General features: G+C 66.5%; 55 protein-coding genes and 1 tRNA gene (2 of these 56 only partly in view). 30 read left to right on the top strand and 26 right to left on the bottom strand.

The window, feature by feature from the left end; genetic code table 11:
* Together ACPEES_RS09345 and hemN are read right to left on the bottom strand one after the other, a co-directional pair.
* On the bottom strand, positions 1–1708 hold the 5' portion of the coding sequence (locus ACPEES_RS09345; protein WP_435103199.1) for a PhoX family protein. It extends 323 nt beyond the left edge of the window; only the first 1708 of its 2031 coding nucleotides appear in the window; it begins with the start codon at positions 1706–1708; the stop codon falls past the left edge of the window.
* A gap of 136 nt (positions 1709–1844) precedes the next feature.
* The gene (gene hemN / locus ACPEES_RS09350) at positions 1845–3233 is read right to left on the bottom strand and encodes an oxygen-independent coproporphyrinogen III oxidase (protein ID WP_435103200.1); all 1389 of its coding nucleotides are present in this window, start codon (positions 3231–3233) and stop codon (positions 1845–1847) included.
* Between the two features lie 240 nt (positions 3234–3473).
* Between hemN and ccoN the strand changes: the two genes are divergently transcribed.
* The 12 genes from ccoN to ACPEES_RS09410 all read left to right on the top strand — a co-directional run bounded on the left by ccoN (position 3474) and on the right by ACPEES_RS09410 (position 15032).
* Positions 3474–4901 carry a cytochrome-c oxidase, cbb3-type subunit I gene (ccoN, locus tag ACPEES_RS09355; RefSeq protein ID WP_435103201.1) on the top strand — a complete coding sequence of 476 codons (1428 nt, stop codon included), beginning with the start codon at positions 3474–3476 and terminating at the stop codon, positions 4899–4901.
* A gap of 15 nt (positions 4902–4916) precedes the next feature.
* Positions 4917–5519, top strand: coding sequence for a cytochrome-c oxidase, cbb3-type subunit II (ccoO, locus tag ACPEES_RS09360; RefSeq protein ID WP_435103202.1), 603 nt, complete (start codon positions 4917–4919; stop codon positions 5517–5519).
* Between the two features lie 5 nt (positions 5520–5524).
* Positions 5525–5701, top strand: coding sequence for a cbb3-type cytochrome oxidase subunit 3 (locus ACPEES_RS09365; RefSeq protein ID WP_435103203.1), 177 nt, complete (start codon positions 5525–5527; stop codon positions 5699–5701).
* On the top strand, positions 5694–6605 hold the full coding sequence (gene ccoP, locus ACPEES_RS09370; protein WP_435103204.1) for a cytochrome-c oxidase, cbb3-type subunit III: 912 nt from the start codon (positions 5694–5696) through the stop codon (positions 6603–6605). The genes ACPEES_RS09365 and ccoP overlap by 8 nt, the downstream gene beginning before the upstream one ends.
* Positions 6598–6867, top strand: coding sequence for a hypothetical protein (locus ACPEES_RS09375; RefSeq protein ID WP_435103205.1), 270 nt, complete (start codon positions 6598–6600; stop codon positions 6865–6867). The genes ccoP and ACPEES_RS09375 overlap by 8 nt, the downstream gene beginning before the upstream one ends.
* The gene (gene ccoG / locus ACPEES_RS09380) at positions 6857–8308 is read left to right on the top strand and encodes a cytochrome c oxidase accessory protein CcoG (RefSeq protein ID WP_435103206.1); all 1452 of its coding nucleotides are present in this window, start codon (positions 6857–6859) and stop codon (positions 8306–8308) included. The genes ACPEES_RS09375 and ccoG overlap by 11 nt, the downstream gene beginning before the upstream one ends.
* 3 nt (positions 8309–8311) lie before the next feature.
* Complete coding sequence (locus ACPEES_RS09385) at positions 8312–8821, top strand: FixH family protein (RefSeq protein ID WP_435103207.1); 510 nt, start codon at positions 8312–8314, stop codon at positions 8819–8821.
* The gene (locus ACPEES_RS09390) at positions 8818–11268 is read left to right on the top strand and encodes a heavy metal translocating P-type ATPase (RefSeq protein ID WP_435103208.1); all 2451 of its coding nucleotides are present in this window, start codon (positions 8818–8820) and stop codon (positions 11266–11268) included. Before ACPEES_RS09385 ends, ACPEES_RS09390 begins: the two co-directional genes overlap by 4 nt.
* Positions 11265–11456, top strand: coding sequence for a cbb3-type cytochrome oxidase assembly protein CcoS (ccoS, locus tag ACPEES_RS09395; protein WP_435103209.1), 192 nt, complete (start codon positions 11265–11267; stop codon positions 11454–11456). The genes ACPEES_RS09390 and ccoS overlap by 4 nt, the downstream gene beginning before the upstream one ends.
* A complete protein-coding gene (locus tag ACPEES_RS09400; protein WP_435103210.1) occupies positions 11457–12176 on the top strand; it encodes a sulfite exporter TauE/SafE family protein in 720 nt (239 codons plus the stop codon).
* Between the two features lie 403 nt (positions 12177–12579).
* Entirely contained in the window at positions 12580–12921 is a 342-nt protein-coding gene (locus tag ACPEES_RS09405; protein WP_435103211.1) for a hypothetical protein, read from the top strand.
* A gap of 134 nt (positions 12922–13055) precedes the next feature.
* Positions 13056–15032 (top strand): MBL fold metallo-hydrolase, encoded by a 1977-nt coding sequence (locus ACPEES_RS09410; RefSeq protein WP_435103212.1) that lies wholly within the window; start codon positions 13056–13058, stop codon positions 15030–15032.
* A 7-nt stretch (positions 15033–15039) separates the two neighbouring features.
* Here ACPEES_RS09410 and ACPEES_RS09415 read toward each other — a convergent pair whose 3' ends face one another.
* Positions 15040–15501, bottom strand: coding sequence for a hypothetical protein (locus tag ACPEES_RS09415; protein ID WP_435103213.1), 462 nt, complete (start codon positions 15499–15501; stop codon positions 15040–15042).
* Positions 15498–15959 (bottom strand): MarR family winged helix-turn-helix transcriptional regulator, encoded by a 462-nt coding sequence (locus ACPEES_RS09420; protein ID WP_435103214.1) that lies wholly within the window; start codon positions 15957–15959, stop codon positions 15498–15500. Before ACPEES_RS09420 ends, ACPEES_RS09415 begins: the two co-directional genes overlap by 4 nt.
* A 17-nt stretch (positions 15960–15976) precedes the next feature.
* On the opposite strand from ACPEES_RS09420, the gene ACPEES_RS09425 reads away from it, so the two are divergent.
* Positions 15977–16288, top strand: a complete 312-nt coding sequence (locus ACPEES_RS09425; RefSeq protein WP_435103215.1) for a methyl-accepting chemotaxis protein — start codon at positions 15977–15979, stop codon at positions 16286–16288.
* An 80-nt stretch (positions 16289–16368) separates the two neighbouring features.
* Here the strand turns inward: ACPEES_RS09425 and ACPEES_RS09430 are convergent, their stop codons facing one another.
* On the bottom strand, positions 16369–16980 hold the full coding sequence (locus tag ACPEES_RS09430; RefSeq protein WP_435103216.1) for a TetR/AcrR family transcriptional regulator: 612 nt from the start codon (positions 16978–16980) through the stop codon (positions 16369–16371).
* Between the two features lie 303 nt (positions 16981–17283).
* On the opposite strand from ACPEES_RS09430, the gene ACPEES_RS09435 reads away from it, so the two are divergent.
* The 3 genes from ACPEES_RS09435 to ACPEES_RS09445 all read left to right on the top strand — a co-directional run bounded on the left by ACPEES_RS09435 (position 17284) and on the right by ACPEES_RS09445 (position 19429).
* Complete coding sequence (locus ACPEES_RS09435) at positions 17284–17907, top strand: isochorismatase family cysteine hydrolase (RefSeq protein WP_435103217.1); 624 nt, start codon at positions 17284–17286, stop codon at positions 17905–17907.
* Positions 17908–17961: 54 nt separating this feature from the next.
* On the top strand, positions 17962–18624 hold the full coding sequence (locus tag ACPEES_RS09440) for a hypothetical protein (protein WP_435103218.1): 663 nt from the start codon (positions 17962–17964) through the stop codon (positions 18622–18624).
* A 277-nt stretch (positions 18625–18901) separates the two neighbouring features.
* Positions 18902–19429, top strand: a complete 528-nt coding sequence (locus ACPEES_RS09445) for a DUF2845 domain-containing protein (protein WP_435103219.1) — start codon at positions 18902–18904, stop codon at positions 19427–19429.
* Between the two features lie 19 nt (positions 19430–19448).
* Here the strand turns inward: ACPEES_RS09445 and ACPEES_RS09450 are convergent, their stop codons facing one another.
* The 3 genes from ACPEES_RS09450 to ACPEES_RS09460 form a co-directional block, all read right to left on the bottom strand.
* Entirely contained in the window at positions 19449–20057 is a 609-nt protein-coding gene (locus ACPEES_RS09450; protein ID WP_435103220.1) for a hypothetical protein, read from the bottom strand.
* Between the two features lie 236 nt (positions 20058–20293).
* A complete protein-coding gene (locus tag ACPEES_RS09455; protein WP_435103221.1) occupies positions 20294–20632 on the bottom strand; it encodes a tRNA-binding protein in 339 nt (112 codons plus the stop codon).
* A gap of 383 nt (positions 20633–21015) precedes the next feature.
* Positions 21016–21105 (bottom strand) — tRNA-Ser (locus tag ACPEES_RS09460).
* 84 nt (positions 21106–21189) lie between these two features.
* Between ACPEES_RS09460 and mltF the strand changes: the two genes are divergently transcribed.
* Positions 21190–22650 (top strand): membrane-bound lytic murein transglycosylase MltF, encoded by a 1461-nt coding sequence (gene mltF / locus ACPEES_RS09465; RefSeq protein WP_435103222.1) that lies wholly within the window; start codon positions 21190–21192, stop codon positions 22648–22650.
* Here the strand turns inward: mltF and ACPEES_RS09470 are convergent.
* Positions 22647–23951 (bottom strand): O-acetylhomoserine aminocarboxypropyltransferase/cysteine synthase family protein, encoded by a 1305-nt coding sequence (locus tag ACPEES_RS09470; RefSeq protein WP_435103223.1) that lies wholly within the window; start codon positions 23949–23951, stop codon positions 22647–22649. The two genes, mltF and ACPEES_RS09470, sit on opposite strands and share 4 nt — an antisense overlap.
* Positions 23952–24040: 89 nt before the next feature.
* Positions 24041–24511 (bottom strand): CoA-binding protein, encoded by a 471-nt coding sequence (locus ACPEES_RS09475; RefSeq protein WP_435103224.1) that lies wholly within the window; start codon positions 24509–24511, stop codon positions 24041–24043.
* 139 nt (positions 24512–24650) lie between these two features.
* Here ACPEES_RS09475 and recQ point away from each other — a divergent pair, with 139 nt between their 5' ends.
* Positions 24651–26483, top strand: coding sequence for a DNA helicase RecQ (gene recQ / locus ACPEES_RS09480; RefSeq protein ID WP_435103259.1), 1833 nt, complete (start codon positions 24651–24653; stop codon positions 26481–26483).
* Positions 26484–26498: 15 nt separating this feature from the next.
* On the opposite strand, the gene ACPEES_RS09485 is transcribed toward recQ, so the two are convergent.
* Positions 26499–26804, bottom strand: coding sequence for a hypothetical protein (locus ACPEES_RS09485; RefSeq protein WP_435103225.1), 306 nt, complete (start codon positions 26802–26804; stop codon positions 26499–26501).
* Between the two features lie 117 nt (positions 26805–26921).
* On the opposite strand from ACPEES_RS09485, the gene ACPEES_RS09490 reads away from it, so the two are divergent.
* Positions 26922–28139 carry an EAL and HDOD domain-containing protein gene (locus ACPEES_RS09490; RefSeq protein ID WP_435103226.1) on the top strand — a complete coding sequence of 406 codons (1218 nt, stop codon included), beginning with the start codon at positions 26922–26924 and terminating at the stop codon, positions 28137–28139.
* Here the strand turns inward: ACPEES_RS09490 and ACPEES_RS09495 are convergent.
* Positions 28134–29771, bottom strand: a complete 1638-nt coding sequence (locus ACPEES_RS09495) for a fatty acid--CoA ligase (RefSeq protein WP_435103227.1) — start codon at positions 29769–29771, stop codon at positions 28134–28136. The two genes, ACPEES_RS09490 and ACPEES_RS09495, sit on opposite strands and share 6 nt — an antisense overlap.
* A gap of 388 nt (positions 29772–30159) precedes the next feature.
* Here ACPEES_RS09495 and ACPEES_RS09500 point away from each other — a divergent pair, with 388 nt between their 5' ends.
* Positions 30160–30606, top strand: a complete 447-nt coding sequence (locus ACPEES_RS09500) for a MarR family winged helix-turn-helix transcriptional regulator (protein ID WP_435103228.1) — start codon at positions 30160–30162, stop codon at positions 30604–30606.
* A gap of 6 nt (positions 30607–30612) precedes the next feature.
* Here the strand turns inward: ACPEES_RS09500 and ACPEES_RS09505 are convergent, their stop codons facing one another.
* Entirely contained in the window at positions 30613–31383 is a 771-nt protein-coding gene (locus ACPEES_RS09505; protein ID WP_435103229.1) for an enoyl-CoA hydratase, read from the bottom strand.
* Between the two features lie 377 nt (positions 31384–31760).
* Here ACPEES_RS09505 and ACPEES_RS09510 point away from each other — a divergent pair, with 377 nt between their 5' ends.
* Complete coding sequence (locus ACPEES_RS09510) at positions 31761–33101, top strand: chloride channel protein (RefSeq protein ID WP_435103230.1); 1341 nt, start codon at positions 31761–31763, stop codon at positions 33099–33101.
* Positions 33102–33115: 14 nt separating this feature from the next.
* Here ACPEES_RS09510 and ACPEES_RS09515 read toward each other — a convergent pair whose 3' ends face one another.
* The 8 genes from ACPEES_RS09515 to ACPEES_RS09550 form a co-directional block, all read right to left on the bottom strand.
* Complete coding sequence (locus tag ACPEES_RS09515) at positions 33116–34897, bottom strand: acyl-CoA dehydrogenase (protein WP_435103231.1); 1782 nt, start codon at positions 34895–34897, stop codon at positions 33116–33118.
* 22 nt (positions 34898–34919) lie between these two features.
* The gene (locus ACPEES_RS09520) at positions 34920–35783 is read right to left on the bottom strand and encodes a M23 family metallopeptidase (protein ID WP_435103232.1); all 864 of its coding nucleotides are present in this window, start codon (positions 35781–35783) and stop codon (positions 34920–34922) included.
* Positions 35784–35819: 36 nt separating this feature from the next.
* Positions 35820–36662: a metal ABC transporter permease gene (locus tag ACPEES_RS09525; RefSeq protein WP_435103233.1), complete on the bottom strand. Its 843-nt coding sequence runs from the start codon at positions 36660–36662 to the stop codon at positions 35820–35822.
* Positions 36649–37410, bottom strand: coding sequence for a metal ABC transporter ATP-binding protein (locus tag ACPEES_RS09530; RefSeq protein ID WP_435103234.1), 762 nt, complete (start codon positions 37408–37410; stop codon positions 36649–36651). The genes ACPEES_RS09525 and ACPEES_RS09530 overlap by 14 nt, the downstream gene beginning before the upstream one ends.
* Complete coding sequence (locus tag ACPEES_RS09535) at positions 37407–38345, bottom strand: metal ABC transporter solute-binding protein, Zn/Mn family (RefSeq protein WP_435103235.1); 939 nt, start codon at positions 38343–38345, stop codon at positions 37407–37409. Before ACPEES_RS09535 ends, ACPEES_RS09530 begins: the two co-directional genes overlap by 4 nt.
* A gap of 92 nt (positions 38346–38437) precedes the next feature.
* A complete protein-coding gene (locus ACPEES_RS09540; RefSeq protein ID WP_435103236.1) occupies positions 38438–38929 on the bottom strand; it encodes a Fur family transcriptional regulator in 492 nt (163 codons plus the stop codon).
* 121 nt (positions 38930–39050) lie between these two features.
* A complete protein-coding gene (locus ACPEES_RS09545; RefSeq protein WP_435103237.1) occupies positions 39051–40898 on the bottom strand; it encodes a M4 family metallopeptidase in 1848 nt (615 codons plus the stop codon).
* Between the two features lie 491 nt (positions 40899–41389).
* Complete coding sequence (locus tag ACPEES_RS09550; RefSeq protein WP_435103238.1) at positions 41390–41695, bottom strand: MTH1187 family thiamine-binding protein; 306 nt, start codon at positions 41693–41695, stop codon at positions 41390–41392.
* 98 nt (positions 41696–41793) lie between these two features.
* On the opposite strand from ACPEES_RS09550, the gene ACPEES_RS09555 reads away from it, so the two are divergent.
* The 8 genes from ACPEES_RS09555 (at position 41794) to ACPEES_RS09590 (ending at position 49654) form a co-directional block, all read left to right on the top strand.
* On the top strand, positions 41794–42318 hold the full coding sequence (locus ACPEES_RS09555) for a glycine zipper 2TM domain-containing protein (protein ID WP_435103239.1): 525 nt from the start codon (positions 41794–41796) through the stop codon (positions 42316–42318).
* Positions 42319–42384: 66 nt separating this feature from the next.
* Positions 42385–42645, top strand: coding sequence for a PepSY domain-containing protein (locus ACPEES_RS09560; RefSeq protein WP_435103240.1), 261 nt, complete (start codon positions 42385–42387; stop codon positions 42643–42645).
* Between the two features lie 149 nt (positions 42646–42794).
* Positions 42795–43478, top strand: a complete 684-nt coding sequence (locus ACPEES_RS09565; RefSeq protein ID WP_435103241.1) for a response regulator transcription factor — start codon at positions 42795–42797, stop codon at positions 43476–43478.
* Positions 43475–44818, top strand: coding sequence for an ATP-binding protein (locus ACPEES_RS09570; RefSeq protein WP_435103242.1), 1344 nt, complete (start codon positions 43475–43477; stop codon positions 44816–44818). Before ACPEES_RS09565 ends, ACPEES_RS09570 begins: the two co-directional genes overlap by 4 nt.
* 39 nt (positions 44819–44857) lie before the next feature.
* A complete protein-coding gene (locus ACPEES_RS09575) occupies positions 44858–45430 on the top strand; it encodes a phosphatase domain-containing putative toxin (RefSeq protein WP_435103243.1) in 573 nt (190 codons plus the stop codon).
* Positions 45431–45921: 491 nt separating this feature from the next.
* Positions 45922–47337 (top strand): M20 family metallopeptidase, encoded by a 1416-nt coding sequence (locus ACPEES_RS09580; protein WP_435103244.1) that lies wholly within the window; start codon positions 45922–45924, stop codon positions 47335–47337.
* Between the two features lie 260 nt (positions 47338–47597).
* Positions 47598–48869, top strand: coding sequence for a tRNA uracil 4-sulfurtransferase ThiI (gene thiI, locus ACPEES_RS09585; protein ID WP_435103245.1), 1272 nt, complete (start codon positions 47598–47600; stop codon positions 48867–48869).
* Between the two features lie 59 nt (positions 48870–48928).
* Positions 48929–49654, top strand: coding sequence for a DUF502 domain-containing protein (locus ACPEES_RS09590; RefSeq protein WP_435103246.1), 726 nt, complete (start codon positions 48929–48931; stop codon positions 49652–49654).
* A 27-nt stretch (positions 49655–49681) separates the two neighbouring features.
* Here ACPEES_RS09590 and cydB read toward each other — a convergent pair whose 3' ends face one another.
* From cydB to ACPEES_RS09605, 3 genes are all read right to left on the bottom strand, one after another.
* A complete protein-coding gene (cydB, locus tag ACPEES_RS09595) occupies positions 49682–50686 on the bottom strand; it encodes a cytochrome d ubiquinol oxidase subunit II (protein WP_435103247.1) in 1005 nt (334 codons plus the stop codon).
* Positions 50687–50689: 3 nt separating this feature from the next.
* Positions 50690–52102, bottom strand: a complete 1413-nt coding sequence (locus ACPEES_RS09600) for a cytochrome ubiquinol oxidase subunit I (RefSeq protein WP_435103248.1) — start codon at positions 52100–52102, stop codon at positions 50690–50692.
* A gap of 329 nt (positions 52103–52431) precedes the next feature.
* Entirely contained in the window at positions 52432–52806 is a 375-nt protein-coding gene (locus tag ACPEES_RS09605) for a DUF423 domain-containing protein (RefSeq protein WP_435103249.1), read from the bottom strand.
* Between the two features lie 92 nt (positions 52807–52898).
* Here ACPEES_RS09605 and ACPEES_RS09610 point away from each other — a divergent pair, with 92 nt between their 5' ends.
* Positions 52899–54239, top strand: a complete 1341-nt coding sequence (locus ACPEES_RS09610) for a pyridoxal phosphate-dependent aminotransferase (RefSeq protein ID WP_435103250.1) — start codon at positions 52899–52901, stop codon at positions 54237–54239.
* Between the two features lie 62 nt (positions 54240–54301).
* On the opposite strand, the gene ACPEES_RS09615 is transcribed toward ACPEES_RS09610, so the two are convergent.
* Together ACPEES_RS09615 and ACPEES_RS09620 are read right to left on the bottom strand one after the other, a co-directional pair.
* Positions 54302–56263, bottom strand: coding sequence for a methyl-accepting chemotaxis protein (locus ACPEES_RS09615; RefSeq protein ID WP_435103251.1), 1962 nt, complete (start codon positions 56261–56263; stop codon positions 54302–54304).
* 152 nt (positions 56264–56415) lie between these two features.
* Positions 56416–57022: the 3' portion of a chemotaxis protein gene (locus ACPEES_RS09620; RefSeq protein WP_435103252.1), read on the bottom strand. 308 nt of this gene lie beyond the right edge of the window; only the last 607 of its 915 coding nucleotides appear in the window; its start codon lies beyond the right edge, outside the window; its stop codon occupies positions 56416–56418.

The raw sequence follows: 57022 nt of genomic DNA on the forward strand, positions 1-57022 counted from the left end.
TCCACATGCCGTCCGGGCCACCGAACTCGTTCTTCTCGGTCAGGCCGGAGAGATTGAACGTGGCATCCGCCGACGCGTTGGAGCCGAACACGAAGATGTCCCAGGCAAACGTGGTGGCGGCGGGATCGTCGCCGTCCTCGCTGATGCGGATGACGTGGCCGTGGGTGTTCGGTCCGCGCGGGTTCGCCGCCGAGGTCTGATCCGCTTCGCGGTCGGTGTTGTTGGTGAGGGTGAAGTAGACCTCACCGGTGTTGGGGTCGACAGTGGCCCATTCCGGACGGTCCATCGGCGTCGCCTTGACCACGTCGGCGGCCAGCCGCGTGTAGACCAGTACCTCGGCCTGACTCTTGAAGGCACGGTTGCCCAGTTCCGGCACGTTCGCAGCCTGTAGCGTCGGGTTGTTGACCAGGTCCAGAGCGCGCCACTCGCCGGTGCCGTCGGCATTGAACACCGCCACGTAGAGCGTGCCGTTGTCGAGCATGTCCGGATTCGGCGAGTCCGGGTTCCAGTCTTCGGCGGTGACGAACTTGTAGATGTACTCGAACCGGGAATCATCGCCCATGTAGAACGCGAGCGGCTTGCCTGGCGTGGCGTTGCTCGCGGCGGCGCCCTCGTGGCGGAACCGGCCCATGGCCGTACGCTTCTTGGGCGTCGAGCTCGGGTCCATGGGGTCGATCTCGACGATCCAGCCGAAGCAGTTCGCCTCGTTGCGATAGTCCTCGTTGGGACTCGCCCCGGTGGGTGCAGTGTCGAAGCGGGCGAACTCGCCGTTGACCTCGCTGGCATCGCCTGCCACCGCGGCCCAGAGATAGCCGAAGCCGCTCTCGCTGATGCCGTAGCGCTGCTTCACCGCCGAGATATCACCCGACGTATCATAGACGTAGCCCTGGATGTTCTCCTCGCAAGTGATGTAGGTGTTCCAGGGCGTATAGCCGTTACCGCAATTGTTGACGGTGCCGCGGGTGGTCATGCCCGAGTTGTCATAGGCGGTGACGAGGAATTCCGTTCCAGCCACCGGGCCGGAGAACTGCATGGGCGTGGCCGCAGTGATACGCCGGTTCTTGCCGGAATTCGCTACCTGCCAGGCGCCGTCGCCACCCTTGCGCAGCTCCACGATGGAGACGCCGTGGGCATTGATGTCCTTGCGGACCTCGTCGGCCACGGTGGGAGCACCGCTGTCGTCCTCGGTACGCCCGGCATTGCCGTAGAGGGTACCGCCGTTGGTGTACTCGTGATTGACGCAGAGGATGCCGCGCTCGGAATTGCCTTCCCCCAGCGGGAAGAAGTGCATGCCGTCGTGGTTGCTGCCTGTCTGCTGCGCCTGCTCCGCCGCCGAGTTCGTGGTGGCGCCGGTGGGATCGAACGCGGGGAAACCATCGGTGATCCCGGTTCCCCAGGGAATGACCACCTGATACTCGTAGCCGTCGGGGACGGTGATGGCGTTGTCGGAATTCAGCGCCACCGGGTCGAAGGTGAGCCGGGAGGTCGCTGTGCCGTCGCCGGAGGAGTCGTCGTCATCATCGCCGCCGCAGGCGGTGAGCCCGGTGCCGGCGAAGAAAGTCACCGCCGCGAGTCCGAGGCTGCCCTTGAGGGCATCCCGACGGCTCAGACGCGCCTCGAGGACTTCACCGAAGGGAACCCCCTTGGCGGTTCGCTCCTCGATCGATCTTTCGGTTGCCAGGGTGCGGAGTAGGTCCAGCCGTTTCATCGTTACGCGTTCCTTGTTGTCAGCGTGGCTTTGCGCCGCGCTATGACTACAGGAACGCTATGACGCGAGCGTAAACGCCATGTTACACAAATGCGACATCCGAATGGCTTCGCCGCCGCATGCGGCCTTTCGCACCCTAAATACTGCGTGAGTAGCGCACGACTTCCGCCGCCTGCGCGAGATAACGATCGAACGTCGCCGCTATGTTGCGTCGCAGCAGGCGTCCGGCAGGCAGAATGCAAAGGCCCTCGCCGGTCGGCTCGACGAGCTCGTCAGCGGTGAGCGGCTCCAGGCATGCCAGCTCCGGTGCAAAGTAACGCCGGAAGTCAATGCCGAAGGCCCGTTCTATGGGGGAATACGGCACCCACTCACGACACATGATTTGCTCGATCACCTGTCGGCGCAGGCGATCGTCATCGCTTAGCGTATAGCCCCGGGCAACCGGGAGCTGGCCACGGTTGAGCGCAGCGTAGTATTCCTTGAGTCCGCGCTCGTTCTGGGCATAGGAGTCGCCGACCTTGCCGATGGCGCTTACCCCGAGACCGATGAGATCGCAGTCGGCATGGGTCGAGTAGCCCTGGAAATTGCGCTGCAACGTGCCCTCGTCGAGCGCCCGGGAGAGCTCACTGTCCGGCAGTGCGAAGTGATCCATACCGATGTAGCGGTAACCGCCCGCGGTCAGCCGCTCGATGGTCATCTCGAGAATGCTGAGCTTTTCGGCCGGCGTCGGAAGATCCTCTTCACGAATGAGCCGCTGTGCCTTCACGCGCCCGGGTAGATGTGCGTAGCTGTAGATCGACAGACGGTCAGGGCGAAGATCGAGCACCTCGTCAAGGGTGGCCGAGAAGCTCTCGCGGCTCTGGAATGGCAGACCGTAGATGAGATCCAGGCTCACCGAGCGGAAACCGCTCGCCCGTGACTGCTCTATGACGGCGCGCACCTGGGCGGCACTCTGAACACGGTTGACGGCCTCCTGCACCTGGGTGTCGAAATCCTGCACGCCGATGCTCAGGCGGTCGAAACCAAGCTCGGCCAGCACGGGAATGGTTCGCTCGCCGACGGCACGCGGATCCACCTCGACGGAAAACTCGCGCTCGCGCCAGGGCGCGAGGTGGAAGCGTTCGCCGATGGCATCGATGAGCCACCTCAGCTGGTCGTCATATAGATAGGTCGGCGTTCCGCCACCGAGGTGAAGCTGGCGTACCGGGCGATCGTCGTCGAACAGTGCCGCTTGCAGCGTCAGCTCACGCTCCAGGTAGTTGAGGTATATCTCCGCCTTTTCGGTCCTGCGTGTAATGATCTTGTTGCAGGCGCAGTAGTAGCAAAGGCTCTGGCAGAAAGGCACGTGCACGTACAGTGACAGCGCCCGCGGCAGCGGATCCTCGTTGGTCTCGCCCGCCGCCTGTGCATAGGCCTCGGGGCCGAATCCCGGATGAAAGTGCGGCGCGGTCGGATACGAGGTATAGCGCGGTAGCGCCGCGTCATACTTCTCGTGCAACCGCCTGCTGAATGCCACGTCCGTCATGCATCGCCTCCCGCACGGTGATCGTTTCTCGGCCTCGAATGTGCTTTCGTGCAGTAGCGACGATACGCGCCACGGCCCGTATGCCCTTGATTGAGGTCAAGACAAGGGTGGGCCGCGGGTGACCGACTCGTCAGGCACACCGGCGTGAATTGATCCAGGTCAAGATCGCCATCCCCCCTACACACCGACAATGCGTTCGTGCTTTTGCACCCATCGACCGTCACCACCTCGGATAGGCATATGGAAACGACGCCTCAATACAACGATACCGTCGTCCGACAGTTCGCGATCGCCACTGTCGTATGGGGGATCGTCGGCATGGCGGTTGGCGTTCTCATCGCCGCCCAACTGCTGTTCCCGGCGCTGAACTTCGACGTCCCGTGGCTCTCATTCGGGCGTCTGCGCCCGCTTCACACCAACGCGGTGATTTTCGCGTTCGGTGGCTGCGCGCTTATCGGGACGAGTCTGCACGTGGTACAGCGCACCTGCGGCGCGTCGCTGTTCGGCGGCAGACGCCTCGCCGGTTTCGTCTTCTGGGGCTGGCAGCTGGCGATCGTGGCGGTGGCCATCACGTTGCCGCTCGGCATCACCCAGAGCAAGGAGTACGCCGAGGCGGAGTGGCCCATCGACTTGCTCATCACGGCCGTGTGGGTCGCCTACGCGGTGGTGTTCTTCGGCACCATCGCCATGCGCCGGGTCAAGCACATCTACGTGGCAAACTGGTTCTACGGCGCCTTCATCGTCGCCGTGGCGCTGCTGCACATCGTCAACAACATCGTCATCCCCACCTCGCTGTGGAAGTCCTACCCCGTCTACGCCGGTGCCGTGGATGCCATGGTGCAGTGGTGGTACGGCCACAATGCCGTCGGTTTCTTCCTCACCGCCGGCTTCCTGGGGATGATGTACTACTACGTACCCAAGCAGGCGGAGCGCCCGATCTATTCCTACCGTCTGTCGGTGGTGCACTTCTGGGCGCTGATCTCCATCTACATGTGGGCAGGCCCCCATCACCTGCACTGGACAGCGTTGCCGGAGTGGGCACAGTCCATCGGCATGGTGTTCTCGCTGATCCTGCTGGCGCCGTCGTGGGGCGGCATGATCAACGGCATCATGACGCTCTCGGGTGCCTGGGATAAGCTGCGCGACGACCCCATCATCCGCTTCCTCATCGTCAGCCTCTCGTTCTACGGCATGTCCACCTTCGAGGGTCCGATGATGTCGGTGAAGACGGTCAACGCACTGTCCCACTACACCGACTGGACCATCGGCCACGTGCATGCCGGCGCCCTGGGCTGGGTGGCATTCATCACCGTGGGCTCGCTGTATGCGCTCATCCCCAAGCTCTGGGGTCGCGAGCAGATGTACAGCGTCAAGGCCATCAGCGCCCACTTCTGGGTCGCCACCATCGGCGTGGTGCTCTACATCGCCTCCATGTGGATCGCCGGGGTGATGCAGGGCCTGATGTGGCGCGCCACCAATGCCGACGGAACGCTCACCTACAGCTTCGTGCAGTCGCTCGAAGCCACCTATCCGTACTACGCGGTGCGGCTGACCGGCGGCGTGCTGTTCCTGGTGGGCATGCTGATCATGGCCTGGAACGTGTACATGACCATTCGCCCCGCCGAGCGCGCCGTCGCTGTCGAGCGCCCGCAGACTGCCCAGGGCTGAGGAGATACGGAATCCATGTCCCATGAAGTCGTAGAGAAGAATGTCGGCCTGATGGCCGTGCTGATCGCGGTGGTGATCGCGGTGGGCGGAATCGTGGAGATAGTCCCTCTGCTGTTCGCCACTCAGACCACCGAGCCGTTGGAGGGGGTCGAACCCTACCCGGCTCTGGCGTTCGCCGGGCGCGATATCTACGTGCGCGAAGGTTGCTACAACTGCCACTCACAGATGATCCGTCCCTTCCGCGCGGAGACCGAGCGCTACGGGCATTACTCGCTGGCCGGGGAATTCGTCTACGACCGCCCGTTCCAGTGGGGCTCCAAGCGCACGGGCCCGGATCTTGCCCGGGTGGGCGGGCGTTACACGGACGAGTGGCACTACGCGCACCTGATGAACCCCAGGGATGTGGTGCCGGAGTCGAACATGCCCGCCTTCCCCTGGCTGGCCGACAACGAGCTGGATCCTAACGCCATCGTCTCGCGCATGCGCGCGCAGAAAAACCTGCTCGGCGTGCCCTACAGCGAGGCACAGCTTGGCGAGGCCCACGGCAAGCTCGAAGGCAAGACCGAGATGGATGCGGTGATCGCCTATCTCCAGGGCCTCGGCACGGCGGTGAGGTAAGCGCCATGAGCTTCGGCACCCTGAGCGGTTTGATTTCACTGACGCTGTTGCTCGCGTTCATCGGCATCTGCCTGTGGGCGTACAGCGGCAAGCGACGCAACGATTTCGACGAGGCCGCGCGGCTGCCCCTGCAGGAGGACGCAGCACACAGCGGAGAGCGGAAGGAACAGGGCAATGAGTAGCTTCTGGAGCTGGTTCATCATCATCGTGACCGTGGCCAACATCCTGGCCTGCCTGTGGCTGATCCGCTGGACCGCGAAGCCACGGCCCGGCGAGGCATCGGCCAACGAGACCACCGGCCACGTCTGGGACGGCAACCTCACGGAATGGAACAAGCCCATGCCGCGGTGGTGGCTGAATCTCTTCTACATCACCATCGTCTTTTCGCTGATTTACCTGGTGCTCTATCCGGGGCTCGGCAACTTCGACGGGCTACTGGGCTGGAGCCAGTACAAGGCCTACGAAGAAGAGGTGGAGGCCGTACGTGAGCAGGTTGCGCCACTCTACGACCGGTACGCGGAAGTGCCGATCCCCCAGCTCGCGAACAACGACGAGGCCATGGCCACCGGTGGGCGCATCTTCGCCAATAACTGCGCCGTCTGCCACGGCGCCGATGGCCGCGGCGCGCCCGGCTTCCCCAGTCTCGCCGACGGCGCGTGGATTCACGGCGGCGACCCCGAGACCATCGTGAAGACGATCACCAGCGGGCGTCAGGGGCAGATGCCGTCGTTCGAGGCAGCATTGGGCGTGCGGGGTGTCGAGGAGGTGGCGGCCTACGTCTATTCCCTCAATGGACGCGAGATCGCACCGGCGGCGGAGCTCGAGGCCGGCAAGAAGCGCTTCCAGCAGGTGTGTGCGGGCTGCCACGGGGCAGACGGCACCGGCAACCAGCAGATCGGTGCGCCCAACCTCACCGACGATAGCTGGCTCTATAGCGGTTCCCTCGCGGCGATCAAGAAGACCATCGTCGATGGCCGCAAAGGGCGCATGCCGGCATTCGAGGAAAGCCTCGGCCCGGATCGCGTACACGTCGTCGCGGCTTACGTGTACGGCCTCTCCAACGAGGGAGCCAGCAGCGATGAGTGAGCCGCTGCGCATTCGCGGGTGGCGGCTCGTCGCCGCCTGCGTGCTCTGGCCGTCCTTTCTGGTGGCAGCGGCGGCCAGCGTGGTGTTCTTCGCGAACATCGATCCGGCGACCCTGGAAAGCCAGACGCTACCGGGCTGGGACCTGGACCGGCGCACGGGCTACGCCCTGGGCTTCTTCATGTTCTGGGCAGTCTGCGCCGCCTCCAGTTATCTGACTGTGTTCCTCTTCCGCCCGGGAGACCGCAAGGGTCATGACAACTAGATCGTCACACTCCCAGTCCGAGCAACGCCCCCGGCGCCGCCGCAATACCGAGACGGAAAATGCCGGCGATGCCGCCGTGAGCATGTACCAGTCCCGCGAGAAGATATATCCGCGGGAGATCAGCGGCCGTTTCCAGTCGCTGCGCAAGTTCGCCGTATTCGCCCTGCTCGGCCTGTACTACCTGCTTCCCTGGGTGCAGTGGAACGGCCGGCAGGCGGTCCTGTTCGATCTCCACGCGCGGCAGTTTCACCTATTCGGTATCACGCTCTGGCCCCAGGATTTCTTCTACCTGGCGCTGCTGCTGATCATCTGCGCACTGGGGCTGTTCTTCGTCACCGCGATCGCCGGCCGGGTGTGGTGTGGCTACGCCTGCCCCCAGACGGTGTGGACCGAGGTGTTCCTGTGGATGGAGCGCTGGTGCGAGGGCGACCGGCCCAAACGCATGAAGCTCGACCGTGGCCCGTGGACCGGCGAAAAAATCGCCCGCAAGGGCAGCAAGCACGTGCTGTGGGTCGTGTTCGCGCTGTGGACGGGATTCACCTTCGTCGCATTCTTCACCCCGGCACGGGAGCTCGCCGCGCGCACGGTGACGCTCGACCTCGGCGGTTGGGAAACCTTCTGGATGCTCTTCTATGGCTTCGCCACCTGGGGCAACGCCGGGTTCCTGCGTGAGCAGGTCTGCCTGTACATGTGCCCGTACGCGCGCTTTCAGAGCGCGATGTTCGACCGGGACACGATGATCATCTCCTATGACGACAGCCGCGGCGAGCCGCGTGGCCCTCGCTCGCGCAGCGTCGACCCGCGCGCCAAGGGGCTCGGCGACTGCATCGACTGCACTCTGTGCGTGCAGGTCTGCCCCACCGGCATCGACATCCGCAAAGGGTTGCAGTACGAATGCATCGCCTGTGGCGCCTGCGTGGATGCCTGCGACCATGTCATGGATCGCATGGAATACCCGCGCGGGCTGATCCGCTACACCACCGAGAACGCCATGGAGGAGCGCGCGACCCGGGTGCTGCGTCCCCGTACGATCATTTACGGCGCGCTGCTCACCGCCCTCGCGGTAGCGCTGGTAAGCGGCCTGCTGCTGCGTACGCCGCTACGGCTCGATATCATCCCCGACCGTAACGCCCTGTACCGGATGACCGACACCGGGGCCATCGAGAACGTCTACCGTCTCTCAGTGATGAACATGGATCAGGCCAAGCACACGTATCGCTTCGAGACGAGTGGCCTGCCGGGGCTGACCATCGACGCCAACGCCGGCGAGAAGGTGACCCTCGAGCCCGGGGAAACCCGTAACGTCCCCGTACGCATCCGCACCTCGCCCGAGTCCGTGCGTCCCGGCGGCAACGACATTCAGGTCACGGTACGCAGCACCGGTGATCCGGACCTCGTCGTAACCGAGCCGACGCGCTTCCACGCCCCCATAGGGAGGTGAGCCATGCAACCCACCGCGACCGCCGAGCGCCCCTGGTACCGCCACCCATGGCCGTGGTTGCTGGCCATACCGCCGGTCTCGGCGATCATCTTCTGGGCGGTGATCATCACCACGATGGCCGGCCCGCCCTCACTGGTAATCGATGATTACGCCAAGGTGGGCCTCGTCTATGAGCAGAATCGAACCCGTGACAGCGCGGCCGCGCGCCTGGACGTGGCGGCGCGGCTGCAGTGGCAGCGGGCGAACGGCGAGATCCGCGTCGCGATCACGCGTGGCGACGTGCAACCGACTGCCCTGACGCTGCGACTGAGCCATCCCACCGACGCGGCACGCGATCACACCGTCACCCTCACGCGCGACGCCGCCGGGCTCTACACGGGGCGTGTTCCCGTGGTCATCGACGGCCGCCGCCATGTGCAGATCACGCCGCCGGATAGTCAGTGGCGGCTCTCCGGATCCCTGGATGCCCAACGCGAGGCGCTGACACTGGCCGCGTCCGGAGACCGCTCGTGAACGAAACCGTGTGCTTTCACTGCGGCGACCCGATGCCCCGCGGTGAGCGACGCACGGTGGAGATCGACGGCGTCGCCCGACCGGTGTGCTGTCCGGGCTGCGAGGCGGTGGCCTCGCTCATCGCCGGTCAGGGGCTCTCGGACTTCTACCGTTTCCGCAACGGCGCCTCGGCACGTCCGGAGACCGATCGCGACGATCAATGGCAGGCCTGGGACCGCGCCGAGCTCCAGGCAAGCCACGTCACCGAGCACGACGACGGTACCTGCGGCGTGACGCTCATGGCCGAGGGCATCACCTGCAGCGCCTGCACCTGGCTGATCGAACACGCTCTTGCGAACGTCCCCGGTGTGGTGGACATTCAGGCCAACCCGGCGACCGCGCGGGTGATGCTTCGCTGGCAACCGTCGCGCATTCCGCTCTCGCGTCTGCTACGCCGCATCGCCGGGCTCGGCTACCGGCCGCATCCGGTGGGCAGCGACAGTGCCCTGTCCGTGCCGGTGCGTGAGCGCCGTGCCGCGCTCAAGCGCCTCGCCGTGGCCGGGCTCGGCATGATGCAGGTGATGATGTACGCGGTCGCCCTCTACGCGGGGGCGATCCACGACGACATGGACCCGGTGTTCGTGCACTTTCTCCGCACGGTGAGCCTGCTCGTGGCCACACCGGTCGTCTTCTACGCCGGCGCCCCGTTCTTCCGGGGGGCCTGGCGTGATATCCGCGCGCGTCGGCCCGGGATGGACGTCCCAGTCGCCCTGGCCATCGGTGCGGCCTACGCCGCCAGCCTTTGGCACACCTTCTTCGGCGGCGGCGAGGTCTACTTCGATTCGGTGACCATGTTCATCTTCTTCCTCACCGTCGCACGGTTTCTGGAAATGACCGCGCGCCACCGTGCCAACCGCGGACTCGAAACCCTCGCCGGGTTGCTGCCGTCGACCGCCGTGCGGGTAGTCGACGGCGTTAGTGAGCGCGTCGCGGCAAGCGAGCTGCGCGCGGGTGATCGCGTGCGCGTGGCCGCCGGTGAGGCAGTGCCCGCCGACGGCCGCATTCTCGAAGGACACACTCACCTCGACGAATCCATGCTCACCGGTGAGTATCGCGCGCGCAGCCGCGCTCCGGGCGACGCAATCTCCGCGGGTACGGTCAACGCTGGTAACGCCGTCGAGATGCGCATCGAACGCCTCGCCGACGACACCCTGCTCGCCAGCATCGTGCGCCTGCTGGAGCAGGCCCAATCACGCCGGCCGGCGATCACCCAGCTCGCCGACCGCATCGCCCGCCATTTCGTCACCGCCGTGCTCATCGCGGCGGCGGCCACCGGTGTGGTCTGGTGGCACCTGGAACCCTCGCGTGCCTTCGAGATCGTGCTCGCCGTCCTCGTCATCTCCTGCCCCTGCGCCCTGTCATTGGCCACCCCCGCCGCGCTCGTCTCCGCCACCGGGCGGCTCGCACGGCAGGGCGTGCTGGTAGCGCACCCGGGCGCGCTGGAGACACTCGCCCGCGCGGACCGGGTCGTGCTCGACAAAACGGGCACTCTCACCCGGGGGCGCATCACGATCCAGCGCATCGATGATCGGCAGGGCCTCGGTGAGGCACAATGCGCCAGGCTCGCCGCCGCCCTGGAAGCGCACTCCGCACACCCGCTCGCGGCGGCGTTCCGCGCCTGGCACGACGGCCTGGAGGCGAACGCCGTCGTCGAGCATCGCGGTGACGGCGTGGAAGGCATGATCGCCGGCCAACGCCTGCGGCTCGGCCGACCCGCCTGGGTCGCGGCACTGTCCCGTACCGAGGCGCCGAGCCAAAGCGAGGCCCACACCCTCGTCGCGCTCGGCGACGAGACGGGCATCATCGCGTCGTTCGCTCTTGCCGATGAGCTGCGTCAAGGCGCCGCCGAGGCCGTCGCCGGCCTGGCCAGCGAAGGGCTGCACGTCGAAATCGCCAGCGGCGATGCCGAATCCGCGGTAGCAACCGTCGCCAATGCGGCCGGCGTCGACGACTGGTACTCGAGCATGCGCCCCGCGGACAAGCTAACCCACATCGACGCCCTGCAGGCCAGAGACCATCGCGTGGTCATGGTGGGCGACGGCGTCAATGATGCGCCGGTGCTCGCCGGTGCCGACGTGGCCGTGGCCATCGGCGCCGGCAGCGCGCTGGCCCGGGCCAACGCCGACCTCATCCTGCTCAGCGAGGATCTGGCCACGCTGGGCGAGGCCCGTCGCGTGGCACGGCGCAGCGTCGCTACGATTCGACAGAATCTGGCCTGGGCGGCATGCTACAACGTCGCTGCGCTTCCCCTGGCCGCGAGCGGCGTGCTCGCCCCCTGGCTCGCGGCCATCGGGATGTCACTCAGCTCGTTGGTGGTGGTCGGCAACGCACTGCGCCTCGCCCGCGACGCCCGGACGAAGACGCCCCACGTTGCGCATCCGGCCACCACCCGGGAGGCAGCCGCATGAGTATTCTCTTCGTGCTGATACCCTTGGCGCTGGTTCTGCTCGCCGGCGCGATCTGGGCCTTCTTCTGGGCGGTGAGCAGCGGCCAGTTCGACGACCTGGACACCCCCGCGTGGCGCATCCTGACGGACACGGACGCCCCATCCCGGCCACGCACGGATGACGCCGAGCACCCGGAAGAGAAAGGCTAGATGTCGCTCGAACTCGTTACGGCCGCCTTTCTCTCCGGCCTGTTCGGCAGCGCGCATTGCGTCGGCATGTGCGGCGGTATCAGCGCCGCCCTCGGCATGGGCGCGGGCGGCAACGCCTCGGCGATGCGCCTAGCCGGCTACGCTTCCTTGTACAACCTGGGCAGGATCGGGAGCTATATCGGCGCGGGCGCTGTGGCGGGCGCTGTTGGCACCTGGCTCGGCATAGGTTTCGACGTCGCGGACTGGGCGACGGCGCTTCGCATGGTCGCCGGGGCGGTAATCATCGCCATCGGCCTGCAGCTCGGCTTCGGCTGGCGCCTGCTGGCCCCCGTCGAACGCGCAGGATTTCGCGTATGGCGCCATCTGGCGCCGCTGGCGCGCTCGCTCATGACCGCTCGCAATCCGGCCCGTGCACTGGCGCTGGGCGCCCTCTGGGGCTGGCTGCCCTGCGGCCTGGTCTACGGCATGCTGCTCATGGCGAGCGTCTCCGGCGGCGCGCCTGGCGGCATGGTGGTGATGGCGGCCTTCGGGGCCGGCACATTGCCCGCGATGATCGCCACCGGTGCCGTCGGCGGTCACCTACGGCGTCTCACCGCACGCCCGGGTTTGCGCCGGGCGGCCGGCGGCATGATGGTGGCGCTTGGCGTATGGACGGTGGCGCTGCCCTCCCTGCTGATCCGCCTGGATCTTCAGGGCCTAGCCGCCCTTTGTCTGCCTTAGCGATCGCCGCGCGTTGACCCGCCGATGATCGAAAACGGCGACGTTGACTGCGCGCCGGGAACGCGGAAAACGCCACGCCCAGTCCGCAGGCGGAGTTGTTGTCTCCCTGACGACCCGGCTGGTCACTCTCGTACTTGGCTGGCTGGTGGGTCATTTCTGACCGACTAGCTGCCGGAGAACGACTCCACCAACCCAGCCCCGCGAACCGTCTCGCCAGCCGCGTGGGCGGCAGCACCGGATTTGCGTAGGTAACGGGGGACAACCCAGCACACGAACAATGGCTGCCCCGTAGACAGGCTCCCGAGTGTCCGCAACGACGCCGTGTTGGCGTGTCCCGGCGCACCACGCTGGCATCGCTCTTGCTGCTTCCCCTGCAGGCAACGACGCCGAATCGGGGGACACAATGATCGAGCTCGACCGCCGGATGATCGAAACCGCCCTGAAAATGCGCCGGCGCCTGCGGGGCCACGGTCGCGAGGCGCCGCCCCTGAGCGATCCCGGACTCGTCCCGTGGCTCCTGGAGCAGACGGACGCGGTGGCCGACGGCGAGCTCCACCGCCTCGCCGAGACGCTGCGCGCCCGCCTGCCGAGCACCGACTCGGCCGAACCGCCCGCTCCGACGACACTGCGCCGTTACCGCGGCGCCGCGCTTCCGCAGCGCACGGGGTCCACCGAAGGCGCCGCGAGTGACCGCTACAAGCGGACGACTTCGCGTCGTGTCTACCGGGGTCGGCCGTTGCCGTAACGCGCAATCCTGGTGCGATAACGCTCCGGGATTGAGCATGACGCGCCGCCCCGAACGCTTTGCGATTCGGCATCGGCGCCGGACGCGACCTGCCCGCATCGATTCACCGCGGCATTACACGCTACATTGGGGGAATGGCGAGTCACGAACAGCGCCTTCTCCCCGGCACCCCGCCCGCCGCCCTGGCCGACACGCTTTTCGCCGTGCACCGGCGCATATTGCTCTTCGGCAGTCCGGGCACGGGCAAGAGCACGATGGCAGCAGCCATCGCTCGTGCCCTCACCGCCGGCAACCGCACGCCGGCCTGCCTCAACGCGGACCCGGGAGAACCGAGCTTCGGCGTCCCGGGGACCATTGGCCTCGGGCTCTGGGAGGCGGATGGCTGGCGCCTCGAGACGATGATCCCCTTGTGCACGCTGGATGCGGCGCGCTTTCGCCTGCCCCTGGTAACTGCCGTGGCACGTCTCGCCACTCGGGTACCAAGGCACTGCCCCGTGATCGTGGACTATCCCGGTGTGACCCGGGGCGCCGCGGGGGCGGAACTGCTTCTCTCGCTGGTGGAGACCGTCGGCGTGGAGGTGGTGGTGGCACTCGTCCGCGACGACGACTCAATGCCGCTCGCCGACGAGCTCCGCGACGTCCCGGCCACCGTCTATCGCGTCGCCGCCCATGCGGACGCCCGGCGCCCGCCACCACTCGCCCGCCGTCGCCATCGCACCGCACTCTGGGATGCCTACCTGAGAGATGCCGCAACGCGCGACATGAACATCGCCGACTGCCGCCTGCTGGGGACGCCCCCGCCGCGGACGGCCCACGACGCCTGGACCGGTCGCCAGGTGGCTCTCTACCACGAGGGTGCGCTCCAGGGCATGGGCGAGGTGGATACACTGGATGCCGGCGTCCTGCGCATCAAGACGGCGGCGGAGATCGGCGGCTGGGTCGACGCGCTCGTCGTTCGCGACGCCCAGCGGGGCGACAACGGCCTTTTGGAGACCGCCGCACGGCGCGCCCCCCGGCCGGGACTACGCCAGCAACCGGCCGACGTGTTGCCCAGCCCGCTCGAGGCCCTGCCCGTGGGCCCGAGGCCGGTGGTGCGCACGGGTCCCGTAGTCGCCTCGCTGGTCAACGGGGTGCTGGGCGATCCGCTGCTGCACATCCGCCTTCGCCGCCAGCGTCGCAGCCTGTTCATCGACCTGGGCGACCCCGGCCACCTCCCCGCGAAGACGGCGCACCAGGTCACCGACGTCTTCGTAACCCATGCCCACTTCGACCACATCGGCGGCTTTCCCTGGCTGCTTCGGTCCCGCATCGGCGACTTCCCCGAGCTGCGTCTGTATGGGCCGCCCGGGCTCGCCGAGCACATCGAAGGCTTCGTCCGTGGCATTCTCTGGGACCGGGTGGGCGAGCGCGCCCCCCGCATGCGGGTAACCGAGTTCGACGGCGAGACCGTGCGCCGGTTCCGCGTGGTCGCCGGCCGCGCCGGTCCGGTGGCGTTGGACGAAATGCCTGCCCGGGCCGGGGTGCTGCTGGACGAGGCGGAGTTCCGGGTGCGCGCCCGCGTGCTCGACCACGGAACCCCCGTGCTCGCTTATGCGTTCGAGCCCAGCGCGCAGGTCAACGTCCGCAAGGAACGCCTCGCCGCGCGGGGTCTGGAGCCGGGCCCCTGGCTCGGCGAGCTCAAGCAGCGGCTACTCGCCGGCGAGTCGGAGCACATCGTCACGCTGCCCGACGGCACCGCCGAGCCAGCGCGCCGGCTCGCCGAAGCATTGACCATCACCACCCCAGGCAAGCGCATCGCCTACGCCACGGACTTCGCCGAAACCGCGGAGAACTTTCTCCGGCTCGGTGAGCTTGCCGCGGGCGCCCACGTGCTCTTCTGCGAGGCGTCCTTCCGGCGGGTCGACGCCGCCCAGGCCCGCCGCACCGGCCACCTCACCACCGACGGCTGCGCGACCGCCGCTCGCGCCGCCGATCCCGCCACGCTGGTGCCCTTCCATTTCTCGCGCCGCTACGAGGGCGGTCTGGAGCCGGTCTACACGGAGATCGCGGCGGGTTTCCCACGCATGGCATTTCCGACGACGCCGGGGGAAGCCCCGCGCACGGGGCCCTGACCGGCACTCACGCCGCCCCGGAGGCCGGCGCCCTGACACTGCGCCGCCCGCTGAGTCGTAAACCGTCCCGCAGGTTGAGGCCCAGGAGCGTGATATTCACGCCGCCGGCGAGAAGCTCGACGGCCTGCACGGCGTAGAAGACCGAATCGAGCTCACCGGTCACCGCCTTGTGGTGCAGGAACACGGCGGCCGGCACCAGCACGAGCAGGCCGTTGCCGGCAACGACCGGCATGCGCCGCTGCTTGCGCCGCACGAGCCCACCGCCACGACCTTTTGCCAGGGCGAATCCACTCGCTCCGGTCACCATCAGCGCCGGAATGAGTACCGCCATGCCGAGCAGGATGCCGTACTTCACGGCAACGACCGCGGTCTGCCCGAGAAACAGCTCGGTGACGACCGTGGCACTCCAGAACGTGACGACCGTCGCCAGAGCGAGCGTCCCCGCCGCCGCGTGGGCAATGACTTTCATGAGGTCTCTCCTTCGGGTGTGGACACGTGTTCGCGGTGCAAGCGACGCAGTACGCGCAGTGCCGCTTCCAGATCAGCCGGGTCCAGATCCTGCGCCAACGCATCGGCGTGGGCGTTCCAACGCGCCTCCACCTGCACATAGAGCGCCTGCCCCGCCGGGGTGAGCGCATACAGCGGCGAGCGCTGGTGATGCGGGTTGGTTCGCTCCTCCACCAGGCCGTCGCTTATCAGCCGGCTCAACTGCTTGCGCGCACCCTGGCGGGTTACGCCCATCGCTTCGGCGATGCGGGGTGTGGTCAGCGGGGTATCGGCAAGCGCGAGCGCGCCGAGCATCTGCCAACGGCTGCTGGTCAGACCGAACGGTGCGACGAAGCTGTCCCCCCACTCGATGAGGCGGCCGTGCACCTGAAAGACGGTAAGCACGGTATCGGTGACGAGCGATCTGCCCGAGCGTGACATGACATATCCTCCGACAAGTGTGTAAACCAGTTTACATCTTGGTAACTGGTTGTCAATTATTCGGAGCGATTGCCGCTGACGAAGTGCGCACGCTGGCCCAGCGGACCCAGGCGTCCACCGAGAAGATCCGTCAGAGTATCGAGAAACGCCAGAATGCGGCTTCGGCGGCGACACGGCTCAGCGATGAGGGACGCAGCCGTGCCGGGGATACGCTGGAGCAAACGGAGGCGACCGGATCGGCCATCCGCAACGTGGAATCCGCGGCCGGGGAACTCGACGAGCTCTCCCAGAGCTTGGACGAAATGCTCCGGCACTTCCGGATCGCATAGCCGCGGTGTCATGCCGGGCCAGCCGCGGCACCGCGGGCGACGCGTCGACGTGCCGGAACGCTACCAGCCCATGGCGGCCGTCACTGCGGTGACGCCTGATTGCGCGCGTAACGCGCCAGAAAGGTGTGCACCGCCTCTTCGATCACTTGCTCCCGTGACGTGTCGAGCGGTGCTCGAACCCCTAACAGGCGCGGCCAGACCAACGCCTCCTTGAACATGCCGAGGAACTGGAACGCCGCCAGTTCCGGATCGGGCACGCGAAGCCGCCCTGCCCCGTCGAGTCGGGCCAGGTACACGGAGAGGCTGCGAAACACGGGGCCCTTGCCCTGGCGAAAGAACATTTCCGCAAGCTCGGGGTAGCGCGGCGATTCCGCGATCACCAGTCGCAGCAATCCCAGGACCCGGGGCTCGGTCAGCGTGGTGAACGTGTATCGCGCCACCTCGCAGAGCACTTCGTCGACGGGTCGATCCACCTGCGATAGGCCGTCCGTCTCGAACCGAAGGCTTCCCCAAAGGCGATCGACGACCGCGGCGAACAGCGCATCCTTGCTCTCGAAGTTGTTGTAAACGGTGCGCTTGGAAACCCCGCCGCGCCGTGCGATCTCATCCACGCTCGCGTTCTCGAACCCGGCGTCGAGAAACACCGCCGTGGCCGCCTCGATGACCTCGTCGCGTTTTCGTGGTCGCGGCATCCCCTCGCCCTCTCCGTTCACTGCCCCCGACTGCAGCGGCATGCGACGCACGGTCCGGCACCCACCGGACCGCCGCCTTTGCCGTCATCTTACCGTCGCCCCCGCCGTATTGACACCAAACGGTTTACTTTTATACTGCACTCAACAGTGCATTTACGTGATTGACTGGTGCCCGGCGCTGCTCTGAAGCTACCTCCATACAGCTTAATGATTAGACGTGGAGCGAACGACGGGTGACGACAATTCGCCAGGATACGCGCCCTCTATTAACACACCACTAGGTTTACTAACGGAGAATCAATCGTGCGAAGCGCTGTACTGTTCATCGAGATGCAGAACGAATGGCTCGCGGCGAATGGCCGCATCCGAGCGCTGATGACCGACGTCGCGCAGTTCCGGGATGCCGCGGCCGCGGCGCAACGTCTACTCGACGGCGCCCGAGCCGTCGATGCCCGGATCGTGCATGCCGGTCTGCGGTTCAGTGCGGGCTACCCGGAGCTCGGCGATGCCCGGCAGGGCCTGCGGGCGGCGATTCCGCAGGCCGGCACCTTCCCGGAACAGGGCGACGGCAGCCGGTTCGCCGACGGCTTCGAGCCACATGACGGGGAATTCGTGGTGCGCGGACGGGTCGGAGCGAGCGCGTTCTCCGGTTCCAACCTCGATGCCTACCTCCGCAACAACCGTATCGAGCGCCTGTACCTGGCCGGATTCGCGCTCCACGTCTGCGTCCTGGCGACTGCCTGGCAGGCTCATGATCTGGGCTACGACGTCAACGTGGTCGCCGAGGCCTGCGCCGCATTCACCCGGCAGCAGAAGCAGGTCGTCGTCGAGGAAATCGTGCCCCACCTGGGAGGCATCGCAACGGTGGACGAAACGCTGGATCAGTTACGCCCGGAAACCGTCGCCGCTGCCGCCACATCAGCATGAGGACATACCCGCTCGCCTTGATGGCAGCGGGTTTACAACGGGGGAGATGTCGGTATGAACGCGCCCGCATCGATGAAGCTACACGATGGCAGCAATGCATCCGCCATCGTGCCCGGTATCGTCTGCGTCACGCTCGCGGCCATGATGTACGCCGCGCTGGGTTGGCCGATTATCGTGCTCGTCGTGCCGATGCTGGCCGCCTATCCGTTCTATCTGCTCACCTTTCATCGTCACCTGCCGTCCCCAAGCGCAATTCTGCCGCTCTATCTCCTCGCGATCGCATGGCAGTTCATTCACATGGCCGAGGAGTTCGCCACGGATTTCCAGTATTACTTCCCGTTGGTCAACGGCGGTGCCCACAGCTCGCTCGCCCCGGGGACCGGCTGGGGCGATTCGCTATTCATCACCTTCAACATGATCGCCAACGCGGGGTTCGTGATCGGAGCACTGGGAATCGTGCTGCAGCACCGCCCCCCCACGTTCCTGATCTGCTTCTTCACCTTCGGAATGCTCTGGAACGGCTTCGGTCACCCCGCTCTCGCCTATCTCTACCATGACGTCTATGGCAGCAGCTGGTACTTCCCGGGCCTGCTGACGAGCCCCGGGCATCTGCTGCTGTCCCTGGCGCTGGTGGCACGAATCTGGCGAAGCACCCGGGCTCATGCGGCCGCCCACCGGAATACGTCCCGGGGAAGGCTGCAGGGGGCACAACCGTGATGCCGCACCCGGGGTCACACCGCCCCGGTATCGGGAGAGCCCTGGGCAGCCGGGACGGCACACCGGCCCGGCTGCCTGTGAGCCCCGCTGACCCCGGCATTTCTGCCGGTGTCCTAATCGGTCGACGCGCACAGGGCTGCCCCCGGCAACCTCCGGCGCTCGTTGCTGTCCTATTACAGGAGGGGCGGCGCCGCCGACACCTGTCACGGATCGCACAATAAGGCAGAGGAGCGCCAGCGACCTCGACTGCAACCGCTGCGTCCGGAGCGCTCGCGCCATGAGACACGCGCTCGCGTTTATCGTCTTGGCATTACTTGTCACGCCGGCCGCCGAAGCGTGGCGCTGCGGCACGGATCTGGTGTTGCGCGGCGACAAGCCCTATCAGGTGCTCAGAACCTGTGGCGAGCCCGACTACATCGAGTATCACCCGGAAGTCTTTCTGCGTGGTTTCGGCTTCGTCGGCGAGATCGAGAAGTGGTACTACAACCGCGGCCCGCGCCGCTTGGTACGAATCCTGCGCTTTCGCAACGGCGAGCTGACCCGCATCGAAACCGGCGGCTATGGCTTCTCCGAATCCACCGTGGGTGACTGCTCGCCACGGGAGATAAAGCGCGGGATGAGCAAGTTCGAGCTGCTGTATCGCTGCGGCGAGCCGGACTACGAGAGCACCCGATGGGAGCTCCTGCACCCGGGCGTACCGGGCCTGGTGGACGATTGGGTCTACGACTTCGGTCCGGCGCGATTCGCCCGGGAGGTCCGCATCATCGACGGGCGCGTCGTCGATGTGGACCTCGGCGACCGCTGAACGGGCCCGACATGCCGGTTCAATGGCTTGTCTCGACGTGATCCGTGGGACTGAGTTCCACCGTATACCCCCACTCGCCATCGCAGCTCACGTTCGGATTGGCGTGGTGAAACAGCCCGTTGGGGTTATTCTTGAATAGCCAGACGTGCAGGTCGTAGTGATGAAGCGCCGCCGGCATTATCGGCTCATGGCCTTCCATGGGCCCCTCGAATGCCTGCCCGAAGAGCTGCGGCGTGCTTTCAACCCCGGTGGACAAAGGCACGAACCACTCGACACCGGCCAGCTGCAACCCGCCATCGGCCACCTCGTAGAGCAGAATCTGTGGCTTCATGGGATCGGGCTCGGGACCCAGCAACCGGGTATTCAGGAAGTGGACCCCCATGTTGCCGTCGGGGTACCGCACGCATGCCAGCGTGGAGAAGTAACCGTCGCGAACCGCCACCAGGGGATCACGGTACTTGGCGACCGCCTCGCGCACCTCCGCCAGCTCCGGAGGCAACTCCGGCTCCGCCGCCGTTGCCGACTGCAGCACGGTGCCGCCAGCAAGAGCGCCCGCCACAAAGGCAGTACGTACGGCTGAACGGCCAAGGAAAGCGCAACCGGTGCCCGCATTCGCGCAAACGCTCATGGGTTACCCCTCCTCCACCTGGATGCTCATCCAGCATAGTCCGAGCGCCAGCGCACAAACACCACGCGTCGACATACGGCAGGGGAGCCCCGGATATCGCCACCGCCCGACACTCAGTGAAATGTCATGGGCATCGAGGCCGATGCGTGACCGCCCGGCCACGTTCCGAAGCAAGGCTGCCTGGTGGAGTCACGATACACTGGCCATCCGCCCCCACCCCCGGCGAAGCGCCTCGTTCATGCAAGCCTGGTCCCGTTCGGGCATTCCTTGTCCGGCACCGCCAACACCACGGCGCCGTCATCCCGGTGAAAGCCGGTGACCAGGCACTCCGAGCGCATGGGACCGATCTGCTTGGGCGGAAAGTTCACCACCGCCATGACCTGCCGCCCTACCAGCTCCTCCGCCGTATAGAGGCCGGTGATCTGCGCGCTGGACTTTCGCACGCCGATCTCGGGGCCGAAGTCCACCTTGAGCCGGTAGGCGGGTTTCCGAGCCTCCGCGAACACCTCCGCCTCGACGATAGTCCCCACCCTAAGGTCGACCTTGAGGAAGTCTTCGAAGTCTATGGTTTCCACTTTCAGTCCTCTGCGGGCTTGTTCCCTGTTGGTGACGATTACCCGAACCGCTTCACCGCCGGCGTGGCGAAGTACCTCCCGCGTCGTAACCGCGAGAAAAATCCGGCACCCGCCGCAACGACGACCATCGCTCGGCGCTCGCCGATCGGCAGTGCCGAGGGCAGCTTACCAGGCGCACGCACCCGCAGCCCCGGCGCATCGAGGTATTCGATGCCGGGTTAGCGGGACCGTCACCAGTGCTGACCGGCCATGGGCGGGACACACGATTCGCAATCGTGCAGCACGAGTATCCAAGAAGAGAGGCCTTGATGACGAGCGCGAACGAGCGCGTCACGAATCGGTCACACAAAGGTGATTCGCGACACGCTGCCTTCGCCGTAATCTGGCGGAGAGGGAGGGATTCGAACCCCCGGACCCCGCAAGGGGTCACCGCATTTCGAGTGCGGCGCTTTCGTCCACTCAGCCACCTCTCCGGGGTGGGTACCGGCCGTTCCCGACCAGCGCGGCGCGTAGTCTACAATATCTGATCGCGTATGACGAATAGTGATTGACCCTGGATGTCGCACCGGTCGCTGCACCTGACCATCGCCGCCGCCATGCTTGCCCTGCTCGGGCTGACCGCCCTGGGCGGGTTCGGCGGGCCAACACGCCTGGAGGATATCCGCAAGCGCGGGACGCTCGCGGTCGCGATGCGCGTCGGCCCGGTTTCCTTCGTGCCGGCGGAGGGCAATGGCGCCGCAAGCGAACCGAGCGGTTTCGAGTACGAACTGCTCGCGGGCTTTGCCGAATCCTTGGCGGTGGAGCTCGACGTCCGGCCGGTGGCGAGCGTCGAGCAAGCGATGGCGCTACTCGAAAACGGCACGGTGGACCTTGTGGCCGCCGGTGTCAGCGCCACGCCGGCACGACGCGAACGCTTCGCCTTCACCCGCGGCTACCTGGAGACCCAACCGCGCATCGTCCATCGCAATGACGTCGACGACGCCGAATCGGTCGAGGACCTCGCCGGCCAGCGCGTGGAGGCGCTGGCCCACACGGTTCACGCCCTGCGCCTGCGCGAGATGGCGAACGACCGTGAAGCACTGACGTGGCGCGCCCTCCAGCGGAGCACCACCGAGGAGTTGCTCTATCGGGTATGGCGGGGCCGGAGTGACTACGCCCTTACCGACGAGCTGTTCCTGGCCCTCAACCGCCCGTTCTACCCGGAGCTCCGCGCCGGAATGGCGATCGGGCCGCCGCGGGGGCTGGCGTGGATGATGCACATCTCCGACCAGGAGCTGCTCGATGCCGCCAATGTCTACCTGGAAGGGCGCAGGGACGATGGCATGCTTGCGGTGCTCCGCGACGAGCACTTCGGCCATCTGCAGGAGTTCGACTACGTCGGCACGCGCACCTTTCTGCGCCACATTACCGAGCGCCTGCCGCGTTTTCGCGACCTGTTCACTGAAGCGGCCGAGACCAACGGGATCGATTGGCGTCTGCTCGCGGCCGTGGGTTACCAGGAATCCCACTGGGATCCGGACGCGGTTTCACCCACCGGGGTACGGGGCGTCATGATGCTCACGCAGGACACCGCCGCGTTCGTCGGCATCGACAACCGTCGCGACCCGGCACAGAGCATTCGCGGCGGTGCCGCATATCTGGCGTCGCTGCGGGAGCGCATGCCTGAGGATATCCCCGAACCGAGCCGCACCTGGCTGACGCTCGCCGCGTACAACGTCGGTCTGGGCCACCTGGAGGATGCTCGCCGCATCACGCAGATGCGCGGCGGTAATCCGGACGAGTGGTTCGACGTGCGCAGCAACCTGCCCCTGCTCGCCAAGAAGGAATGGCACCAGCGGGTGACCCATGGCTATGCCCGCGGCTGGGAGCCGGTGCGATACGTGGAAAACATCCGCCGCTACTTCCACCTGTTGGAGCGGGTGACCCAACCCGGTCAGCCCGAGACACCGTCGGTCGCGCGGGAGGCGCTGCTGCCGCGCCCATTGCGCATTCCCGCGTCGATCGAGTCGATGCTCTAGCGCCCTGTTCCAGGACACTGGGCGGCAGCGTCGAGCGCCTGGTCGATGTCCCACAGGATATCGTCCAGGGTCTCCAGTCCCACGGAAAGCCGGATCATGTCCGGGGGCACGCCAGCGGCTTCCTGCTGTTCGGCAGTGAGCTGGCGGTGAGTGGTGGACGCCGGGTGAATGACCAGCGTGCGCGCGTCGCCGATGTTGGCGAGGTGCGAGAGGAACTGCACCGACTCGATGAAGTTCACGCCCGCCTCGTGGCCACCGCGGATACCGAAGCTCACGATCCCGCCGGCGCCCTTGGGCAGATAGTGTTCCCGCAGGCCGGCATAGGGACTGTCCGCCAGCCCCGCGTAGCGCACCCAGGCGACCTGGGGATGGCCGCGCAGATGCTCCGCCACGCGCAGAGCATTCCCGCAGTGACGCTCCATGCGCAGTGGCAACGTCTCCAGTCCCTGGAGGAACAGCCAGCTATGCATGGGTGCCAGCGTCGGCCCGAGCGTGCGCAACGTCTCGCAGCGCACTTTCATGGTGAAGCCGAAGTCGCCGAAGGTCTCGTAGAAGCGCACTCCGTGATAGCCCTCGGAGGGCTCGGTCATGCCCGGGAAGTTGCCGTTGTCCCAGGGAAAGCGGCCCGACTCCACCAGCACACCGCCCAGCGCGGTGCCGTGGCCGCCGATGAACTTGGTCGCCGAATGGACGACGATATCGGCGCCGTGCTCGATGGGCCGACAGAGATACGGTGTCGCCATGGTGTTGTCCACCACCAGCGGCAACCCCGACTCGTGAGCGATGGCGGCGACCGACTCGATGTCCAGGACGTTGCCGAGGGGGTTACCCAGTGTCTCGCCGAACACCAGCTTGGTGCGTGGCGTGATCGCCGCGCGGAAATTCTCCGGATCGTCCGGGTCCACGAAGTGGGTGGTGATGCCCATCTTGCGGAAGGTGACATGGAGCTGGCTGTAGGTCCCGCCGTAGAGGGTACGGGCAGCGACCACCTCGTCCCCTGCCTCCAGCAGTGTAAGCAGCGCCGCGGTCTGCGCCGCCATGCCCGAGGCCGTGGCCACCGCCGCCCGGCCGCCCTCCAGCGTTGCCATGCGCTCCTCGAAGACGGCGGTGGTGGGGTTGCTCAGGCGTCCGTAGATATTGCCGAAGGTCTGGAGATTGAACAGCGAGGCGGCGTGGTCGGTACTGTCGAACACGTACGAGGCGGTCTGATGAATAGGCACCGCGCGCGCGCCGGTGGCGGGATCCGGCTGCTGCCCGGCATGCAGGCACAGGGTTTCGAAACCGTAATCATGATCTGTCATCGCTTGCCCCAACAGTGTTCTTAGCAAGTGGCGCCCGCCACTGAGCACCTCGGCGGATAATAGCGAACGTCGGGTATCGGGCGAGGCCGTCAGTGGGGGATATAGCGCGAGCGCTTCGCGGTGACCACGCCCGTGTTCACCCCGGCGAAGTTGAGCCCGCCGAACAGCCGGGCGTATTCGATCTTCATACAGCGGTCCATTACCACCTCCAGCCCGGCGGCACGGGCACGCTCGGCGGCGGCCTCATGGATCACCCCGATCTGCATCCACACCACCCGCGCGCCAATGGCGATGGCGTCATCGACGATGGGGGGCACGTCCTCGGACTTGCGGAAAATGTCCACCACGTCCACAGGCTCCGGAATATCGCGCAGGCTGGGGTAGCTACGCTGGCCGAGGATCTCCTCGTGCCCCGGGTTGACCGGAATCACACGGTAGCCGTGGTCGAGCAGGTATTTCCCGGCGAAATAGCTCGGGCGGTGCCACTTGGGCGACAGGCCCACCACGGCGATGGTGCGGTTTTCGGCCAGAATTCGGCGCAGGGTGGCAATATCCGTCATGGTGCTCCGCTCGCGGTCGGCAGTAATTGCCGGTCAGTCGCTCGGTGCCCGCGAGCATACCCCGAAGCCGCGAAGGCGGACACCCCCCGGGTATTTGCGGTAGATTACGGCCTTTTCGTCAGTGCCCAGCTGCATGAGCATGCATCCATCGCCGGAAACCCTGCCCGCCGACGAGCGCGATGCGCCACTGCGCGTATTGCGGGAGACGTTCGGTTACGAAGCATTTCGTGGCCGTCAGCGCGAAGTCATCGACGCGGTCACCGGCGGCCGTCATGCGCTGGCGCTCATGCCCACCGGCGGTGGCAAGTCGCTGTGCTACCAGATCCCGGCGCTGCTGCGCAACGGCACGGCGGTGGTGGTGTCGCCACTCATTGCGCTCATGCGCGACCAGGTGGAAGCGCTGCGCCATTACGGCGTGCGAGCGGCCTATCTGAACTCCGCCATGGATCCCCGCGACCGGCGCGAGTGCGAGCGCGCGCTCGCCGCCGGCGAGCTCGATCTGCTCTACGTTGCCCCGGAACGGTTGCTCACCGACGCGCTTCTGGCCACGCTAGAGCGCATTCCGCTGGCTCTGTTCGCCATCGACGAAGCCCACTGCGTTTCCCAGTGGGGGCACGATTTCCGGCCGGAATACATGCAGCTCGGCCAGCTCGCCGAGCGCTTTCCGCACACACCGATGGTCGCACTCACGGCCACCGCGGACGCCCGTACCCGCTCGGAGATCCTGCAGCGGCTGCTGCCCGCGGGCGCGGAGACGTTCGTCGCCAGCTTCGACCGGCCCAATATCCGCTATCGCGTACGCCTGAAGGAGCGGGCACGCCAGCAACTCTTCGAGTTCATCCAGGACGCCCACCCCGGTGAATCGGGCATCGTCTACTGTATGACCCGCCGGGCCACGGAAGAGGTGGCCGCCTGGCTGTCGGAGCGCGGCGTCCGCGCCGTGCCCTACCACGCAGGCCTCTCCGGGGAGACTCGCGAATTCAACCAGGAGCGGTTTCTGCGTGAGGACGGGTTGATCGTGGTCGCAACCGTGGCCTTCGGCATGGGTATCGACAAGCCTGACGTGCGCTTCGTCGTCCACATGGATCTGCCCAAGAGCCTGGAAGCGTATTACCAGGAAACCGGCCGCGCAGGCCGCGACGGCCTGCCCTCCGACGCCCTGCTGCTGTATGGCAGCCAGGACGTCTATCGCGTACGCGCCATGCTCGAGAGCTCAGAGGCGGACCTGCGCCACAAACACGCTGAGCGCCAGCGTCTCGAGGCGCTGCTGGGCTTCTGCGAGCAAACCGGTTGCCGGCGTCAGGGCCTGCTCGCCTGGTTCGACGAGGCGCATCCGGGCGCCTGCGGCAATTGTGACAACTGCCTGGAGCCGCCGGAAACCTGGGACGCCACCGAGCCCGCCCGCATGGTGCTCTCGTGCATCTACCGCACCGGCCAGCGCTTCGGCGCCAACCATGTCATCGACGTGCTCCTCGGCAGTAGTGCCGACCGCATCCGCCGGCTGGGCCATGATCAACTGTCGACCTACGGCATCGGGCGGGAGTACCCACGCAGCGTGTGGCAGTCGATCGTCCGGCAGTTGCTCGCGCAGGGCTTCATTCGCCCCGACCCGGAAGGTCACGGAGGACTGTGCCTCGCCGAGGAATGCCGCTCGCTGCTGCGTGGCGAACGCCAGCTCGTCCTGCGGCGGGATACCCGGAGCTCGCGGAAAAAACGCGCCCGCACCGGCGACGGCGCCAGTGCCCAGATCGACCCGGCGGACCGCGACGACTGGGAAGCGCTGCGTGCCTGCCGGCGAGAGATCGCTGACGCCGAGGGCGTACCGCCCTACGTGGTCTTCCACGACGCGACGCTGCTGGCGATGCTTCAGGTCAGGCCGGCGACGCTCGAGGAGATGGCGAGCGTCAGCGGCGTCGGCCGGCACAAGCTGGAACGCTATGGGGAGGCGTTTCTGCGCGTTTTCAACGGCTGACCGCCGACGCCGCGGTCACTCCCTGATCCCCGCGCCCGGCGCGACGGCGGACAAGCGATCCGGCCACCATGCACACAGTGTATCCAGGCACCGGGCGAGCGCCTCGTCGAGGCCCGCGCCACGGCCCTCGCAACGAAGCACCCCACCGCCGCGGAGCTCGAGATCCACGCGGCACCGCACCGCCTCGCCGGCGCACAAGGGCTGCACGAGCACCCGCCCCGGCCAGTCGCGACCGTCGATACATGCCCGCAGCCGCCGGCGAATGAGCCGATAGCTCGCGCGATTGAGCGGATACCCCGTGGCGTGAATGACGATACGCACGATGCTCTCCGATGACGCCGCCGATAGCTCGAGCCGCATTGTGCCCATGCGGCATTGCGACGCGGTGACGGCACCAACGCTCGACCACCGCCGACAAGGCGTTTATCCTCGGCGGCCATGGGGGATCACATCGCGATAGACGACCGCCTGCTTATCGGCCGGCGCACTCTGCTGGACCGGCAACTGGCACCTGCGGCCTATACCCTGATCTATCACGATGCCGGCGCCGAAGCGGAGAGCGATCTCGCCGGTGCCCGCCTCGCTGCCAATGCCTTTCTGGAACAGGGGCTGGAACGTCTGACCGGCAGTCTGCCGGCGTTTCTCAGCGTCAACCGGGCACTCGTCACCGGCCGTGTGGCGCTTCCCCCTGCCCCGCCGACCATCGGCGTGGAGGTAAGCGCGGGGGCCCTTGCGGATCCAGGCCTGGTCGAGGGCATCCGCGTGCTGAAGGGCGACGGCTACGCCGTAATGCTTCACGTCGACGTCCCCGACGTATCCGAACGAACGCTCGCGCTCGCCGACTGGGTACGGCTCGACTATCCCCGTCTCGGAGGCGAGACCCTGCACGCATTGGCCGAAACCCTCGCGGCACGCGAATTTCCGGTCGCCGCCGGCAATCTGCCGGACTATGTGGCATTCGACCATTGCATGGCGAGCGCCTGTGCGCTCTTCGACGGCCCGTTCCTGACGGCGCCGCGCCTGATCACCCGGGCGCCGCTGCCGGCCAACCGTGCGGTGGCGATGGAGCTGGTGGCACGCCTGGAAGATCCCACCTGCGGGATCGCGGACCTGGACGACCTCATTGCCCAGGATGCGACACTCGCCTACCGGCTATTGCGTTACGTCAACTGCGCCGGTGTCGGCGTACGCCGCGAGGTCGAATCCATTCGCGAGACCATCGTGATGCTGGGCGCACGCACGGTGCGTAATCTCGCCACCCTGCTGGTCATGGCGCGGCTCGACCACCCCGCGTCGCGGCCGCTGTTGCTGCTGTCGCTGATACGGGCCCGCATGTGTGAGCAGGTCGCCGAGCAGACCGGACTCGCCGAGCCCACGGCGGCCTTTACCACTGGACTGCTGTCACTCATCGACGCGTTGATGGAACGCCCGATGGTGGAGCTCCTCGACAGTCTGCCGGTGGCTGCCGAGATACGCCTGGCACTGCTCGACCGCGACGGTGGCCTCGGCGAGCTGCTCGAAATCGCTGTCGGCTTCGAGCGCGGCGACTGGCCCGGGCTGACCGCTCATGTCGGCCACCCGACCCTGCATTCGGAAACCTACGTCAACGCCATTCTCTGGGCCGAAGACAACTACGAGTTGCTCGCCACCTTATAGTCGTTCTTCCAGCGCCGTGCGGATACGCTTCTTGTCCACTTTGCCCACGCTGGTCCGTGGAATGGCCTCCACGACCTCCACGCGATCGGGGACGGCGTACACAGGCAGGCTGGTACTGCCGAGCTGTTCCGAAACCCACTGGCACAGCGCGTCGGACGTCGGGCTCGTCCCTTCCCGCGCCACCACCATGGCCACCGGCCGCTCGCCCCAGCGCTCGTCGGCCACACCGACCACCGCTGCCTCCGCGACATCCGGATGCCCCAGCAGCAACGACTCGACCGCCAGCGACGACACCCACTCCCCGCCCGTCTTGATGACGTCCTTGAGGCGATCGGTGATACGCAGGTAGCCATCAGGATCGAGGACACCGAGATCGCCCGTATGCAGCCACCCCCCGTGCCAGAGGGCCTCGGAGCGCTCCGGATCATAGAGATAGCCCTGTGTGAGCCAGGGCGCACGCACGACTACCTCGCCCTGGCTCAAGCCGTCCGCAGGCAGGTCCCGCATCTGCTCGTCGACCACGCGCAGCTGAACCAGCGGAATCGCCCGCCCCGTCTTGCAGCGCTGTGCGACCTGCTCGTCCACCGCACTCACCCCCGTCATCTCCTGCGGTAGCTGTGCCAGCGTGAGCACCGGGCAGGTTTCGGACAGTCCGTAGCCGCTGAACACGTCGATACCGCGCGCCAGCGCTTCGCGACAAAGCGCTGGCGGCATGGCCGCACCGCCGATGATCACCGTCCAGCGCTCCAGGTCGGTGGCCGCCGCATCCGGATGATCGAGGAGCATGCGCAGAATCGTGGGCACACAGTGCGAGAAGGTAACGCCCTCGCGCCGGATGAGCGCCAGCAATGCACCCGGCTCGTAACGCCCCGGGTAGACCTGCTTGGCGCCAAGCAACGTCGCCACGTACGGCAGCCCCCATGCATGGACATGAAACATGGGCGTTATGGGCATGTAGACGTCGTCAGGGTTGAACCGCCCCTGCCCCGATCCGGCACAGGCTGCCTGGACGGCGAATGTGTGCAGCATGAGCTGGCGGTGACTGAAGTACACGCCCTTGGGCTCGCCGGTGGTGCCCGTGGTATAGAACGTCGTCGCGCGCGCATCCTCACCGATCTCGGGAAACCGGTAGTCGCCGGCCGGACCGGTCACCAGCCGTTCGTAGTCGTCATCGAAACCGTCGGGCAGCGAGCGCTCTTCGTCGTCCATGATCACGAGCGCACGAACAGTGCGCATCCGGTCGCGGAGGTCCTCGATCAACGGCAGGAATTCGCGATTGACCAGAATCACGTCATCCTGTGCGTGATTGATCGTGTAGAGGATCTGCTCCGGGGACAGGCGCACGTTCACCATGTGCAGCACCGCGCCCATCATGGGTACGGCGAAGAAGCACTCCAGGTAGCGATGCGTATCCCAGTCGAGCACGGCCACCGTGTCACCTGGCGACACCCCGAGCCGGTGCAGCCCCGCTGCCAGGCGATGCACGCGATCGCCGAGATCGCTGTAGGTCAGTCGACGCTCGCCGCTGACGATTTCCTGCCCGCTGTGCGCAGCCACCGCACCGTCGAGCAGGGCACCGAGCGTGAGGGGGTAACGATGCGCTGACGTCGTGCGCGGAATGCTCGATTCCATGACGGCTGTCCTCCTCGTCCTTGTATCGCGGACGCCCACGGCGGCCGACGTTACCAGTCTTCTCCGAAAGCCCTGTCATATATCAGAGCGGCCCGGCGGCAAGGCCACAAACGCCCTGGGACGTGGCACGGCCGACGACCGGGCTGACGGGTGCGGCCAACACCGCCCGCTCCACACCTCGCGCTGCGGCGCGCAGACCGACTGCCGCATGACCGGATCTCCGGGAAGACCAGTATCCGCAAAGGTGGCAGCTCGTCGTGCCGCCGGCAAGCCGGGCTCGATACCTTGAGCCGACGGGGGACCGCCACCATCCCTGAGACAGAGGGAGGTGGCGGACAGCCACATCCGGTTTTGCCGCAGACGTCCATACCGCTATGCTGATGCGCCCATGAGTCGCTATAACTGCTACACCGCACCATTCGCCCATGTCGTCCGGGCGCTCGCCGAAGCCTGGCAGGCCTTCGAGCAGCACGCGGGCGAGCACATCCGGGCAACAGGGCTGAGCGCGCCGCAGTTCGACGTCGTCTGCACCCTTGGCAATACCCAGGGGATGACCTTCTCGGAGCTCGGCCAGCACACGCTCATCTACAAAACCACCCTCACCGGCGTCGTCGACCGCCTGGAGCAGAAGGGGCTGGTGGAACGAGTTCCCTGCGAGGAGGATCGCCGGTGCGTCTATGTGCGCCTGACCGACGAGGGCTCTGAGCTCTTCCAGCGTATTTTCCCGGCACACATCGACCATCTCGCCGATCGGTTCGGCCGCATGAGCGACGAGGAGATCGCCGAGACCGAACGCGTCCTCCGGCGCCTGGCGCGTACCCTCGAAGAACCCTGACAGGCACTACCGGCGGCGATCGAGAAAGCCGTCGATGCCCGACCGGGCGTCCGGCTCCATCATGTTCTCCGCCATGACCCGGCTCGCGTATGCGTACGCCTCGGGCAACACCATGCCGAGCTGGCGGTAGAACATCCGCTTGCCCAGCCGTAGCGCGGGCGGTGACTTTTCAGTGATCGTAGCCGCCAGCGTCATCACCTCGTCCGCTAGAGACTCATCCGGCACGGCACGATTGATCAGACCGATTTCCGCGGCGGTGGCGGCATCGATGAACTCTCCGGTGAGCAGCATCTCCATCGCGTGCTTGGGGCTGACGTTGCGCCCCACCGCCACGGATGGCGTGCTGCAGAACAGCCCGAGATTGATCCCCGAGGTGGCCAGACGCGCGGACGCCGCGGCGATTGCAAGGTCGCAGGCAGCCACGAGCTGGCAACCGGCGCCGGTAGCGATGCCCTGCACCTGCGCGATCACCGGCTGCGGCAGTTCATGAATCGCCAGCATCATGTCGCTGCATGCATTGAACAGCGCCTCGTGATCCGCCTCGCATTCGCCCTCGCGAACCTCCCCCAGATCATGTCCGACGGAAAACGCCCTGCCCTCGGCGGCGATGATCACGACCCGCACCGCATCATCCCCGGCGGCGGCGGTGAGCGCTTCGTGCAGATCGGCGATTAGCGCACGTGTGAGCGGGTTGTAACGCTGCGGACAGGCGAGTGTCAGGGTCAGGATGCCCGCCTCGAATGCCTGGCGCAGCGGCTGCTGTACGTCTCGATCCATGCTCTCCTCCACTGGGCGTCGCCATGCCCTTGTACTCAGTATGACGATTGACTCATACTATCGTGCATCCGGAATCGCAAGACGAACCGGCGTCAGCAATGCGACACCGTTGTCGCTTGCGCGCGGTCGTCTCCGTTCCGATTCCGGATGTTAGGGGTCAAGGGATCATTCATGGGCCCGATGGCATATCTCGCCACGGGTCATCCATTTCACCCGCATCACGCCCGTGACGATCAGGCCGTGCCACGCGTGGCCGGCGACACCGGGCCCCGCAACGGGGTACCGCGGACCGTTACCACGGAAAGGCTCGCTCGCCCTCGCGAACCGGGCAGCGCCAGCCCCGCGTCCACGGGCGTGGACGGGACGGCTGTGCGTGCATGAACGAAATACTGATCGGACTCAAACGCTCCAAACGCAACCTGCTCTCGCCATTGTTATGGCGGGTCCGCATCGTTTTCTGGTTGGCCTCGATCATCGTCGGCGTCAGCGCCGTGGCCTTCGCCCTCACCGCCGATTTCGCTCAGCACCTGCACGATCGACTCCTGCTCGACTCAACCTGGCTAAGCCTCGTGGCGACTCCGCTGGGACTCGGCGCGCTAGTCTGGCTGACCGAACGCTGGATTCCCGCCGCCGCCGGCAGCGGCGTCCCCCAGGCCATCGCCTCCCTGCAGGTCGGCACCGGTGACCCGCTACGCCGCCGGCTGCTGTCACCCGTGGTGGCACTGGCAAAGATGGCGCTCACCTTTGTCGGCCTGGTGCTCGGTGCATCCATAGGGCGCGAAGGGCCCACCATCCACGTGGGCGCCGCGGTGATGCATCTCGCCGGGCGGATTGGACGATTTCCGGCGCATTACCTGGAGAAGGGGCTCATTCTGGCCGGCGGAGCGGCGGGGCTGTCCGCCGCATTCAACACCCCCCTCGCCGGCATCGTCTTCGCGATCGAGGAACTCCACCGTGACTACGAAGAAGGCACCAGCGGGCTGGTGCTGTTATCGGTGATCCTCGCCGGTCTGACGTCACTGTTCCTGGTGGGGGATTACTCCTATTTCGGCGCGATCGACACGTCTTTGCCCCAGGACGCGAGCTGGCTCGCAGTCCCGGTTTGCGGCGTCATCGGCGGCCTCGCCGGCGGCCTGTTCTCGTGGAGCATACAGGTGGGCAGCCGCCGTCTCGGGCCCGTGCGCCGGGCCCGTCCATTGCTCTTCGGCATCGGCTGCGGCCTGATCATCGCCGTGCTCGGCCTGGTCTCCGACGGTCACACGTATGGCACCGGCTACGAGCAGGCGAAGACACTGCTCGCCGAGGGCATGAGTGCTTCCGCCGGCAACGCGCTGAGTGCACCGCTGGTGCCGGTGGAGAAGTTCATCGCTACGGCGGTGTCGTATCTGAGCGGCATCCCGGGCGGTCTGTTCTCGCCGAGCCTGGCGACCGGCGCAGAACTGGGCGGCGCCCTGACACACCTGCTGCCGTTCGTGCCGGTGAGCACGATCATCCTGCTGAGCATGGCCGCCTACTTCTCGGGCGTCGTCCAGACCCCCATTACCACCTTCGTCGTGGTCATGGAAATGACGGACAACAATGGCCTCGTCGTGCCGTTGATGGCCACGAGCATGATCGCTTTCGGGGTCTCGCGCGCGATCTGTCCGTACCCCATCTACCACGCCCTCGCCAAGGCGTTCCTGCCGGAAACCCGCGGCACCGCGCGGCAGGCGCCCTGAAGCCGTCTACAGGTCTACAGCTCGCCGAGCACCGCCGCCGTCGCCGTCTCGGCGACGGCGCCAGCGCCGGCGCGCACGGCGGTCGCGTGGGTCGCCGCCCGCGGCAGCAGGTGCGCGCTATAGAACCGCGCCACGTCAATCCGGGCGCGATGGAACGCATCGCCGCCATCACCGCGGTCGGCGGCGGCACGAGCGCCGCGCCCCAACAGCCACCCGCCGCAGACATAGCCGGTCTGCATCAAAAGCGGCCAGGCTACGGATCCGGCAGCGACGGCATTCCCGCGGGTCTGCGTGAGGACCCAGTCAGTCGTGCGGCGCAGCTCTGAGATCGCGGCGACCAGGCCGGCGCCGAGTGTGGAGAGATGCTCGTGTGTCGCGTCGGCGAGCGCATCGGCATCGACCGCCATGTCATCGAGCAGGGCACGCATCGCCTCGCCATCATCGCGCAGCAGCTTGCGCCCGAGGAAGTCATTGGCCTGAATGCCGTTGGTGCCCTCGTAGATGGGTGAAATCCGCGCGTCGCGCAAGTACTGCGCTGCGCCGGTTTCCTCGACGTAGCCCATGCCCCCGTGTACCTGTATACCCAGGGAGGCGGCCTCGACACCGAGCTCCGTACACCATGCCTTGACCACCGGCGTCAGCAGATCCACCCGGCGCTGGGCGCGGTCGCGGCTGAACCGCTCGGGGCCACGCCTGGCATGATCGCCGGCCGCCGCCACGGCATAGGTGAGCGAGCGGGTGGCTTCAGCGATGGCCTTCATGGTGAGCAGCATACGGCGCACGTCCGGGTGCCCGACAATGGTGGCGTCACCGCAGGCGGTCTTCCCCTGCACGCGCTCCCCGGCGAACGCGGCGGCGAGCTGATAGGCGCGCTCGGCTACCGCCACGCCCTGTGCCCCGACCTTGTGCCGGGCCTCGTTCATCATGGTGAACATGTACTCGAGTCCACGCCCCTCCTCGCCGACCAGGTCGCCGATGGCACCATCGCCTTCACCGTAGACCATGGTGCACGTCGGGCTGGCGTGAATCCCGAGCTTGTGCTCGATCCCAGCGCAGCGCATGTCGTTGCGCTCGCCTGGGTTACCTCGGGCGTCCGGCAGGTACGCCGGCACGATGAACAGTGACAGTCCCTTCACGCCGGCGGGTGCGTCAGGGGTGCGGGCGAGCACCAGGTGGACGATGTTTTCCGCCATGTCGTGCTCGCCCCAGGTGATGTATATCTTCTGGCCGAAAAGCCGGTATCGCCCGCCGTCGGGCACCGCCCGGGTGCGCACCGCGGCCAGGTCGGAGCCCGCCTGCGGCTCCGTAAGGTCCATGGTGCCCGTCCAGCGCCCCTGCACCAGCGGTTCCAGGTAAGTCTTCTGCTGCTCGTCCGTCCCGCGCTGGGCCAGCAGATCGATGGCGCTCGCCGTGAGCAGGGGGCACAGGCCGAATGCCATGTTCGCCGACTGCCACATCTCCTGCGTCGCCGTCGCCACCAGCGCCGGCAACCCCATACCACCATGAGCTTCGTCACAGGCCACGGCGTTCCAGCCGCCTTCCACGAAGGCCTGGTACGCCTCGGCGAAGCCGTCGGGCGCAACCACGCGCTCGCCTTCCAGCCGCGCCCCCTGCCGATCACCGCTGGCGTTCAGCGGAGCCAGCTCCGTACCGGCGAACCGGGCCGCCTCATCGAGAATGGCGGCGACGGTCTCCGGGCTCGCCTCGCCGTAACCGGGCAGCTCGGCGATCGCTTCCAGACCCAGTACCTCTTCCATGAGAAAACGCATATGCCGCGTGGGGGCGTCGTACGTCATGCTGCTCTCCTCCCTTGCTGAATCACTGGGATGGCATCGGCGGTACCAGCAATGCGGGATCGACCCGCCGGTCGAACCAGTTCATGCGCCAGTCGAGATGGGCGCCGGTGACCCGGCCGCTCGCGCCCACCTCGGCGATCTTATCGCCCCGATTCACCCGCTCGCCCTCCTCGACGGTGATGCGGGAGAGATGCAGAAACGCCGAAGACAGGCCGTGGCCGTGATCCAGCAGCAGCGTTCCCCCGGAGAAGAACATGTCGTCATGGGTCAGGGTCACGACGCCGTCGGCGGGCGCGTTCACCGGGGTACCCACGGGGGCCGCGATGTCGACCCCGTAGTGAGGGCGTCGCGGCTCACCGTTCAGGATCCGCTGGCTGCCGTAGACGCCGGTGATGGTGCCCTGTGTCGGCCACTGCCAGCCGGAACGGTAATCGGTGCGGCGATCGTCGCGGTGCCGGGCTTCTCGCACCAGCGCCGCCTCACGCTTGATACGCTCCAGATCCCAGTCCTTCGGAGTGACCTTGCGATCCGGCAACCCGTCGATGCGCTGGATGTCATAGCCGCGCTGGCCAACCGTGAGCTCGCGCCGCTCGCGCGTGCCGTCCGGCCACTCCGCGACCACAGTCGCCTGCATCGGGGCATCGCGGCCGAAACCGATGATGAACCGCCCTGCGTCATCGATCCTGACTTCGCGCCCTGCGAATGACACGGTGGCATCGGCCGGCTCGACGTGGCCACGTAGCACCGATCCCTGCATGGGCTGCCCCTCCAGCGCCAGCGTGCCTGCGGCCGCGGGGGTCATGGCCATCGCCAGCGCCGCTGCCACCACCGCCGGGCAGCCGCGCCGCCAACGCATCTGAATCAAGGCAACCAATCTCGCCGGCATCGGGGTCTCTCCTCGCGCTTATGGACTCGTGTCCGACTATACGGCAGCGGACCCTGGACGACCACGAAGCCCTACCAGCGCGTGACCCAGCAGCGAAAGCACATACAGGCCACCGAGCGTGAGCACGATGGTCGCGCCTGCGGGCCAATCCGGCCCCCACGCGATGGCCAGTCCCGCGTACCCGGAGCCCGCGGCGACGACCGTCGACAGCGCCATGATGGCCCCCAGGGAACGCGCCCACTGCCCAGCAATGGCGGCCGGCAGGCTCAACAGAGCGACCAGCAGGATGAGCCCCACGATCTGCACCAGGATGACCACGGTCAATGCCACCAGGCACAGCAACAGCAGATAGAAGAAGGTGACGTTGAGACCGCGCAGCCTGGCGAACTCGGCATCGAAACAGACCGCCACGAGCTGGCGGTAGAAGAGCAGGATCACCACCGCCATGGCTACATCCAGCGCCACCATCAACCATAGCTGCGCGTCGCTGACGAGCAGAATGTTGCCGAAGAGATAGCCGAGAAGATCGGCACGATAGCCATCGGTCTGGGAGATGAAAAGAATGCCCACGGCCATGCCGCCGGACCACAACGCGCTGATGAGCATGTCCTCATGGGCCCGCAGGTGCAGATGCACCCAGCCGATGACCAGCGCGGCGACCAGCGATGCAATCAGGGCGCCGGCCATGGGATCGCCGCCGAAATACCATGCCACTCCCATGCCGCCGAGCACCGCGTGCGCCACCCCGCCAGCGAGGTAACCGATACGGCGCACCACCACGAACGGCCCCACGAGCCCCGAGGCAAGGCTCGCCAGCGCGATTCCCAGGACCGCGTACTGCATGAACCGCTGGCCCAGCAGCGCGTCAATGAACGCCATCGCCACCTCCGTGCACGTGATCGACGTGGGCATGATCCACGACCCGAACGGGGTGGCCGTAGAGGCGTTCCAGCACCCCCTCGTCCAGCGGTTCGGCGGTATGGCAGACAAGGCTGCGATTGAGGCAGGCGACGTGTGAAACGTATTCGCTCACGAAACCGATATCATGACTCACTACGACGATGGTCATGCGGCGGTTGAGCGCCTTCAGCAGATCGAAGAGATCGCGTTCCGCACGAGGGTCGATGTTGGCCGTGGGCTCGTCGAGCAAGAGCATACGCGGGCGCACGGCGAGCGCCCGGGCGATGAGCACGCGCTGGAGTTGGCCGCCGGAGAGCTGGGAGACCGACCGGTCGGCGAGCGGCCCCATCTCCACCTCGGTCAGGGCCTCATCGGCGATGCGTCGGTCCTCGCGCGCGTAACCGGGCCCGAACTGCCATGGGCGCAGACGGCCCTGGCGGACGACCTGACGCACGCTTATGGGGAAGTCCCGTGGAAAAGCCGCATGCTGCGGCACGTAGCCAATGTGCCGGCTCGCCCGCCGCGGCGGCATGCCGAGCACCCGCACGCGGCCACGCATCGGGTCGATGAGGCCCAGCACGGCCTTGAGCAACGTGCTCTTGCCACTACCGTTGGGCCCCACCAGGCCGAGGAACTCGCCGTCGCCCACGGTCAGTGACACGTCGACTATCGCGGCGCGTCCGTCATAGCCGGCTGTCACGCCGTCGAGCTCGATGGCACCGGTCACCGAAGCGCCTCGGCCAGGGCGTCGCCAGCGCGTTCGAGGTTATCGATGTAATCGGCCGCCAGCGGGTCCATGGCGATCACCTGCGCGTCGATGGCATCGGCGACGGCGTGCGCATGGCGCTGGCTGAACTGATCCTGCACGAACACCGCGCTCACGTCGGCCTCCCTGGCCTCGCGAATGAGCTCGTCGAGCGAGGCGGCGCCGGGCTCATTGCCGCCGCTCTCGATGGCGACCTGCTCAAGGCCGTAGGCGTCCGCGAAGTACCCCCAGGATGGGTGGAACACGACGAAGCGTCGGCCCTTGTAGGGCGCGAGTCGCTCGCCGAGCTCGCGATCCAGCGCCCGGAGACGGTCGATATACTCGGCGGCGTTGCGCTCGTAGCCCGCCCGCCCGTCCGGGTCGGTCCGCGCCAGGGCGTCGCGAATGCTTTCCACCATCGCCACGGCATTGCGGGGCGACGTCCAGATGTGGGGATCGGCCACTTCACTGGGCACCCGTCCTTCCGGCATTGCTTCGACGACCTTCTCGGTGTCCGAGGCCTGGGTACTGTCGTCTCCGGCTTCCCCGGCATGCTTGTGGCCACCGATGGGACGCAGCTTGATACGCTCGCGAAGGTCCACCACGGTCAAGCTGGGTGAGGCGGCCCGCAGGCGCGTCATCCAGGCCTGCTCGAACGGCACGCCGACGCGAACGAACAGCTCCGCATCACCCAGCGCAGCGAGCTCGCGCGGACTCGGATCGAAAGTCGCGGGACTCTGTCCCTGCTTGACCAGGGAGGTGACCGCCACCCGGTCACCGCCGACCCGCTCGACGAAGGTCTTCACCGGAACGATGCTGGTATAGACAGTGACCGGTTCTGCGTGTGCCACCCCCGGACCGACGAGGCACGCGGCGATGACACCCGTTACCCAGCGCCGGAGTCGACTGCTCACCATTTGACTGCTCTCCTATGCAGACACCCTTGAATTCACGTTACGTCATGTTGGCGACGACAGTGGGCCGCGGGAAGCGGTACCGGCTCCAGGCCTCACCCGGCGGCTGTGCACTGCGGACACAACCCCGCCAGCTCCACCGTCTGGTGCCGCAGACGGAACCCCAGATCGGCAGCCCGCTCACAGAGCAACCGATCGACTTCCGGATCATTGAGCTCCGCCACTGCCTCGCAACCAGTACAGATCAGGAACTGCCCGGCATGGCGGCGCTCGGGAGCCGCACAGCCGACAAAGGCATTGCGTGACTCGAGACGGTGTACGAGCCCTTCGGCGATGAGGAAATCGAGGGCGCGATAGACCGTCGGAGGCGCAACCGGGCGCTGCGCGCTGGAGAGGGCCTGAATGAGGTCGTACGCTTTCGCCGGTCGGTGACTCTGCCAGACGAGCTCGAGCACCCGCCGACGCTGGGGGGTAAGCCGGACCCCGCGCTCGCGGGAGAGTCGCTCGGCGCGCGCCAGCGCGTCAGCCACGCAATCACCGTGATCATGGTCGGCGGCGGGAAACGGCGGCACTGGCGTCGAACTCACTGATGGGTTGCTCCGTCGGCTCCGGCAAAATGCTACGTTATAACTACCCAGCTGAAAAGGAAAGAACGCTGCCCGGTGATCCGGGCAGCGTCGCTAAAGGCCAGTGAATGGCGAGGCGTACTCAGCGCCAGCTGACGCTGAGCTCCACGTTGGAGAACGCCTGGTAGGCGTACACGCCGATGTAGTGCGTACCGGAGGTCGGTGTGCTCGCAGTGCAACGCTCTTCGTTGCCCCAATTGTAGGGCCGGCAATCCCACTCACTGCGAGTGGGCTCCGCACCGTAACGGGTGTAGAGGTCACCGTCTCCCGTTCCACCCGTGGTTTGAATGCTCAGATCGCTGGCACCGGCGGGAATCTCCAGCTGATAGCGCACCCATTCACCACCATTGGCGGAGATCGTGACGGTCTCACCGTTGTCGAGAACATCATCCGACCCGCCACCACCGTCACCGTCGACGGGAACGTCCACCGCGGCGAATGCCGCCTCCACGTCGGCCGTGTCGTAGCCCAGATCCGTGGCGGCATCGACGACGCCCTGAGCGGCCTGCTGGAAGTTGGACGAGGGCGTCCAGTAATACTGGTTGGCGCGGACGAATACCTCGAAGGCCTTGCGAGTACCCCAGCCGTCGGTGGTGGCCAGCGTGTAGTACGCCTTGTTGAACACACCGCTGGAATTGTGCACGTCCATCCCCGAGTAGTAGTCGTCGGCACTGCCGATGGACGCGCCATCACGCGGCGGGTCGGCCATGTAGCGCATGGCGCCGCCGCCCTTGACGATGTCGGCACCGACCAGCCAGTCGTTGGAGCCCTCCATGAAGTACTCCGCGGCCTCGCCGGCCATGTCCGAGAACGCCTCGTTGATGCCGCCGGACTTGCCGCTGTAGATGAGTCCGGAGTTCTGCTCGGTGAAGCCGTGGCTGACCTCGTGGGAGACCACGTTCAGATCGGTGAGCGGATAGAAGTTCGAGGCGCCGTCACCAAAGGTCATGGTCTCGCCGTTCCAGAACGCGTTCTCGTAGTTCCGGCCGTAGTGCACGCGCACCGTGAGCTGAAACGAAAGGGGCTCGGTGCCATACCAGTCCTGGTACATGTCGTAGACGACGCCACCGAAGTAGAACGCATCGTTGATGGGCGAATAGGCACCGTTTATCTGCTGGAAGGTATTCTCGTAACAGTCGTAGGAAAACGTCTGGTTGCCGTCGGTCTGATGGTTGAGATTGACCGCGCGCACATTGGCGTTTTCCATGTAGCAGTCGCCGCTTTCCTCACTCACGGTGAAGGCGGGAAAGTCGGTGCCGTAGTGATACCGGCCGGTGCGCTCGTTGCCGCCGGGCCCCGTGCCCTGCGCATGCGCGATGCGGTCGAAGCGGTGCAACACCTCTTTGGTATCGGCGTCGATGAGATAGGTCGGCCGCGTGGGGTGTCCGCCGCCGGGCACATCGGCGAAAAATGATACGCGGTAGGCGAGCCGTGCCCGATCGCTGTCGTCGATGTAGATCACCAGCTCGGTTTCCTCGCGCTCGAACGTCAGCGGCTCGTTCGCCTGCGACCGTGTCCGGGTATCGTTGCGGGCGAGGTACAGCGCTTCGGCGGCCTCGATACGCGGCACGACGTCCGCGAGATCCTCACCGATGCCGGTTACGCTCTCACCGTGCAGACGCTCCACGCCACCATCGGCGCCGCGGGTAAACACGATCTCCTCGCCCCAGACCGGAATGCCGCGGTAGTGCTGGCGGTAGCGCACGTGGGTGCGGCTGGTCTCGTCCTTCTGCCGACGCACCTCCCTGAGCTCGCTATCGCTGGCGAGGCCCATGACCTGCTCCAGCGACGCCGCGCTGCGTGCGTTCAGTGCTTCCTTGATCGCATCCTGCTTGCGGAGATCGACGCGCTCCGCAGCCTGGGCGGCGGTAAACGCTGCGAGGGAAATGAGACCGATCGCTGTAGCGGTCCGTGCGATTCGGATATCCATATTCTCCTGCCTCCTTGACGGTTTGGTCGTCCGCGGTCGGGACCACATTCGCCGACTGCACTTTTGGCGCCTGGCAATGTGATCCACCCCGTGGGCAACCGAAGGTCCGACGCGCTGCCGGGTTTGGCCGTGCGCCGGGGAGGAGAGCCCGACGTCGCGAATTCAGGCCCTCGAACACTCACATAGGGAGAAGAGATTTCGAGTGGGGATATCACCTCCTTGTTTCCTGGCGGCTGACGGGTTTCATCCGTGACCCGGGTCGATGCACCAACGTCTATCGCATTGTCGTCGTCGCGGTAGCCGATGCATCGTTTTCGTTGACAACGACGCTAAATCCGATGAAACAAAAATTGATGTGAAACACATCACAAATTAAATAATTCGGGCACCGATATACAGTACGCCTCGACCGCCGTGTGCGCGCTTACCGTCACGCTGAAACCATGATTTACCGCTGCGTGGCGACAGTTTCATTGACGGCACCGGCAGCATCATCCATCGCCGAGCCGTGAACGCACGCGCTCGAGCGTCTCCGCGAGGCCCTGTTCACGGTCGGTGCGCGTGCTAAGCTTGAGCGTGCTCGTAATCCGCACCGCCCCCATACCGTGCACCACCTCGTGACAGCGCCGCACCGCGTCCATCACCGCCTCCCAGTCACCGGCGAGATTCGTGCCGTTGGCGTGCAGCTCCACTTCCAGGCCGGCTTCTTCCAGCACCTGCTGGCAGGCAGCGATGTAGGGTGACAGGGATATGCCCGATCCGATGGGGATCAGGCTCAGCTCAGCGTTGACGTGCATGACCGGACCTCCAGAAAGCGTCGTGACTCGTTCACGTTGGGTTAAGGGCTCCCGGACGAGAATGTCTAGCAGGAGCCCATGCCACAGGGAATACTGCCATGAACCAGGTCACCAACGCCGCCCTCGCCGGTCTCCTCAGCATCGGCGTCGCTGCCCCGGCGATCGCCGGCGGTGGCTATGACTACGCCCGCGTCACCCAGGTAGAGCCGCTCACCCGCACCGTGGAGGTGAGTACGCCGCAGCAGGAATGCTGGTACGAAACCGTCACACATCGCCAGGAACAGCGTGGCAACGACACTGCCGGGCTCATCGTCGGCGGCATCGTCGGCGGCATTCTGGGCAACCAGGTCGGCGGCGGTAGCGGCAAGAAGGTCGCTACGGTCGCCGGCACACTGCTGGGTGCCGGCGTCGGCCAGGAGCTCGCCGGCCGCGGCCACCCACGCGAGCGTGAGTGGACGCGTCGGGAGAGGCGCTGCGACACCGTTCATAACCGCCATTACGAGGAACGTACGATCGGCTACCGCGTTCACTACCGCTATCATGGCGAGCACTACGTCACCGAGATGGACCGGCACCCGGGCGACCGCATCCGGGTCCGCCTGCAGGTGACCCCGGTGGAATGATCCGTGCGTTCGGCGGCGGCGTCCAAGAGACGACACCGAGCCGTGCGGGCCCGTGTGGAGCGGCCAATGATTCGTACCCTCGCACTCGCGACACTGATCGCCGTCGCCGGTGCGACGTCCGCCATGGATGTCGTGCTCGCGCAGAACCCTGGCGACCTGAGCCTCGATCAGGCGGTACGCCAGGTCGAGCGCCGCACCGGCGGCGAAGTGCTCAGTGCCGAGACGGTCACCACGGGCAACGGCACCCGGATCCACCGATTACGCGTACTCGTCGCAGAGGGCCGTGTCCGGATCATCGAGATCGCCGCGGGAGGCCAGCGTTACTAACCTTTCGACACGTATTGCCATGTCTCAGAGCCGTTGCGCGGCTTGTCGGCAAGACGCGTGAGCGCCGGCGTGGCAAGGCCACGTCAAGCGAGCGCGCCTCGCCCCCGAACCGCTCTGACACATGACAATACCTCTGAGAAGATTAGTAAATGCGGGTACTGATCATCGAGGACGAAGCGCCCCTTCGGGCCCATACCGCCGAGGCACTGGCCGCCGCCGGATTCGTGGTCGATCAGGCCGCCGACGGCATCGAAGGCCGTCACATCGCCCTCGACTATCCGGTGGACGTGGCCGTCGTCGACCTGGGTCTGCCGGGGATCGATGGCCTGGAGATCATCCGCGCGCTGCGCGCCGCGGGTCTGCGCTATCCCGTACTCATCCTCACCGCACGCGGACGCTGGCAGGACAAAGTGACCGGCCTGGAAGCCGGAGCGGACGACTACCTGGTCAAGCCTTTTCACATGGAGGAGCTCATCGCCCGGTTACACGCGCTGCTCCGCCGGGCCGGCGGCTGGGCCGACCCGGTGCTGAGACATGGCCCCATAAGGGTGGATACGCGCACCGAGCAGGTGAGCGTCGACGGCACACCGGTGACCCTGACCGCTTATGAATACCGGTTGCTCGCCTACCTCATGCACCACCCGGGCGAAGTGCTTTCCAAGACGCGCCTCATGGAGCACCTTTATGCCGACGACGACCAGCGTGACAGCAACGTCATCGAGGTGTTCATGCGCCGGCTTCGCCGCAAGCTCGATCCCACCGGAGCCCGGCAGCCCATCGAGACCCTGCGCGGGCGGGGATATCGCCTGAAGGACGCGGACGCCACATCGTGACCGGCTCGCTCCACCGCCGCCTTCTGCTTACTGCCGCAGCGGTGACCCTGGCATTCACGATCATCACCGGCGTCGCCCTGGATCAGGCGTTCCGACAGAGCGCCCTCGCCGCGCAGCGTGAACGCCTGCTCGGCCACGTCCACACGCTACTGGCCGCCGTGGACGTAGGCGATGCCGGCGTAACGCTGGTGAACGCGCTCCCGGAGCCGCGGCTGAGCCGTCCCGGCTCCGGCCTGTACGCCTGGCTGCTGGATGCGAACGGCGAGGTAAGCTGGCACTCGCGCTCCACCCTCGGCCGGGACCTGCCGCAACCCGGTCCGGTACCCGCGGGCACCATGCGTTTCCAGCGCGTGGACAGCGTATTCCGCCTGGATTACGGGGTTCTATGGGAACCGGCCAACGGACCTCCGCACCGTTTCAGCGTGACCGTGGCCGAGTCACCGGCGACCTTCGTCACCCAGACCAGCGGCTTCCGGCGCACGCTCTTCGGCTGGTTGGCGCTCGGAGCCATCGCATTGCTCGCCGGGCTCGGGCTCACCGTCCACTGGGGATTGGCGCCCCTGAGGCGCGTCGCGCGTGAAGTCGCGGACATGAACGAGGGCGGCCGCGATGCCCTGGCCAGCGACTACCCGCGGGAAATCGCCCTGCTCACGGACAACATCAACGCGCTCGCCGAGAGCGAACGCGAACGCACCCGCCGCTACCGCCACGGTCTGGACAACCTCGCCCACAGCCTGAAGACACCGCTGGCGGTGCTGCGAAGCGCACTTGCCAGTCGCCGGGACGACGACCTCGAGGTGGCAGCGGCGCAGGTCGAGCGCATCGACCGCAGTCTCGACTACCACGTTCGCCGCACCGGTGCCGGTAGCCTCCACGCCAGCGAGCGCACGCCCGTGACTCCGGTGATCGAGCGCCTCGTCCGCGTGCTCGAGCACGCGCGCACGCAGACGCCACGCGCGGTCACCATCGATTGTCCCGTTCCTCTGGCCTATTCGGGGACCGAGGATGACCTCATGGAAATCGCGGGCAATCTGGTCGACAACGCCTGGAAATACGCCCGCAGCGAAATACGCGTCAGCACCGAAGCCGACGACGCCGGTACTTTCCGGCTCACCGTCGAGGACGACGGCCCGGGTATCCCGGCAGCGGTCCGTGACGCGGTGACCAGGCGTGGCGTACGCCTTGATGAACACACCCCCGGCGAAGGCATAGGGCTCGCCGTAGTCGGCGAGCTGGTGGCCGCGGCCGGCGGTACGCTCAGCATCGACGCGTCACCGTTGGGCGGTACCCGGGTGCACGTCAAGCTCCCTGGCGCACCATTGGTCGGTGAACTATCTTAGACATAGAGGAATTGCGCGAGTACCCACGGCAGCACGGTCATGACGAATCCCCTGTGTATCGATGCGCTTCGCCTGACCAATGGCGGACGGATCGGCGTCACCGGCTGCCCGGGTCGGGTGAGACTCTTCGGCAGCATGGCCGTGGAGCCCGGCGGGGTCGAACAGGATATTGCCCGACTGCGCCATTGGGGCGCCACAGCCGTATTGACGCTGCTCGAGAGCGACGAGCTTGCGCTCCTGGACCTGGGCGACCTCGGGCCGCTGGTGGAAGATGCCGGTCTCGCGTGGATGCACTGCCCCGTCAGCGACCTCTCCCCCATCGACGAGAACGCGTTCGACCGTGCCTGGGATGCGGTCCGTACTGAGGCCCACGCCTGCCTGAATGCCGGCGGCAGCCTCGTACTCCACTGCATGGCCGGCTACGGGCGAAGCGGGGTATTCCTCGCACGCATCCTCGTCGAGCGTGGTGTCCCGCCTGACGAATCCCTGGCGCTCGTGAACGCAATACGCCCCGGTGCCATCCAGGGCGCCGATCAGGCTGCCTACGTGCGCGCCCTGCGGTGCGTGGCCGCAGAACCGGACCTGCCGCTGGCCGCGCACTTGGTGGAATAAATCCATCAGGACCGATGTTCCCGCGCTGGTGCCGCTCGGTGGTTGGATCCCCCCAACGACGAAAGCGCCGTGGGCCAAGCGCCCAATCCGGCGCCGTGATCGCTCGGGGCAGGCCTATCGAGGCGCCAGTGCCTTCGGTATCCTTCCTACCATGGATGAGGAAGGGCCACTCGATCCGGATACCGTTCGCGCGCGCCTGCGTGCCCGCCGCGACGCCTTGACGGCCACTGCACGGACCCGTGATGAAGCCACCGGGACCCTAGAGCTCGATCAACAGCGTCACGGACGGCTCCCCCGAATGGATGCGATGCTGGCGCAAACGATGGCACGTGCCGGGCGCGAGCGTGCGTGGCGAGAAATACAACGCGTCGGCGCTGCGAGGAGCCCATCGACCCCCGACGCCTTATCGCCGATCCGGCGGCGACGCTATGCATTGACTACGCGGAAGCCGCTGATCGGCCCTGACCAAAGGGTTGCAATTCGTTATGACCATGGATCGGACGAAAGCCCAGCCGCTCATCGAGCAGGTATGGGAAGACGACATTCTCGAGCGACTCGCCACCTACATCGAGATTCCGGCCAAGTCGCCGCATTTCGATGAGAACTGGGCGGACAACGGCCACATCGATCAGGCCGTGGACCTGGCCGAGCGCTGGTGCCGGAAACAGCCCATCGACGGTATGAGCGTCGAGGTGGTGCGACTGCCCGGACGCACGCCGGTACTGCTCGTCGAAGTCGCCGGCACTGCCCCGGGCGAGGTATTGCTCTACGGCCATCTCGACAAGCAGCCGGAGATGCAGGGCTGGGACGCGGACAAGGGGCCGTGGACACCGGTGCGCCTCGACGATCGACTCTACGGCCGCGGCGGCGCCGACGATGGCTATGCGGTTTTTGCCTCGTTGACCGCCATCCGCGCCCTCCAGGACCAGGGCGTGCGCCACCCCCGCTGCGTCGTGTTGATCGAAACCTGCGAGGAAAGCGGCAGCTTCGACCTGCCACCCTACTTCGAACATCTCGGCGAACGCCTGGGTACCCCGGACCTCGTGATCTGCCTGGACTCCGGCTGCGGCAATTACGATCAACTCTGGCTGACGACGTCGCTTCGGGGTGTCGCCGCCGGCGACCTGCACGTGGACATCCTCGACGAAGGCGTGCACTCCGGTGACGCCAGCGGCGTGGTGCCGTCGAGCTTCCGCATCGCCCGCGCCCTCCTCGACCGCATCGAGGACGCGGACACCGGCGCCGTGCGCCCGGATGCACTGCATGCGGAAGTCCCCGAAATCCGGCGGTACCAGGCGGAGCAGTCGGCCAAAGTCCTCGGCGAGGCGGTGCACGCCAAGTTCCCGTTCGTCGATGGCGCCGGGCCCATGGGCACCAACGCCACGGAGCGCGTGCTCAATCGCACCTGGCGGCCGGCTCTTTCGGTCACGGGCGCCGGGGGTCTGCCGCCGTTACCCGAGGCCGGCAACGTGCTCCGCCCGGGTACCGCGCTACGGTTGTCGATGCGACTGCCGCCCACCGTGGACGGCGAGGCGGCCTCTGGCGCGCTCAAGGACACCCTGGAGACGGATCCGCCCTACGGTGCGCGTGTGCGTTTCGAGGCCACCCAGGCGTCCTCGGGCTGGCACGCGCCGCCGCTGGCCGAATGGCTCGGTCACGCCGTGGACGAAGCCTCCGAACGATGGTACGGCCGTCCCGCAATGTTCATGGGCGAAGGCGGAACGATTCCGTTCATGGGGATGCTCGGCGAGGCTTTCCCGGAAGCACAGTTCCTGATCACCGGCGTGCTCGGCCCGCACTCAAACGCCCACGGACCCAACGAGTTCCTGCACATTCCCACCGCGAAGCGCCTGACCGGTGTGGTGGCGGACGTGCTCGGCAGGGTAGCGGCACGGCAGAACGAGTAATCAACGGGGTCAACGACACCCGCCTGCCCCACCACAACGCACCGTCTGTAGGGCGCATGGAGTGAAGCATAATGCGCCGGGGTCGCGGATGCTCCAGCCATGTGGCACATTCCGCTGCTCTCCGTGTGCCCTACGGGTGGCCATCACCCGCCGCTAGCGGTGCCCGACGGCCCCGGCCACCCAGCAGATGCACCCCCTCTCGCAGAGTATGCGAAGATCGGTACAATACGCCGCCTCGCCGCTTTCGGACTCACGCTGCCATGCACTGCAACCGCATTCTCATCCACTATGCCGAGGTCGCGCTCAAGGGCCGCAACCGCCGCGACTTCGAGGGACGGCTACGCCGTAACATCAAGATCCGCCTGCAACGCGAAGGCCTTGGCGGCTGGACCGTGCGCCGCGGACGCGACCGCATCACCATTGACGTCACTGACGCGGAGGCCGGGCAGCTTTCGCGGGCACTCGACGCGCTCGCGGAAATTCCCGGCATCGCCTCCTACGCCCCCGTGGCCTTCCTCACGCCCGCGGAGCTGCGTGACGGCGGCGACGACGCGAACCCCGGGATCATCGAAGGCATCGTGGTCGAGCAAGCAGCGGCCCACTTCCGTGAGGGCGAGCGCTTCGCGGTGCGCGTCAATCGGGCGGACAAGGGATTTCCGTTGAAGTCGGACGAGTTCGGCCGACGCCTCGGTGCGGCCATCATCGAGCGCACCGACTGGCAGCACGTGAATCTCCGGCGCCCCGACCGCGCTTTCCACGTGGATATCTACCCGGAGGGCGCCTATATCTACGCCGACCGCCGTCGCGGCCTGGGCGGTCTCCCGGTATTCTCCGGCGGCCACGTTCTCTCCCTGCTCTCCGGGGGCATCGACTCCCCCGTCGCCGCCTGGATGATGGCCAAGCGCGGCTGTCGGGTGGACTTCCTCCACATGACCGCCAGCCACGTGCGCCCCGAAGACGCCGCCGACAACCTGGTCGCCCGGATCGCCCGGCACCTGAGCCGCTATACGCTGCGCTCGCGACTCCTGCTGCTGCCCTACACCCATTTCGACATGGCCCTCATCGGCCATGAGCGTACCGGCTACGAAATGATTCTGTTCCGGCGTTTCGTCGCCCGCGTGGGACAACGGGTTGCCGGCATCCTGCGCGCGCGGGCCATGGTCGCCGGCGACAGCCTCGGCCAGGTCGCCTCGCAAACGCTGGAGAACATGGTCAGCGCCTCTCAGGCGAGCGACGTGCCGATCCTGCGGCCGCTGGTGGGGCTCGACAAGCAGGAGATCATCGATCGCGCCCGCGCCATCGGCACCTTCGAGATGTGCACGGAGCCGTACAAGGACTGCTGCGCGCTGCTGAGCACCAACCCGCGCACCAAGTCCCGCCACGTGCACCTGGAAAGTCTGGAAGCACGGGTGTTCCCGGATTACGAGGGGCTCATCGAGCGCACCCTCGCCGACGGTCGCGTCCTGGACTTCGAAACCGGTGAGCTCACGGCACTCGACGCACCGCTGTCCTCCACCCGCGAAGCCGGCTAATCTGAGCGGACAGGACACATGATCCGACCGCCCCGTCGGCGGAGGTTGAACGACCAGGCATGAAAACGCACAAGGCCGGACGGCTTCGAAACTACCTGCTCGCCGGTGTATTGACGGTGATCCCGATCTGGATCACCTGGGTGGTCTTTCGCTTCGTCGTGCAGCAGCTCTCGGGGTTCGGGCGCCCCTGGGTGACCACGCTCGCCAACGTGGTGCGCTCCTACTCCCCCGATACCGCGCAATTGATGCTGGCCCCGGCATTCGAGACCGCCGTTGCCGTCCTGCTGACACTCTTGGGGCTGCTGGTGCTCGGCTGGGCGGCGACCCGGGTGGTCGGGCGGCGGATCATCGCGGCCTTCGACGCGCTCGTCAACCGCATTCCCCTGGTGCAGAAGATCTACGGCGCCACCAAGGCACTGCTGTCGGCCCTGCAGCAACAACCGGAATCGGTTCAGCGCGTCGTGCTCATCGAGTTCCCCCACCGGCAGATGAAGACCGTGGGGTTCGTCACCCGCGTGCTCACCGATCGCGAAACCGGCCGCCGGATCGCCGCGGTGTACGTGCCGACCACCCCCAACCCGACCTCCGGGCATCTGGAGCTGGTGCCCGTGGAGCGCCTCACCGCCACCGACTGGACGCTGGACCAGGCGATGACCTTCGTCATGTCCGGGGGCACGGTTGCCCCCGACGAGATCGACTACGAGCACAGCGCTGGCGAGCTGCAGCCCGAGGAAGGCAGTGCACCGGCCGCAGACCGGGAGACCATCGCGCGACGACGCCGCTGATCGGCGCGCAGCGGTGCCACGCGCCGATCAGTGATAGCCCTCGCCAGGCCTCACCTTACCCCGGAACACCCAGTACGTATACGCGGTGTAGGCAAGAATGGCCGGCACCAGGAACCCCACCCCGATCAACAGGAACAGCTGCGCCTCCGGCGCCGCAGCGGCTTCGTAGATAGTCACCCGCGGCGGAATGACGTGCGGCCACAGACTGATAATGAAGCCGGAGTACGACAGCCAGAACAACACAAGCGCGTAGATGAACGGCTGATACTCGGCGCCACGGTCCAGCGCGCGTACGAGCTGCCACATGCACAGTGCCGTAAGTACCGGCACCGGCGAGAAGAACAGCAGATTCGGCCATGAGAACCAGCGCGCCGCGATGGACTCATCCAGCCACGGCGTCCACAGGCTGACGATGATCACCGCCGCAATGAGCAGCCACACCAGACGCCGCGCGTGGCTGCGCGCCCACCGCTGCAAGTCCCCCTCGGTTTTCATCACCAGCCAGGTGGCCCCCAGCAGCGCGTAGCCCGCGACCAGGGCGAAACCGGTGAATACGCTGAAAGCCGTCAGCCAGTCGAAAGCGCCACCGGAAAAGCGCCCGTCCTGCGTCTCGAACCCCTGAATGAAGCCGCCGAGCACGATGCCCTGGGCGAAAGTCGCGGCCACCGAACCGCCATGGAAAGCGACATCCCACAGGCGGCGGCTGGTGTGCGCCTTGAAGCGGAACTCGAAGGCCACGCCCCGGAATATCAACGCGATGAGCATCAGTAGCACCGGAAAGTACATCGCCGGCAACAGCGTCGCATAGGCCAGCGGAAAGGCTGCCAACAGGCCGCCGCCGCCAAGCACCAGCCAGGTCTCGTTGCCGTCCCACACGGGAGCGACGGAGTTCATCATCAAATCCCGGTGACCGTCGTTCGCGGCGAAGGGGAAGAGAATGCCCACCCCCAGATCGAAACCGTCCATGAGCACGTACATGAACACGGCGAACGCGAGCACCGCGGCCCACACGTTGACGAGCATGATCTCCATCGGTCATCCCTCCGCGTCGATCGTATCCACGGGCATGGACAGCGGCCGCATGGGCGTGCCTTCGCTCACGTCCGGCCCGGGTGCCGGGTCGGGCCCCTTGCGCACCAGCTTGACCAGGTAGTAGATGCCGAAACCGAAAATGAACGCATACGCCGCGACGAAGGCAATCAACGACACCAGCACCTCGACACCGCCGATGGCCGGCGAGACGGCGTTACCGGTGCGCATCAGCCCGTACACCACCCAGGGCTGACGGCCGATCTCGGTGGTGAACCAGCCGGCCAGGATCGCCACGAAGCCGACGGGCATGCAGTACTGCACCAGCCGCAGGAACCAGGGCGTGTCGTAAAGGCGGCCACGCCAGCGCAGCCACAGGCTGATCGCGCCGACCGCGAGCATGAGCACGCCGATCGCCACCATCACCCGGAACGACCAGAACACCGGGGCCACCGGCGGACGCTCGTCCTCGGGCCACGCCGTCAGGCCCTTCACCTCCCCGTCCCACTGGTGGGTAAGGATGAGACTGGCGAGATTCGGGATGGCGACCTCATAGCGGTTGGTCTCGTTGGCCGGGTCCGGGATACCGAAGAGAACCATCGGTGCGCCGCGGTGCGTCTCCCAATGCCCCTCCATGGCCGCCACTTTGACCGGCTGGTGTTCCAGTGTGTTCAGGCCGTGAAGATCACCGATGAAAATCTGTGCCGGGGCGAGTATGCAGATCAACCACATCGCCATGGACAGCCCCTTCCGACCGACCCGTGGAAAGCGGCCGGTGCGCAGATACCAGGCGCTCACCGATGCGACCACGAACGCAGTGGTCAGGAACGTGGCGGTGACCATGTGCGCGAGCCGATACGGAAACGACGGGTTGAACACCGCCTGCGCCCAGCTCTCGATGCGGAAGACGCCGTCGCGCAACACCGTGCCGTCCGGCGTGTGCATCCAGCTGTTCGCCGCCAGGATCCAGAACGCCGAGAACAGCGTGCCCACCGCAACGACACACGCAGCGAGGAAGTACAGGAACGGCGGTACCCGGTTGCGCCCGAACAACAGAATGCCGAGGAACGTGGCCTCCATGAAGAACGCAGTGACCACCTCGTAGCCCATGAGTGGACCGATCACGTTGCCGGCAACGGCGGAGAATTCACTCCAGTTCGTCCCGAACTGGTAGGACATCACGATCCCCGAAACCACGCCCATGCCGAACGAGACCGCGAAGATCTTCACCCAGAAGCGCGACAGGCGCTGATATACCTCACGCCCCGTACGCAGCCACAACCCCTCCAGAACGGCGAGATACGCGGCGAGGCCGATGGTGAAAGACGGAAAGAGAATGTGGAAGGACACCACGAAGGCGAACTGGATGCGCGCCAGAAGGACCGGATCGAGCTCCACGGCTAGACCTCCTTTCGTCACCGGGCAGGCGCTCGCCTTGCACGTATTCGCGCCTGCGGCCTGCCGGTGGACGAGCCGGAACGGGTAGTTCGGATGTCAGGAAATACACGGCCCGGGTCCCGTGAGATTGTCGGGGCACCAAAGGATGCCGCTCATCGACGTCGGCCAGTGTATCCAAGCAGTATCGCCACCGCCAGCGCTGCACCGCACAACCAATCGCCAACCCGGCCCCATCAGCCAAGCACAGACTTTCGTGAAGCCCGTTGCAATGGGCGCTGCCGGCCTGATCCTCCAGAACGGGCCGGTATGTGCCCCCGTGTCAAATTGTCGCACCCGTGACGACACACACCTCAGCGGTGGCGCACCGCGTAGACGGCAAGCAACGCCCAGCCAACGACCCAGAGCACGCCCCCGATCGGCGTAATGGCGCCAAGCCACGGCACGCCGGTCAGGCAGAGCAAGTAGAGGCTACCGCAGAACACGATCACTCCGGCCATCAGACTCGCCGTCGACCAGCGCAGCCATGCACCGCCGGATGCCGGATGGAGCGTGCCGATGAACACCAGGGCCAGTGCGTGCACGAACTGGTAGCGCACCGCCGTCTCCCACACCTCGAGCCGCTCGGGCGACAACATGCCGCTCAACGCGTGCGCTCCGAACGCCCCGAGTACCACGCCCACCAGACCCGCAAGGGCCCCGAACACCATCGCCGCGCGACCATCCATCGTGTTTCCTCCCGCAAAATGCTTTGTCAAATTGCAAAACACCAATCAAAGCGCAAAAATATGAAGCTCCCAAGCGCCATTTCGGAGCGCTCGTGCTCACCGACACACGCCTTACGGAGCGTAACGTGGAAGACAGCGACCCCCTGCAAGACCGACTCTCCCCCCACATCCATCTCAACCTCAACGTCCGGGGCCTGGGGCCTTCCGCCACCCTGGCCATCAACGAGCAGTGTGCCGAGCTCCAGCGCCAGGGCCGCGACGTGTTCCGTCTCGGGCTCGGACAGTCACCCTTCCCCGTTCCGGATTTCGTCACCGAATCCCTGCGCGAGCATGCCGCCGAGAAGGATTACCTCGCCGTGAAGGGGCTCGCCGAGCTGCGCGCGGCGATCTCCGGTTACCTTCGCCGCACCGAAGGCCTGGATTACGACCCCGACAACATTCTCGTGGGCCCGGGGACCAAGGAGCTGATGTTCATCGTTCAGCTCGTCTACTACGGCGATCTCGTGATTCCGACGCCTAGCTGGGTCTCCTACGCCCCCCAGGCTCACATCCTCGGTCGGCAGATCCGGTGGCTGCCCACGGACCCGGCCACGGGCATGGGCGTCACGGCGGACGCACTCGAAGCGCATTGCCGCGCCGACCCCGACCGTCCGCGGCTGCTCATTCTCAACTACCCCGGCAACCCTACCGGCATCGCCTACTCCGCGGAGCAGCTCCAGGCGATCGCCGAAGTCGCCCGCCGTTACCGGGTGCTGGTGTTATCCGACGAGATCTACAGCGGCACGCGCTTCGACGGCGAGCACGTGTCCATCGCACGGTACTATCCGGAAGGGACCATCATCAGCAATGGCCTGTCCAAGTGGTGTGGTGCCGGCGGCTGGCGACTGGGGGCATTCGCGTTTCCGAGCCATCTGCGCTGGCTCCTCGACGGCATGGCCGCCGTGGCGAGCGAGACCTTCACCTCCACCAGCGCCCCTATCCAATACGCGGCGACAACGGCGTTCAACGGCGGTCCCGAGCTGGACCGCTACCTTGCCGACAGCCGCCGTATCCTCGCCGCGCTGGCCGGATTCTTCCAGCGAACGCTGGTGGCCGCCGGCGCGGACTGCCGGCCGGCACAGGGCGGGTTCTACCTGTTCCCGAGCTTCGAGCCGCTACGGGCACGGCTCGAGGCCCACGGCGTGACGGACAGCCGCACCCTGTGCACACGGCTGCTGGAGGACACCGGCGTCGCCGTGCTGCCGGGCAGCAACTTCGGCCGCCCCTCCCGAGAGCTCTCGGTGCGCCTGGCCTATGTGGACTTCGACGGAAGCACCGCCCTGGACGCGCTGAAGACCGGCGAGCAGGAAGTCGACGACGCGTTCCTGCGCACCTACTGCCCGCGGGTGGTCACCGCGGCCGAGCGCATGGCGGACTGGCTGAGTCACGGGTAGCAATACGCGGCCGCCCGTGGCAAGGCGGCCGTTCTTCCGATTCGCACAACCACGTGAAATGGTCAGACCTTGAACCGCCCCACCACCCCACGCAACGTCTCGCCCATGCGCGCGAGCTCGTCGCTGGCATGGCTGGTCTGCTCCATGCCTTCTGAGCTCTGGCCCGCCGCGTCGACGATGCGGGTGACGTTGCGGTTGATCTCCTCGGCCACCTGGCTCTGCTCTTCCGCGGCGGTGGCGACCTGGGTGATCTGGGTGTGTATTCGGGTCACGGCCTCGGCGATTCCGGCCAACGACTCGCGCGAGTCTTCGGCGCGCTCGACGTTACGCTCGGAACGCTCGCGGGAATAATCCATGGTCTCCGCAGCCTGACGGGTGTCGTTCACCAACCCTTCGATGATGGTGCGGATGCGGTCGGCTGACTCGCTGGAGCGTTTCGCCAGGGCGCGGACCTCCTCGGCTACCACCGCGAAGCCCCGGCCCTGCTCCCCGGCGCGTGCCGCTTCGATGGCCGCGTTCAGTGCCAGCAGGTTGGTCTGTTCGGTGACCTCGTGGATCACGTCGAGGACGGTCTCGATCTCCTTGCTGCGCTCAGCGAGCTGGGCGACGGCGTCGCTCGTGCGCTCGATATCCGTGGCGAGGGTACGCATGGATTCGCGGTTCTCCTCGACCACGCTCTGCCCGTCCCGGGCGCGCCCGTCCGCCTCGGAAGCGGCCTGCTCCACCTCGGTGGCGTTGCGCGAGATCTCCTGGACGGTGGCGGTCATCTCGTTGATCGCCGAGGCGATCTGGTCCGTCTCGCTGCTCTGGGAACGCACGCTCTCCCGCGTGGCACCGGCCACCTGATTGAGCTCTTCCGCCGCCGAGGCGAGGTGATGGGTGGTACTGTCGACCTCAGAGATGGCGCCGCGCATTTTCTCGGCGAACGCGTTGAACTGCTCGGCGAGCAGGCTCATTTCGTCACGGCCCTCGACGGGCAGACGCTGTGTGAGATCGCCCTCGCCGGCGGCGATGTCCCGCAAGCGCTCGGTCACCCGGTTAATCGGACGGGTCAGCGCCCGTGACAGCCACACAGCGAGACCGATCACAATCACGATGGACACGAGCCCGATCATGGCGATCTGCCAGCTCAGGCGATTGGCCGGGGCCATGACCTCGGCGCGGGGAATGAGGCCGATGAACTTCCACCCGAGCTGCTGCGAGGTATAAATGTTAGCCTGATAGGACTCTCCGCCCAGCGACACCGTCAGGGCACCGTCTTCGGCGGCGGCTAGCCTTTCGTACCCAGGCTCGCCGAGCCCGGTCAGGGGTTCGAAGTTGTGCTCCGGCTCGCTCGGGTCGACGAGCACCTTACCGGTGTCTTCCACGAGCAGCATGTAGCCGGCCTCCCCGAACCGAATCGCCCGCGCCATGTCGGTGAGCTGCTCCAGTGAGACGTCGACGGCCTGCACGCCGGCCACCCCACCGCCCGGCGCGGGCACGGTGCGGGCCAGGCTCACGCCGATGATGTCCTCCGTGGCGAAGCGATAGGCGTCGGTGAGCACGACCTCGCCGCGCTGCGCCATGGCCTTGCGGTACCAGGGGCGCTGGCGGGGGTCGTAGTTGGGCGGGCTCTCGCGCTTGGGCCACTGCACGAAGCCGCCGTCAGTGGTGCCCGTGTATACGTAGGTCAGCGCGTCGTGGTTCTGCCCGAAATGTCCGAGAAAGCGGAAAATGTCCGCCTCGACTGCGCCATTTTCGAGCGGCGTCATCATCCGGCTGTCCGCCCGGTCCATATAGCGGGTGACCGTCTCGTCCGCCTGACGGGTAACCTCGGCGGTGGCCAGATACGCCACGCTCTCACGCATGCGATCGAAAAAGCCGGTCATCGCGCCATCGATCTGGCGGATCTCGCGCAGACTGGCACTGTTGAAGGCGTCGACGGCGCTGGAGCGCGCTTCGGTGATCGCGATACTGGCCACGGCCGCCACGGCCAGGACGATGGTCACGGAGAAGGCAAGAACGAGTTTTCGTGAGATCGACATCCGTCGGTTCCGCTACCTGTTTGGTCGTGAGCGAATGGCGTCGCGAACCGGCTTGTGGCCGTGCGCAACGCGACGAAGCATCCCGCCGGCGCGATCACGCCGGCGGGGCATGGGGAGTCATCGGGGATCTGGGGTATCCTGGACGCTGGGGCCTACCCCGCCTCCTCGGTCGCCAGGCGGTGCACCCGGCGGGCGAGCTCACCCGCATCGAACTTGGAGAGGAAGTCATCCGCCCCGGCCCGGCGCAGGCTGTACTCGTCGAACTGGCCCGATAGCGAGGTGTGCAGCAGCAGTCGCAGGTGAGAGAAGCGGGAGTCGGCACGCAGACGCTGACACAGCGTGTATCCGTCGACGCCGGGCATCTCCACGTCGGAGACGACCACCTGCAGGCATTGCAGGCGTTCCGGGCTTTCGCGGTCGCAGCGCTCCAGCAGCTCCAGCGCCTGCTCGCCGTTGTCGGCAATCAGCACATCCCAGCCGGCCTGGTCGAGCGTGCGGCTCATACGGCTGCGCGCGAGCCGGCTGTCGTCCACCACGAGAACGGTCTGGGCGCCCGGTGGTGGCGCGGGCGCACCGCCGTGCCCGTCCAGGGCCTGCGCGGCGAGCGGTGCCACCCGATCGATGATCTCCTCGAATTCGAGCAGCTGGATGAGGCCGTGGTCGTCGCGCACGACCCCCATGATCTGCGAGTCCCGTCCGGCACCGGCCGGTGGCTTCATCACGTCTTTCCAGGCGACGCGTACTATGCCCTCGATGTCC

This window comes from Arhodomonas sp. AD133 (assembly GCF_051195215.1).
Lineage (GTDB): Bacteria > Pseudomonadota > Gammaproteobacteria > Nitrococcales > Nitrococcaceae > Arhodomonas.

Coding starts and splice junctions, on each gene's coding strand:
- hemN (WP_435103200.1), bottom strand. CDS start 3,233: ATGACGGACGTGGCATTCAGCAGGCGGTTGCACGAGAAGTATGACGCG.
- ccoN (WP_435103201.1), top strand. CDS start 3,474: ATGGAAACGACGCCTCAATACAACGATACCGTCGTCCGACAGTTCGCG.
- ccoO (WP_435103202.1), top strand. CDS start 4,917: ATGTCCCATGAAGTCGTAGAGAAGAATGTCGGCCTGATGGCCGTGCTG.
- ACPEES_RS09365 (WP_435103203.1), top strand. CDS start 5,525: ATGAGCTTCGGCACCCTGAGCGGTTTGATTTCACTGACGCTGTTGCTC.
- ccoP (WP_435103204.1), top strand. CDS start 5,694: ATGAGTAGCTTCTGGAGCTGGTTCATCATCATCGTGACCGTGGCCAAC.
- ACPEES_RS09375 (WP_435103205.1), top strand. CDS start 6,598: ATGAGTGAGCCGCTGCGCATTCGCGGGTGGCGGCTCGTCGCCGCCTGC.
- ccoG (WP_435103206.1), top strand. CDS start 6,857: ATGACAACTAGATCGTCACACTCCCAGTCCGAGCAACGCCCCCGGCGC.
- ACPEES_RS09385 (WP_435103207.1), top strand. CDS start 8,312: ATGCAACCCACCGCGACCGCCGAGCGCCCCTGGTACCGCCACCCATGG.
- ccoS (WP_435103209.1), top strand. CDS start 11,265: ATGAGTATTCTCTTCGTGCTGATACCCTTGGCGCTGGTTCTGCTCGCC.
- ACPEES_RS09400 (WP_435103210.1), top strand. CDS start 11,457: ATGTCGCTCGAACTCGTTACGGCCGCCTTTCTCTCCGGCCTGTTCGGC.
- ACPEES_RS09405 (WP_435103211.1), top strand. CDS start 12,580: ATGATCGAGCTCGACCGCCGGATGATCGAAACCGCCCTGAAAATGCGC.
- ACPEES_RS09410 (WP_435103212.1), top strand. CDS start 13,056: ATGGCGAGTCACGAACAGCGCCTTCTCCCCGGCACCCCGCCCGCCGCC.
- ACPEES_RS09415 (WP_435103213.1), bottom strand. CDS start 15,501: ATGAAAGTCATTGCCCACGCGGCGGCGGGGACGCTCGCTCTGGCGACG.
- ACPEES_RS09420 (WP_435103214.1), bottom strand. CDS start 15,959: ATGTCACGCTCGGGCAGATCGCTCGTCACCGATACCGTGCTTACCGTC.
- ACPEES_RS09430 (WP_435103216.1), bottom strand. CDS start 16,980: ATGCCGCGACCACGAAAACGCGACGAGGTCATCGAGGCGGCCACGGCG.
- ACPEES_RS09440 (WP_435103218.1), top strand. CDS start 17,962: ATGAACGCGCCCGCATCGATGAAGCTACACGATGGCAGCAATGCATCC.
- ACPEES_RS09445 (WP_435103219.1), top strand. CDS start 18,902: ATGAGACACGCGCTCGCGTTTATCGTCTTGGCATTACTTGTCACGCCG.
- ACPEES_RS09450 (WP_435103220.1), bottom strand. CDS start 20,057: ATGAGCGTTTGCGCGAATGCGGGCACCGGTTGCGCTTTCCTTGGCCGT.
- mltF (WP_435103222.1), top strand. CDS start 21,190: ATGTCGCACCGGTCGCTGCACCTGACCATCGCCGCCGCCATGCTTGCC.
- ACPEES_RS09470 (WP_435103223.1), bottom strand. CDS start 23,951: ATGACAGATCATGATTACGGTTTCGAAACCCTGTGCCTGCATGCCGGG.
- ACPEES_RS09475 (WP_435103224.1), bottom strand. CDS start 24,511: ATGACGGATATTGCCACCCTGCGCCGAATTCTGGCCGAAAACCGCACC.
- recQ (WP_435103259.1), top strand. CDS start 24,651: ATGCATCCATCGCCGGAAACCCTGCCCGCCGACGAGCGCGATGCGCCA.
- ACPEES_RS09490 (WP_435103226.1), top strand. CDS start 26,922: ATGGGGGATCACATCGCGATAGACGACCGCCTGCTTATCGGCCGGCGC.
- ACPEES_RS09495 (WP_435103227.1), bottom strand. CDS start 29,771: ATGGAATCGAGCATTCCGCGCACGACGTCAGCGCATCGTTACCCCCTC.
- ACPEES_RS09500 (WP_435103228.1), top strand. CDS start 30,160: ATGAGTCGCTATAACTGCTACACCGCACCATTCGCCCATGTCGTCCGG.
- ACPEES_RS09505 (WP_435103229.1), bottom strand. CDS start 31,383: ATGGATCGAGACGTACAGCAGCCGCTGCGCCAGGCATTCGAGGCGGGC.
- ACPEES_RS09510 (WP_435103230.1), top strand. CDS start 31,761: ATGAACGAAATACTGATCGGACTCAAACGCTCCAAACGCAACCTGCTC.
- ACPEES_RS09515 (WP_435103231.1), bottom strand. CDS start 34,897: ATGACGTACGACGCCCCCACGCGGCATATGCGTTTTCTCATGGAAGAG.
- ACPEES_RS09520 (WP_435103232.1), bottom strand. CDS start 35,783: ATGCCGGCGAGATTGGTTGCCTTGATTCAGATGCGTTGGCGGCGCGGC.
- ACPEES_RS09525 (WP_435103233.1), bottom strand. CDS start 36,662: ATGGCGTTCATTGACGCGCTGCTGGGCCAGCGGTTCATGCAGTACGCG.
- ACPEES_RS09535 (WP_435103235.1), bottom strand. CDS start 38,345: ATGGTGAGCAGTCGACTCCGGCGCTGGGTAACGGGTGTCATCGCCGCG.
- ACPEES_RS09545 (WP_435103237.1), bottom strand. CDS start 40,898: ATGGATATCCGAATCGCACGGACCGCTACAGCGATCGGTCTCATTTCC.
- ACPEES_RS09550 (WP_435103238.1), bottom strand. CDS start 41,695: ATGCACGTCAACGCTGAGCTGAGCCTGATCCCCATCGGATCGGGCATA.
- ACPEES_RS09555 (WP_435103239.1), top strand. CDS start 41,794: ATGAACCAGGTCACCAACGCCGCCCTCGCCGGTCTCCTCAGCATCGGC.
- ACPEES_RS09560 (WP_435103240.1), top strand. CDS start 42,385: ATGATTCGTACCCTCGCACTCGCGACACTGATCGCCGTCGCCGGTGCG.
- ACPEES_RS09565 (WP_435103241.1), top strand. CDS start 42,795: ATGCGGGTACTGATCATCGAGGACGAAGCGCCCCTTCGGGCCCATACC.
- ACPEES_RS09575 (WP_435103243.1), top strand. CDS start 44,858: ATGACGAATCCCCTGTGTATCGATGCGCTTCGCCTGACCAATGGCGGA.
- ACPEES_RS09580 (WP_435103244.1), top strand. CDS start 45,922: ATGGATCGGACGAAAGCCCAGCCGCTCATCGAGCAGGTATGGGAAGAC.
- thiI (WP_435103245.1), top strand. CDS start 47,598: ATGCACTGCAACCGCATTCTCATCCACTATGCCGAGGTCGCGCTCAAG.
- ACPEES_RS09590 (WP_435103246.1), top strand. CDS start 48,929: ATGAAAACGCACAAGGCCGGACGGCTTCGAAACTACCTGCTCGCCGGT.
- cydB (WP_435103247.1), bottom strand. CDS start 50,686: ATGGAGATCATGCTCGTCAACGTGTGGGCCGCGGTGCTCGCGTTCGCC.
- ACPEES_RS09605 (WP_435103249.1), bottom strand. CDS start 52,806: ATGGATGGTCGCGCGGCGATGGTGTTCGGGGCCCTTGCGGGTCTGGTG.
- ACPEES_RS09615 (WP_435103251.1), bottom strand. CDS start 56,263: ATGTCGATCTCACGAAAACTCGTTCTTGCCTTCTCCGTGACCATCGTC.